The 45,968-nt window shown below is 29.6% G+C and carries 36 protein-coding genes, 9 tRNA genes and 1 other annotated feature; all 45 genes read right to left on the reverse strand.

Going from position 1 to position 45,968, the window contains the following annotated elements; all coding sequences use genetic code 11:
- Nucleotides 1–547, reverse strand: a 547-nt coding sequence (locus IC173_RS17305) for a GTP-binding protein (protein WP_227855982.1), incomplete at its 3' end; no start/stop codon positions are given.
- Between the two features lie 73 nt (nt 548–620).
- Nucleotides 621–1,268 (reverse strand): RNA polymerase sporulation sigma factor SigH, encoded by a 648-nt coding sequence (sigH, locus tag IC173_RS17310; RefSeq protein WP_227483631.1) that lies wholly within the window; start codon nt 1,266–1,268, stop codon nt 621–623.
- A gap of 64 nt (nt 1,269–1,332) precedes the next feature.
- The gene (locus IC173_RS17315) at nt 1,333–1,860 is read right to left on the reverse strand and encodes an NYN domain-containing protein (protein WP_227437059.1); all 528 of its coding nucleotides are present in this window, start codon (nt 1,858–1,860) and stop codon (nt 1,333–1,335) included.
- Nucleotides 1,861–1,866: 6 nt separating this feature from the next.
- Nucleotides 1,867–2,601: a 23S rRNA (guanosine(2251)-2'-O)-methyltransferase RlmB gene (gene rlmB / locus IC173_RS17320; RefSeq protein ID WP_227437061.1), complete on the reverse strand. Its 735-nt coding sequence runs from the start codon at nt 2,599–2,601 to the stop codon at nt 1,867–1,869.
- 12 nt (nt 2,602–2,613) lie between these two features.
- Nucleotides 2,614–3,372 (reverse strand): FAD-dependent thymidylate synthase, encoded by a 759-nt coding sequence (thyX, locus tag IC173_RS17325; RefSeq protein WP_227483630.1) that lies wholly within the window; start codon nt 3,370–3,372, stop codon nt 2,614–2,616.
- Nucleotides 3,373–3,477: 105 nt separating this feature from the next.
- Complete coding sequence (locus IC173_RS17330; RefSeq protein WP_227437065.1) at nt 3,478–3,873, reverse strand: Mini-ribonuclease 3; 396 nt, start codon at nt 3,871–3,873, stop codon at nt 3,478–3,480.
- A 2-nt stretch (nt 3,874–3,875) separates the two neighbouring features.
- Complete coding sequence (gene cysS / locus IC173_RS17335; RefSeq protein ID WP_227483629.1) at nt 3,876–5,273, reverse strand: cysteine--tRNA ligase; 1,398 nt, start codon at nt 5,271–5,273, stop codon at nt 3,876–3,878.
- Nucleotides 5,274–5,414: 141 nt separating this feature from the next.
- On the reverse strand, nt 5,415–5,570 hold the full coding sequence (locus IC173_RS17340; RefSeq protein WP_003421202.1) for a hypothetical protein: 156 nt from the start codon (nt 5,568–5,570) through the stop codon (nt 5,415–5,417).
- Nucleotides 5,571–5,791: 221 nt separating this feature from the next.
- Nucleotides 5,792–7,273, reverse strand: a complete 1,482-nt coding sequence (gene gltX, locus IC173_RS17345; protein WP_227437069.1) for a glutamate--tRNA ligase — start codon at nt 7,271–7,273, stop codon at nt 5,792–5,794.
- Between the two features lie 441 nt (nt 7,274–7,714).
- Nucleotides 7,715–9,160: a proline--tRNA ligase gene (proS, locus tag IC173_RS17350; RefSeq protein WP_227831906.1), complete on the reverse strand. Its 1,446-nt coding sequence runs from the start codon at nt 9,158–9,160 to the stop codon at nt 7,715–7,717.
- 122 nt (nt 9,161–9,282) lie between these two features.
- The gene (locus IC173_RS17355) at nt 9,283–10,998 is read right to left on the reverse strand and encodes a proline--tRNA ligase (RefSeq protein ID WP_227855983.1); all 1,716 of its coding nucleotides are present in this window, start codon (nt 10,996–10,998) and stop codon (nt 9,283–9,285) included.
- A gap of 63 nt (nt 10,999–11,061) precedes the next feature.
- Nucleotides 11,062–11,270 (reverse strand) — a binding site (T-box leader).
- A 94-nt stretch (nt 11,271–11,364) separates the two neighbouring features.
- A complete protein-coding gene (gene ispF, locus IC173_RS17360; RefSeq protein ID WP_227437075.1) occupies nt 11,365–11,850 on the reverse strand; it encodes a 2-C-methyl-D-erythritol 2,4-cyclodiphosphate synthase in 486 nt (161 codons plus the stop codon).
- Nucleotides 11,847–12,560, reverse strand: coding sequence for a 2-C-methyl-D-erythritol 4-phosphate cytidylyltransferase (gene ispD / locus IC173_RS17365; RefSeq protein ID WP_227437077.1), 714 nt, complete (start codon nt 12,558–12,560; stop codon nt 11,847–11,849). Before ispD ends, ispF begins: the two co-directional genes overlap by 4 nt.
- 277 nt (nt 12,561–12,837) lie before the next feature.
- On the reverse strand, nt 12,838–13,770 hold the full coding sequence (locus tag IC173_RS17370; RefSeq protein WP_227437079.1) for a biotin/lipoate A/B protein ligase family protein: 933 nt from the start codon (nt 13,768–13,770) through the stop codon (nt 12,838–12,840).
- Nucleotides 13,771–13,947: 177 nt separating this feature from the next.
- On the reverse strand, nt 13,948–14,598 hold the full coding sequence (locus tag IC173_RS17375) for a class II aldolase/adducin family protein (RefSeq protein WP_227834975.1): 651 nt from the start codon (nt 14,596–14,598) through the stop codon (nt 13,948–13,950).
- A gap of 175 nt (nt 14,599–14,773) precedes the next feature.
- Complete coding sequence (locus IC173_RS17380) at nt 14,774–15,247, reverse strand: hypothetical protein (RefSeq protein ID WP_227855984.1); 474 nt, start codon at nt 15,245–15,247, stop codon at nt 14,774–14,776.
- A 29-nt stretch (nt 15,248–15,276) separates the two neighbouring features.
- Nucleotides 15,277–16,632: a PTS transporter subunit IIC gene (locus tag IC173_RS17385; protein ID WP_227855985.1), complete on the reverse strand. Its 1,356-nt coding sequence runs from the start codon at nt 16,630–16,632 to the stop codon at nt 15,277–15,279.
- 77 nt (nt 16,633–16,709) lie between these two features.
- A complete protein-coding gene (locus IC173_RS17390; protein WP_227855986.1) occupies nt 16,710–17,012 on the reverse strand; it encodes a PTS sugar transporter subunit IIB in 303 nt (100 codons plus the stop codon).
- Between the two features lie 81 nt (nt 17,013–17,093).
- Nucleotides 17,094–17,558, reverse strand: coding sequence for a PTS sugar transporter subunit IIA (locus tag IC173_RS17395; RefSeq protein ID WP_227437089.1), 465 nt, complete (start codon nt 17,556–17,558; stop codon nt 17,094–17,096).
- Nucleotides 17,533–20,484: a sigma 54-interacting transcriptional regulator gene (locus tag IC173_RS17400; protein WP_227855987.1), complete on the reverse strand. Its 2,952-nt coding sequence runs from the start codon at nt 20,482–20,484 to the stop codon at nt 17,533–17,535. The genes IC173_RS17395 and IC173_RS17400 overlap by 26 nt, the downstream gene beginning before the upstream one ends.
- Before the next feature lie 389 nt (nt 20,485–20,873).
- Complete coding sequence (lpdA, locus tag IC173_RS17405) at nt 20,874–22,604, reverse strand: dihydrolipoyl dehydrogenase (RefSeq protein ID WP_227825406.1); 1,731 nt, start codon at nt 22,602–22,604, stop codon at nt 20,874–20,876.
- 157 nt (nt 22,605–22,761) lie between these two features.
- A complete protein-coding gene (locus IC173_RS17410) occupies nt 22,762–23,808 on the reverse strand; it encodes a 2-oxo acid dehydrogenase subunit E2 (protein WP_227851841.1) in 1,047 nt (348 codons plus the stop codon).
- Between the two features lie 12 nt (nt 23,809–23,820).
- The gene (locus tag IC173_RS17415) at nt 23,821–24,807 is read right to left on the reverse strand and encodes an alpha-ketoacid dehydrogenase subunit beta (protein ID WP_227483621.1); all 987 of its coding nucleotides are present in this window, start codon (nt 24,805–24,807) and stop codon (nt 23,821–23,823) included.
- A gap of 24 nt (nt 24,808–24,831) precedes the next feature.
- The gene (locus IC173_RS17420; protein WP_227437098.1) at nt 24,832–25,794 is read right to left on the reverse strand and encodes a thiamine pyrophosphate-dependent dehydrogenase E1 component subunit alpha; all 963 of its coding nucleotides are present in this window, start codon (nt 25,792–25,794) and stop codon (nt 24,832–24,834) included.
- Between the two features lie 37 nt (nt 25,795–25,831).
- Nucleotides 25,832–26,785 (reverse strand): sugar-binding transcriptional regulator, encoded by a 954-nt coding sequence (locus IC173_RS17425; RefSeq protein WP_227855988.1) that lies wholly within the window; start codon nt 26,783–26,785, stop codon nt 25,832–25,834.
- A 933-nt stretch (nt 26,786–27,718) separates the two neighbouring features.
- Nucleotides 27,719–29,896 carry a hypothetical protein gene (locus IC173_RS17430; RefSeq protein ID WP_227855989.1) on the reverse strand — a complete coding sequence of 726 codons (2,178 nt, stop codon included), beginning with the start codon at nt 29,894–29,896 and terminating at the stop codon, nt 27,719–27,721.
- Nucleotides 29,897–30,024: 128 nt separating this feature from the next.
- Entirely contained in the window at nt 30,025–31,119 is a 1,095-nt protein-coding gene (locus IC173_RS17435; protein WP_227437104.1) for a PIN/TRAM domain-containing protein, read from the reverse strand.
- 88 nt (nt 31,120–31,207) lie between these two features.
- On the reverse strand, nt 31,208–32,278 hold the full coding sequence (gene disA, locus IC173_RS17440; RefSeq protein WP_227437106.1) for a DNA integrity scanning diadenylate cyclase DisA: 1,071 nt from the start codon (nt 32,276–32,278) through the stop codon (nt 31,208–31,210).
- 2 nt (nt 32,279–32,280) lie between these two features.
- On the reverse strand, nt 32,281–33,654 hold the full coding sequence (gene radA / locus IC173_RS17445) for a DNA repair protein RadA (RefSeq protein WP_227437108.1): 1,374 nt from the start codon (nt 33,652–33,654) through the stop codon (nt 32,281–32,283).
- A gap of 179 nt (nt 33,655–33,833) precedes the next feature.
- Entirely contained in the window at nt 33,834–36,281 is a 2,448-nt protein-coding gene (locus IC173_RS17450; RefSeq protein WP_227437109.1) for an ATP-dependent Clp protease ATP-binding subunit, read from the reverse strand.
- Nucleotides 36,268–37,293: a protein arginine kinase gene (locus IC173_RS17455; protein ID WP_227483618.1), complete on the reverse strand. Its 1,026-nt coding sequence runs from the start codon at nt 37,291–37,293 to the stop codon at nt 36,268–36,270. The genes IC173_RS17450 and IC173_RS17455 overlap by 14 nt, the downstream gene beginning before the upstream one ends.
- A 15-nt stretch (nt 37,294–37,308) precedes the next feature.
- Complete coding sequence (locus IC173_RS17460; RefSeq protein ID WP_227437113.1) at nt 37,309–37,803, reverse strand: UvrB/UvrC motif-containing protein; 495 nt, start codon at nt 37,801–37,803, stop codon at nt 37,309–37,311.
- A 6-nt stretch (nt 37,804–37,809) separates the two neighbouring features.
- On the reverse strand, nt 37,810–38,274 hold the full coding sequence (locus IC173_RS17465; RefSeq protein ID WP_227437114.1) for a CtsR family transcriptional regulator: 465 nt from the start codon (nt 38,272–38,274) through the stop codon (nt 37,810–37,812).
- A gap of 491 nt (nt 38,275–38,765) precedes the next feature.
- Nucleotides 38,766–40,694, reverse strand: coding sequence for an elongation factor G (locus tag IC173_RS17470; RefSeq protein WP_227437116.1), 1,929 nt, complete (start codon nt 40,692–40,694; stop codon nt 38,766–38,768).
- A gap of 239 nt (nt 40,695–40,933) precedes the next feature.
- Complete coding sequence (locus IC173_RS17475; RefSeq protein WP_227483617.1) at nt 40,934–44,365, reverse strand: pyruvate carboxylase; 3,432 nt, start codon at nt 44,363–44,365, stop codon at nt 40,934–40,936.
- Between the two features lie 303 nt (nt 44,366–44,668).
- The gene (locus tag IC173_RS17480) at nt 44,669–45,082 is read right to left on the reverse strand and encodes a hypothetical protein (protein WP_227855990.1); all 414 of its coding nucleotides are present in this window, start codon (nt 45,080–45,082) and stop codon (nt 44,669–44,671) included.
- Nucleotides 45,083–45,156: 74 nt separating this feature from the next.
- A tRNA-Val gene (locus tag IC173_RS17485) sits at nt 45,157–45,232 on the reverse strand.
- A 12-nt stretch (nt 45,233–45,244) separates the two neighbouring features.
- A tRNA-Arg gene (locus IC173_RS17490) sits at nt 45,245–45,321 on the reverse strand.
- 7 nt (nt 45,322–45,328) lie between these two features.
- Nucleotides 45,329–45,402, reverse strand: a tRNA-Cys gene (locus IC173_RS17495).
- Nucleotides 45,403–45,409: 7 nt separating this feature from the next.
- Nucleotides 45,410–45,485: transfer RNA gene (locus IC173_RS17500), tRNA-Lys, on the reverse strand.
- 8 nt (nt 45,486–45,493) lie between these two features.
- Nucleotides 45,494–45,570 (reverse strand) — tRNA-His (locus IC173_RS17505).
- A gap of 21 nt (nt 45,571–45,591) precedes the next feature.
- Nucleotides 45,592–45,668 (reverse strand) — tRNA-Ile (locus IC173_RS17510).
- A 15-nt stretch (nt 45,669–45,683) separates the two neighbouring features.
- Nucleotides 45,684–45,757, reverse strand: a tRNA-Met gene (locus IC173_RS17515).
- A 7-nt stretch (nt 45,758–45,764) separates the two neighbouring features.
- Nucleotides 45,765–45,840, reverse strand: a tRNA-Phe gene (locus IC173_RS17520).
- Nucleotides 45,841–45,843: 3 nt separating this feature from the next.
- Nucleotides 45,844–45,932: transfer RNA gene (locus IC173_RS17525), tRNA-Ser, on the reverse strand.
- Between the last annotated feature and the right edge of the window lie 36 nt (nt 45,933–45,968).

Genomic DNA, 45,968 nt, shown 5'->3' on the forward strand with positions numbered 1-45,968 from the left:
GATCTTCTAATGCCATTAATGCTGATCCTCTTATTATTGGAGTATCATCTCCTGGGAAATCATATTCTGTTAATAAATCTCTTACTTCCATTTCTACTAGTTCTAATAACTCTTCGTCATCTACCATATCACATTTGTTTAAGAATACTACTATATATGGTACTCCAACTTGTCTTGATAATAGTATATGCTCTCTTGTTTGTGGCATTGGTCCATCTGTTGCTGAACAAACTAATATTGCTCCGTCCATTTGTGCTGCTCCTGTTATCATGTTCTTAACGTAGTCAGCATGTCCTGGGCAGTCAACGTGTGCGTAGTGTCTGTTTGGAGTTTCATACTCAACGTGTGCTGTTGATATTGTGATTCCTCTTTCTCTTTCTTCTGGAGCTTTATCTATGTTTGCGAAATCTACTGCTTCTCCTAGTTGATATCTGTCATATAATGTTTTTGTTATCGCTGCTGTTAATGTAGTTTTACCGTGGTCAACGTGTCCTATTGTCCCTATATTAACATGAGGTTTTGTTCTTTCGTATTTAGCTTTAGCCATTTTGAATTTCCTCCCTTATCTTTCGATATAAATTAATTTTGCTCACAATAAGCTTATGGTAAGTATTTTACTATTAATCATTTCTGTTTTCAAGATGTTTTTCTAATTTTCTCTTAACCCTTTGTAAAGCGTTATCTATTGACTTTACATCTCTTTTAAGTTTGTCCGCTATGAACTGGTATGACTTTCCATTCAAATACAATTCTAGGACTTCCAATTCCAAGTCGCTTAATAATTCGTTCATCTTTGATTCTATATTTTTTAATTTTTCTTTACTAATTATAAGTTCTTCTGGATCTGTTACTATACTTGTAGCTATTATATCTAAAAGTGTTCTGTCTGACTCTTCATCATATATTGGTTTATTCAAAGAAACATATGAATTTAAAGGTATATGTTTTTGTCTTGTTGCAGTTTTTATAGCAGTTATTATTTGTCTTGTTATACATATCTCTGCAAAACATTTAAATGAATTTGTCTTACTTCCATCAAAATCTCTAACTGCCTTATAAAGGCCTATCATTCCTTCTTGTATTATATCTTCTTTATCTGCTCCAATTAAAAAATATGACTTTGCTTTTGCCTTTACAAAATTTCTGTATTTGGTAATAATATACTCTAGTGCTATCTTATCCCCTTCACTTGCTCTTAATACAATGTTATACTCATCTTGCTGACAATTGTCTATTAACTCATAACTTTTTTCTTTTGCTACCAACATGTAAATCTCCCCCATATATAAAACAAATTTATAGGTATATTATAGTCTAAAGAACCTAGTAATTTCAACGCTTTCTACGAATGTTCTCAAGTTTCGACAATGTTTCTTCATCTAACCTTTCCTCCAACCAATTTCGCTGAATTTTTTTCCTTAAACCGCTATTTTTTTCCTTCATTTTATTCTTGGAACGATCTAATTCTAACTTTAATTCTCTAGCAGACATTCTCATAGCACCTTTTCCTAAAATCATTTGTTGCTCTGCATAGTCATTAGTAGCTACTTTTACATCATCATATTTTGATAGAGAAGTTATAAATTTTTCTATATAACTATCCGCTGTTTGGTGCTCTCTTGTATAAACTATTGTTATGTGTTTTCTTTTTTCAACTTTTTCTCGGGAATTCTTAACATTATAAGCATCAAAAACTATTATAGTCTTATATCCCATGAACTCAGAAAATTCTATAATATCATCAATAAGTTTTTCTCGAGAATCCTCTAAATCCTCTTTCGCCAGTTCTTTTAAATTATCCCACGCATTTATAATATTATAGCCATCTATTATTAAGTAGTGATTTATGTTTCTTCTCATGCTTATTTACTTTTTATCCAGTCTTTGTCTGAATATTTCATATAAAAGTATACCACCTGCTACAGATGCATTTAAAGATGTAACATTACCTATCATGGGCATTTTTACTATAAAGTCACAGTTTTGTTTAACCAATCTAGATATTCCAAAACCTTCACTTCCAATTACTACACCTAGAGGTCCTGTAAGATTTTGTTTATAAAAAGTTTCTCCATCCATATCAGCAGCTGCAATCCACAGCCCTTCATCTTTCAGTCTTTTTATTGTATTGACTATATTGGTTACCTTACAAACTGGCATATACTCTACAGCTCCAGCAGAAGCTTTTGTAACTACAGGAGTTATGTGCACAGACCTTCTTTTTGGGATAATAACTCCATGTGCTCCTACTGCATCTGCTGTCCTTATTATTGAACCTAAGTTATGTGGGTCTGTTATTTCATCTAGTATAATAAAAAATGGGTCTTCATTTTTACCTTTTACTGAGTCTATTAACTCATCTAATTCATAATACTTATATTCACTTGCATAAGCTATTACACCTTGATGCGAATGACTTGTGCTTACTTCATCTAACTTATGTTTATCAACATATTGTATAATTATATTCTTCTCTTTGGCCATTCCTATTATTTTCTTAATTGAACCTTCTTTAGCTGAGTTTGCAATTAATATTTTGTCTATTTCTCTATCACTCTTTATAGCTTCTATTACAGGATTTCTTCCTTCAATACTTGCCAAACTATTCACCACCTACAAGGATTTAAATTTTTCTCTAACTTGAACTATATCACCACAAGTCATAGTTCCTTCTGGACAACTTCCATTTACACAGCTTGGACCAGTCTTTTTAAATAATATAGGAGCAACTTTTTTAACTTCTCTTAACATTTCTACAGCTAAGTTTCTTATTTCCCATTGTGCTCTTTCACAGCATCTATGTTCAAAGAAATTAAATAAACTTCTAGCGTTTATAGTAAATACCATTTTTGTTTCACATGCATTTGGAAATACATATCTAGCATCCTCTATTGCTTTTTTCTCAGCTTGTCTCTTTGCTGTTTTCTCATTTTTTCCTTCTTTTATTAGTTCATCATAATGCTTATCAAATAATATCTCCACTAATTTGTCATAATCTTCTTGGTCCTTTTTCATTGAGTTAACAAATAACTCTTTTGCTTTTTCTATTTTTTCTATTTCAGGAGGAATTATGTACTCAAATTGGTCTAATTTAACATACCTTTGACTTTGTTGTGAAAAACTAGCTATACGATGTCTAACAATTTGATGCGAACAAGCTCTTGAAATACCTTCTATTGAAAACGTAAAAGATGCATGTTCTAATATTGAACCATGCCCTATATTTAATAACATATTTAAAAATTTTTCTATACTTTCTTCTGTTAAGTCTTTTTCTATTTCGTCTGTCCCAACTGGTGAATAACATAACTTAGCTGCCATAGCTATTACTTTTTCGGGTTCAGGTGTATGTGATATTAATTTTACTTTCATAAATTTTTGTCCTTTCTTATTACTAATTTCTATATATTTATTATACATTAGTTATAAAAAAAGTGTTGCCTTATTAATTATTATTAAGACAACACTCTTTAATATTTACATATCTCTTTCAATAATTTTAATTCCTTTATTGATAATATATTGAAGTCTCTCTATTTCATTATTCAAATACAAATATCCAATTAATGCTTCAAATCCAGTTGCATGTTTATAGTCTATAATATCTGCATTTTTAGGAGAAGTGTTTGATTTTTGATTTCTTCCCCTTTTATAAATTTTACTCTCTTCCTCTGTTAATTCACTTTCGATTTCATGAATTATTGATGCTTGAGCTTTAGCCTTTACATACTTTATGGCTAACTTATGCAAATCATTAACTTTTCGCTGTGTATTTTGTCTAATCAAGTGTTCTCTTATATATGTCTCATACACTGTATCACCTAAATATGCTAAAACTAGTGGTGACATAGTAACTAATTCAGTTTTTTCCATTTTTATACCCTTTTCCACTTAACACCTTGTCTTGTGTCTTCTAGTACAATTCCCATATCTAATAATTGTTGTCTTATATCATCCGCTAATTGGAATTCTTTATTTTTCTTTGCGTCAGTTCTCTTTTGTATTAATTCTTCAATGTCTTTATCTAGCACAGTATCCTTTTTCTTATTTACAATATTCAATACTCCTGTAAGCTCATTAAATTCATCTAAACACTTCTTAGCTAACTCTAAAGAAGAATTTTCGTCTACATTAGAATTTATCAACTTAGCCAATTCAAATATAATACTTACTGCATCTGCTGTATTAACATCATCATCCATAGCATCTATAAATCTTTGTCTAAAGTTATCTAATTCTTTAACAAGCTCTACTTCTTTTTCTGTTAGAGATGATTCTTTTAAATTACTTAATGTAAACTCTAATTTTTCTTTGGTATTATACAATCTTTCAAGACCAGCTTTAGCTTGATTTAACATTTCATCACTAAAGTTTACTGGATTTCTATAATGTGCTGATAACATGAAAAATCTCACTATTTCTAAATCATATAGCTTTGATATATCTCTTACTGTAAAGAAATTCCCTTTTGATTTACTCATTTTTTCATCATTTATATTTATATATCCATTATGCATCCAATATTTTGAGAATGTTTTTCCACTTCTAGCTTCACTTTGTGCTATTTCGTTTTCATGGTGTGGGAATGTTAAATCTTGACCACCTGCATGTATATCAATTGTCTCACCTAAGTATCTCTTAGACATAACAGAACATTCTATATGCCACCCTGGTCTACCTTCTCCCCAAGGACTCTCCCATCCTGGTTCTCCTTCTTTTTTTGCTTTCCAAAGAACAAAATCCATAGGATGTCTTTTTTGGTCATTAACTTCAATTCTAGCTCCAGCCTCTAAGTCTTCTTGTTTTTGGCCTGAAAGTTTTCCATATCCTTCAAATTTATTTGTATCAAAATATACATCGCCATTTACTGCATATGCATATCCTTTATCTTCTAATTCTTTTATAAAATCTATAATTTGTTGTATATTATCTGTAACTTGAGGATGAACAGTAGCTCTCTTAATTCCTAATCCATCACAATCTACAAAATACTCTTTTATGTATTTAGTAGCAACTTCTTCTGGAGATATTCCTTCTTCGTGGCTTCTATTTATAATCTTGTCATCAACATCTGTAAAGTTTTGTACATAAGTTACGTCATATCCTCTATACTCTAAATACCTTCTTAGAGTATCAAATATTATAAATGGTCTTGCATTACCTATGTGGATATAGTTATAAACTGTTGGACCACACACATACATTTTTACCTTTCCTTCTTCTAATGGAACAAATTCTTCTTTTGCTCTAGTTAATGTATTATAAACTTTCACACTCATCACCTCACTGTATTTTTATAAATTATTTTCTTAACATCATATATTATATTATAGTTGAAAATTGCAATAAATAATAGTACTACTATCATTTTTCATACTATCCTTCAAATTACATAATAATACTATCACTATTTTCTATTGTTCCTCTAAAAATATCTTTTTTTGAGAAGAACATTTTTCAAAAGTCTCTTCTGTAATCATTTTTTCGTCTTTTAACTTTTCTAAAATTGTAACATATTCTAAGCATAGCTCCTTTAATTCCTTTTTAACATCATCAATATTACTATACATAGTAATTACCCCCTTAATAATTAAATCAAACTAAAATAATAGATTACCTTCTTCTATGCTTAATATTTTTATTAGTTTATTATTCATATTTTATTTATATTTTTGCTTTGCTTTTTATATATTAAATTTATTGACCTAAATACCTTCATTTTGTTAGCCATATCTTTTCACCAAATACTAACACAAAAAAAGTCCGCATCTAAATTAGCGGACTTTTATGACTATAATATATGATTTTTTACATAAGCTATTCTATTTAAGCAAGTTTCTTTTCCTAAAACTTCCATTACTTTTGGTAAATCTGGGCCATGCATTTGTCCTGTCAAAATTATTCTTGACCCCATAAATAAATTTTTCCCTTTTATTTTATACTCTTTTTGTATCTCTTTAAGCATTGTTTGACCAAACTCAGCATTTAATATTTCTGCTTTTTCTATTTTTTCTTGTAAGGCATCTATTAAAGTAGGTATATGTTCTAATTTTAGGAAGTCACTTCCTTCTTCAGTTTCTATCTCTACATTATCTCCAAAGAATATACTCGCATGCTCAGTAACTTCTTTTACATATTGTAATTTTTCTTTAAGCACTGATATCATACTCTTTAAAAATTCATACTTACTAGTAGCTTCTGCTTCTGTTATAAACCCATCTTCTATTAAAAATGGTATAGCTAAATCTGTTAGGTAAGCATCATCACCGTCTTTTATATAATGTTGATTAACCCAGTTTAATTTTTCAGTATCGAATACCCCTCCACTTTTAGATACTCTTTCAACAGAGAAAGCTTTTTCTAACTCTTCCATTGTAAATAACTCTTGATTATCTTCTGGAGACCAACCAACTAATGCTACATAGTTTACTAATCCTTCTGGTAAATATCCTTTTTTCTTAAAATCTTCAACTGCTACATCACCTTGTCTCTTACTTAATTTTTTCTTTTCTTTATTAAGTATATTTGGTAAATGTACAAATACTGGCGCTTCCCATCCAAATGCTTCATATAAATAAACATGTTTTGGAGTAGATGATACCCACTCTTCTCCTCTTATAACATGTGTAATTTTCATTAGATAATCATCTACCACTACTGCAAAATGATAAGTTGGGAATCCATCTGTTTTCATCAAAACTTGGTCATCTAAATCATTAGTATTGAATTCCATGTCTCCTCTAACTAAATCAGTAAATTTAATTATATGATTTTCTGGTAATTTTAATCTTATAACATATGGTACTCCTGCTTTTATATTAGCTTCTACCTCTTCTTTAGATAAGTTTTTGCAGTGACCATCATATTTAGCAGTTTCTCCTGCTGCCTTTTGAGCATCTCTTACTTCATCCAATCTTTCCTTTGTACAGAAACAATAATAAGCTTTTCCACTATCTAAAAGTTGTTTTATATATTCTTGATATATATCTAATCTTTGAGATTGAATATATGGTCCATATTCTCCTTTTTGTATTACTTTTTCATTATCATCTAATATAACTCCCTCATCATGATTGACGCCAGCCCATTTCATAGCATTAAGCATATTTTCTATAGCACCTTCTACCAATCTACTTTGGTCTGTATCTTCTACTCTTAATATATATTCTCCGCCCATTTTCTTTGCAAATAAATAGTTATATAAAGCAGTCCTTAAACTACCTATATGTACAAATCCTGTTGGACTTGGTGCAAACCTTACTCTTATATTCATTTTTACTTCCTCCTGATATTTTATTCAATATAACTATAATATTAAACTAGTACATTGTTTTGCAAGTTTATTTTTAATCAAACTTAATAATAATATCCTTTTTATTCAAAAATACACATGTTTATTATATCAGAAAATACTAGATTTAATTTCATAAATCTTTCTTTTAATCCATTTATTTTTCCAAAAATTAAAGGTATTATTTATAACTATTCATAAATGCTTCTTGTATATGTTTCTTGCGATTAGAATCGTCTTTAACATCATTTAAAGATAAAGTTTTACTTTTAAAATTTTTAATCTTCTCATTCATATTATTATCACCTATTAAAATTATTATTAATCTTAACAGAATAGTAAAAAATAAAAAACTGGGATGTAAAGTATTAAATACTTTACATCCCAACTAAATTATTTTTACATTTATTTAAATATATGATTCTAGTATGCTTTTGCCATTACTACCATATGCTCTGCTTCTTTTCCACAATATACACACTTGTGACCTAAGTTTTCTTGTTCAAAAGGTAAGCATCTTATAGTTGCTCCTGTTTCTTCCTTAACCTTTGCCTCACATTCAGCATCTCCACACCACATAGTTTTTATGAATCCTGGTTTTTCTTCCAAAGCTGTTCTAAATTCATCCATATTTTCAACTACAGATGTGTTATCTTCTCTATGTTTTCTTGCTCTTTCAAACATATCATTGTGTATAATATCAAATAAATCATATACAGCATCAGCTAATCCTTCTAAAGGCATAGCACTCTTTTCTAGAGTATCTCTTCTAAATATCATAGCTTGATTATTTTCTATATCTTTTGGTCCAATTTCAATTCTTATTGGTACACCTTTCATTTCCCACTCATTAAATTTCCATCCAGTTGTATAGTTATCTCTATCATCAACCTCTACTGTTACTCCTTTAGCTTTTAAATCTGCATATATTTTATCAACAGTTTCCATTACATTGCCTTTTTTAGCAGCTATAGGAACTATAACAACTTGTATTGGAGCTACTCTTGGTGGTAATACTAATCCTCTATTATCACTATGAGTCATTATAAGCCCACCTATAAGTCTTGTAGATGCTCCCCAAGATGTATGATATGGATTAGCTAAGTTGCCTTCTCTATCTGCAAAAGTAATATCAAACGCTTTTGTAAAGTGTTGTCCTAAGAAGTGACTTGTACCTGATTGTAATGCTTTCCCATCATGCATCATAGCTTCTATAGTATATGTTCTCTCACCACCTGCAAATTTTTCACTTTCACTTTTTTGACCAGATACAACTGGCATTGCAAGTAATTCTTCACATAAAGCTTTATATATTTCTAATTGTTGTATTGTTTCTTGTTGTGCTTCTTCTGCTGTTTCATGTAATGTATGACCTTCTTGCCATAAGAATTCAGATGTTCTTAAGAAAGGTCTAGTTGATTTTTCCCATCTAACAACTGAACACCATTGATTATAAAGATATGGTAGCTCTCTATATGATTTTAGCCATTTAGCATACATTGTACATATTATAGTTTCTGAAGTAGGTCTTACACATAATCTTTCTTCTAGTTTTTTATTTCCTCCATGTGTTACCCATGCAACTTCTGGAGCAAACCCCTCAACATGCTCTGCTTCTTTGTTTAATAAACTTTCTGGTATCAATAATGGAAAATAACAGTTTTTATGTCCAGTTTCTTTGAATTTTTTATCCATAAATTCTTGCATTTTTTCCCATAAAGCATATCCATATGGTTTTACAACCATAAATCCTTTTACTGGTGCATAATCAACTAAATCAGTCTTAGTTATAACATCTGTATACCATTGTGGAAAATCATCTTCCATCTTTGTTATTTCTTCAACAAATTGTTTTTCATTTTTTGCCATCTTAATTACCTCCTCATTTATTATGTTTTTATACAAAAACACCCTTTTATCTTTTTATATAGATAAAAGGGCATTTATAAAGTACAACTCTGATTATCTATACAGTAGCTTTCTTTAAATTATTATCCTAACTTAACATTGTTTTTGATAAATTCTGCTTTTACTTTTTCACTTATTTCTTCTATTTTAATTAATTCTTTATCTTCTTCGTATCTAAGTTTAAATTCTACTTTACCTTCATCAATATTTTTACCTACTGTAATTCTCATAGGTATTCCTATTAATTCTGAATCATTGAATTTAACACCAATTCTTTCATCTCTATCGTCTAACAAGACTTCTACACCCATATCTTGTAAATCATTATATATCTTTTCAGCTAATGACATTTGTTCCTCATTTTTCATATTTGCTGGAACTATCACAACATGATATGGAGCTACTGATAAAGGCCAAATTATACCTTTTTCATCATTATGTTGCTCAATTATAGCTGCTGCTGTTCTTTCTACACCTATGCCATAGCATCCCATTATTATAGGTTTTGATTTACCATCTCTATCAATAAAGTTTGCATTCATAGCTTCTGAGTATTTAGTTCCTAACTTAAATATATGTCCTACTTCAACACCTCTAGCTATTTCAAGAGGTTTACCACATACTATACATTTGTCACCTTCTTGAACATTTCTAAAGTCTCCAACTGTGCCCTCAAAATCTCTTCCATAGTTAGCATTTCTTATATGATACTCAGTCTTATTAGCTCCAACAACTATATTTCTTTGCTCAACAATTTCTTTATCTATAAAGACATAATCAGCATTTACTCCTATTGGTCCAGCAAACCCAACCTCTGCATTAGTTACTTTTCTTACAATGTCGTCTGTAGCAAGTGCAAATTCTATAACAGAACCTATTGCATTAGATACTTTAACTTCATTAACCTCTCTATCTCCTCTTACAACAACTACAACTGTTTTCCCATCTGCTTCATATACTAAAGTCTTAGCAAATTTATCTGGAGAAGCATTTAGGAATTCTTCTAATTCTTTTATTGTAGCTGCTCCTGGTGTATGAACTTCTTCTAATTCCTTCATTTCTTCTTTTTCTGATACTGCATTACAAGACTCTGCTCTTTCTACATTGGCTGCATAATCACATCCACTACAGAATACAACTTCATCTTCTCCAACTTCTGATTTAACCATAAATTCAGCTGATGTAGAACCTCCTATAGCTCCTGAATCTGCTTGAACTGGACTGTTATCTAATCCGCATCTATCAAATATACTTACATATGCATCAAACATATCTTGATATGATTTATCTAATCCTGCTTCATCTACATCAAAACTGTATGCATCCTTCATTGTAAAAGTCTTAGTTCTCATAACACCAAATCTTGGTCTTCTCTCATCTCTATACTTAACTTGTATTTGATACAAATTAAGTGGTAATTGTTTATATGAAGTAATCTCTTGTCTTATTATGTCAGTAAAAGCTTCTTCATGTGTTGGCCCAAGGCAGTACTCTCTTTCTGTTCTATCTTTTAACCTAAACATTTCTGCACCCATAGCAGTCCATCTTCCAGATTCTTTCCACAATTCTGATGGAAGTAAAGCCGCACATAGTATTTCTTGACAATCTTTTTTATTTAATTCTTCTCTAATTATTTGCTCAATTTTTTTAAATACCCTTAACCCCATTGGCAATTGATTATAAACCCCTGAAGTCATTTTTTTTATCATTCCTGACCTTACCATTAATTGATGGCTTGTAATTTCAGCATCTGCTGGAATCTCCTTCAATGTTGGCATAAACATTTTAGATATTTTCATTAATAAATTCCTCCTGAATATTGTTTTCCTGAAAATACAAAAAACCTCTCATCTCTATACAAGTATAGAGACGAAAGGTTTGATTTCCGCGGTACCACTCTAGTTAGCTATATAAATAGCTCTCTTTAGGGAATGTAACGGTTCCTACCGTAAAGATTTTTATACCTTTAAGCTAAAAGACAGGTTCAAAGACTTCCTCTTGAAAACTCTCACCTCTGTTTTCTCTCTGTGAAGATTTCATCATTTTACTATTTCTTTATCATAGCTAATTTTATATTTATATTAATTTTACTTAAATTCACATATTATAGATATTCTATATAGGCCTATTATTTGATATCCATTAAACTTATTACTAATAATATATTAATTATTCTGACTTGTCAATAATAATAAACAAATACTTTGTGAAGCTATTCCTTGTTTTGCACCTGTAAAACCAAGACCTTCTTCTGTAGTTGCTTTTATATTTATGTTTTCAATATCTGTATTTAAAACTTTTGCTATATTTTTTCTCATATTCTCAATGTGGGGAGCCATCTTAGGACTTTGAGCAATTATAGTACTATCTATATTTCCAATTTTATACCCTTTACTTGTTATTAGATTATATACATGTTCTAGTAATTTCATACTATCTATTCCCTTATATTTTTTATCTGTATCTGGGAAATGCTTACCTATATCGCCTAAAGCTAGTGCCCCCAAAATAGAATCCATTATTGCATGTATCAATACATCAGCATCAGAATGACCTAGTAAGCCCTTATCATGTGGTATCTCTACTCCACCAATTATAAGTTTTCTTTCTTCTGCCAATTTGTGTACATCATATCCCAATCCTATTCTCATATAATTCTCCTTCTACTATTCACTTCATCTCTTTTTTCCATGTTTAATATTTGTTCTGCTATATTTAAATCTTCTGGACTCGTTATTTTTATATTTTCATAAGAACCCATTACCATCGTAACACTTTGCCCTATATTTTCTACTAGCATTGAGTCATCTGTTCCATAATAGTTAGTCTTATACGCTTGTTCGTAAGCATTTATTATAAGATTATATTCAAAAGTTTGAGGGGTTTGTGCCGCCCACAATAGTCTTCTTTCTGGAGTTTCTTGTACTGTACCATCAGATACTATTTTTATAGTATCACTTACTGGTACACCTACAACTACGGCCTTTTTTTCTTTAGCCATTTTTATAGATTCATTTATTATTCTGTGGTCTACAAAAGGTCTCGCTCCATCATGAATAAGTACTATATCACAATTTTTATCTAGTTTTTTTAATCCATTATATATTGAGTCTTGTCTTTCTTTTCCGCCATATGCTATTTTTATATTTTTAAAGTTATATTTATTTATTATATTTTCCTTAAAAAAATCTTCCTCTTCTTTTTTTATACATACCACAATTTCATCTATATTTATATTTTCGTAAAAAACTTGAATTGTATGCGCTATGATTTCTTTTTCTCTTAATTTTATGAACTGCTTATTTACGTCTAAGTTCATTCTCCTTCCACTTCCTGCCGCAACAATTATAACACTATACATGGTATCACCTCGTATTTTATTTTTACCTATCATTTATTAAAACTTTTAATGTTTTTATATTTTAACCATCTGATTAATTATATATTAAATTTTCAGTTGTATAAATAGGTAATATCCATTTTCTAACCTAAAATATGTGCATCTGTTGCAAATTATATTGATTTTTCAATAACTTCATCTTTTTATTTTACAACTTTGTAACAGTTTGTATATCTATAAAAAATGTTTAAACCTCTAGATTGATATAAAACAAGTTTATCAATCTAGAGGTTTTGTATTAGAATATTAAATTAATTAAATCTATGTAATTCGGATAATTTTCTAAAATATTGTTTTTTATTTCTTGTTTATCAAAATCTACTTCTATCAATTTATCCATATTTACTATACCATCTATACAAGAAATAAAACATTTTGATATTTTCCATTTATTAACATGTAAATTAATTTTCCTTCTATTGTCAATTGGTAAAACTATTTGAAACTTAGGCGTTTTATTATATATCCATTCTGTTTTTTTATATTTATCTTCTACCAGATTGTATACACTTTTGATATCATCATCGTCTAATTCAATTTCTTTTATATTTTTTATATTATTTTTTATATAATCAACACAATAATCTAAAAAATAGTTTATATCTTTTTTGAGTAGAAAATTAATATTTGTAACTTTACTTGAAACAGACTTAGTTGCCTTTGATTCTGTTGATTTATCTGAATTTAAATACTTAGTTAATTTATTTAAATCTGAATCATAAAGAAGAGTTCCATGATAAAGAGAATTTTGCCTTTTTATAGATTGTGCAGAACCAGAAATTTTTTTACCATTTAAAAATAAATCTTTTCTTTCTGTTATAGATACATTTAATCCCAATGATAAAAGCATACTTTGCATAAATTTAGTATGTTCTAAAAAATCGATTTCATGAAGATTCCTATTTTTTTGTATAAATGACATATTGATATTTCCTAAGTCATGATACACAGTACCTCCACCAGATATTCTTCTTAAAATGGGAATTTCACCATTTTCAATAACATCATAATGTATCTCCTGATATGGATTTTGATTTTTTCCTATAAAAATAGATTCTTCATTTCTCCATATGATTATGATATCATCATTATATTTCTCATTTAAAAATAGATACTCTTCTAGAGCTAAATTAAAGTAAGGATTGGTGTTTTTGTTTAATAAGTAATACATAAAAATTCAGACTCCTTTTATATTTTATCTTACTATTTATTTTAAATTAAAATAAGTTTATATAGTATTTAACTTTAAATTATTCTTTCTAAATCATTAAACCTATTATAACATAATACAACTCCTTACTATTACTGAACATCTGTGTTTTTTATTATTCTGAGAGTTTTATTAAATTTACTTATCCTGACCATACACATTAAGAAATACATTTCTAGCCCTTTGAACTTCTTCATCTGGTAATAATACTGGTGTCCCAATTGATTTTGCTAAATAATATACTTTTGCTGCATCTTCTAACATTACAGCTGCGGTAAGTGCATGCTTTACAGATGGACCAACTGCAATTACTCCATGATTTGCCAAAAGACATGCTCTCCTATTACCTATTACATCAATAACACATTTTCCCATCTGATTAGATGTTGGTGGTGAAAATTTTGCAACTGGAACTGAACCTCCTACCTCATTTGCAAGAGTTGTACTTGCACACTCTATAGACTCATTTAAAATTGCAAAGCAACTTGAATATGTAGAGTGTGTATGTATTATACTATTTATATCATCTCTATGTTTATATATATATAAGTGGTCTGGTGAATCTACTGATGCCTTCCATTTACCATCTACAGTATTTCCATCTATGTCTATTAAAACAATATCACTTGGTGTAAGATTTCTATAATCCATTCCACTTGGTGTGATTGCTATATATCCAGTTTCTTCATCTCTTCCACTTACATTTCCTCCTGTCAATGTAACTAAATTATAGTTTAGAAGGTCTAAAGACGCTTGTAATACCTCTTTTCTCAAATTTTCTAATAACATTAGCTAAATCCTCCCATTTATTAGAAACATAGTTCTATATGTTCCTGTTATATATCTTACACAATAAGATTTTATTTCCGCTATTTTGATTGAAAATTCTAAAAAATCTTTATAATATTTAAACTTATCTCTTTATACTAAACATAAGCCAATTTTAATTTGAAATTTTCATTTTTTATAGTTCATTACTCTTTAATCTTTTATTTCTAAATTTTAATGATTCTGGATGCAAACATTCTTCTAATTCAATAAAATAATTATATAGTTCTGTATTGTCATTAAACATGTTTGTTTTTATCCAATATCTCCCCTTAATAAAACTACCATCATTAATTTTTAGATACATTTTTTTGTCATGAAATTCTCTTATTCTTATTTTTTTTATATCTTTAATTTCATACTCATGTATAGAATTAAATGAACTAAAATATATATATTTATTGTCCATAGTAATCATGTTAGGATTACTTGAGGATACAAAAGTATTAAATATTCCATAAGTACAAATAACTATCATCAAGCTATATATATTAATACTAGGATTTATATAATTATTAAATAGTGCATAAATCAATATTAAAATCATAAAAATCCCTGGTATTATTACACTAACTATATATCTTTTAGAATCATATATATATTTTTTCATAATTTATACACTCCTTAATAAAATTACATTTAAGCTTCATCTTGTGTAGATAATACTTTATTTTCCTTTATTATTCTACTTCTATTATAGATAGCCATCCCTAAAGCTATAACTGCCAAAATTATTCCTCCAATTACTTTGTAATTCATAATTTCTACAAATACCCAGCTTAATGGATTTGCTCCATCACAAATACTTGAAATCATAGTTGCTCCTTCAGGCATTTTAAAGCTTGCATTTAAAGCCATTTGAGTAAATAGTGGTGCTAAATTAGTTGCTATTAATAGCCCAGAAGTAATAATAACTATTCCTATTATTAAAGTTCTAAATACATTTCCTTTTGTAATTGGAACGATTAAAACAAGTGCAAATGGTATTACAGCTAAATCTGCAAATGGTAAAACTTTATTACCTGGTAATATAGCTGCTATAACTATAGTTAGAGGCACTAGTACTAATGCAACTGACAATGTAACAGGGTGTCCTATTCCTACTGCGGAATCTAAACCGATGTATATTTTACCTCTATTTTTAAATCTCTTTTCAATAAATTCTTGTGCTGCCTCTGATACTGGCAACAAGCCTTCCATTAATAAAGCCGCCATTTTGGGAATTAGTATTAAAACAGCTCCCATAGTTATCCCTAACTGCAATATACCTTTTATGTCATACTTGGCTGCAATACCAATTATTATCCCTATTAAAGACCCCATTATTAAAGGTTCTCCAAATAGGCCAAATTTTTTTTGTAATGTATCAGCATTTATTTCAATTTTATTTATCCCTGGAATCAAATCTAATACTTTATTTACAACTATAGCAATTGGAACAAATGCTTGTGTAAATCCATGAGGAAGAGATATACCTGGCATCCCTAAGTATTCTTCTATCCCTGGAGCTGTTAAGTCTGCCATTACTAAAACAATTACCATATTTGCTACTGCTGCAAATACTCCCCACATAACACTTTGCGTAGCCCCTGCCACCAAAGCTCCTGTAAATGCAAAATGCCAGTAATCCCATATATCTACATCGACAGTTTGAGTTGTATTAGTAATTAACATAACTATATTTACTACAAGTCCTATTGGAATAATTAAAGCACCCACTGTTGATGCAAAAGCTATAGCTGATGCTGCTGGCCATCCAACATCTATTATGGATAGGCTTAATCCTAAGTTCTTAACCATTTGTTGTGTAGCTGGACCTAAGTTATCTGTTAACAAAGCTATAATAGTATTAAGACCTATAAATCCAACTCCTACTGTTAAACCAGCTCTTAAAGATTTTCCAAGCTTTGTACCTAATATCAAGCCAAAAATACATATTATTATTGGCATCATTACTTGTGCACCCAAACCAACAATGAAATTTAATATCGCCATCTAAATTTCCTCCTTCATTTAATTTTCAGTCTCTAAAACCGCAAGATTTTAGAGACTATTTCATTTAAAAATTCAAATTATAATTCTAATTTTTCAAGAACTTCTTTGATTAATTTATCCATTCCTACTCCAGTTAAAAAAGGCAGTCCATTTATTACAGGTGTTTTTATACTACTAGATATTTGTGTAGTACAGATTATTAAATCATAATCTGGTGCTTTTGAAGCTACCTCTACTACTTTACATTGTGTAATACTAACCCTATCTAATTTACCAGCTTCTTCTAATGCCTTCTTTAACTTGTTTATAGCAATTGTTGAAGTACATACTCCTGTTCCACATGCAACTAATATTTTTTTAGCCACATTATTCACCTCCATTAAAATTATTTTATTTTTAAAGATATCTGTAATTAGAAATCTTTGATAACTTTTTATATTTTTAATACTATTTTTGTATGTTTAATTATTCAACTTAGAATTTAATAAATTACTTAAACTTTCTTCTCTTAAATCAATAATATTATTTAACATATTTTCATCTTGGAATATGGTCATAAGTCTTTCTAATAGTTGTAATTGCTCTTGTGGCTCTTTAACTGCCAGCATAAATATAACCTTTACATCAATTTCAGTGTCATCTGTACCCATCATTATGAATTTTACAGGTTTATTTAATATGCCAATAGCTATCCCTGGTTCATTTACATGGACTATATCTGTATGCGGTATTGCTACTCCATAGATTCCTGTTGGCAGTCCTGTAGCATATTTTTTCTCTCTTGCTATAACTGCTTCTATATAACTTTCTTTTACATATTGTTCGTCAAACAAACGTTGTCCTAAAAACTTCAAAGCATCTTCATTACTTGATACTTCAATATCTTTAAAAATTAAATTACTACTGATTATTTGCATTGACTCCATCTAATATCATCTCCCTAATAAAATCTCTATCTTTAATGTTTTTAATTTTTTTAAATTCATCTGTTTCTATAAATGTAAGTAGAGTATTCAATGGATTAAAACATTTCTGGTCTACAGCTAGTAGAAGTATTATTTTTACTTTGTTTTTACTCCATACAATAGGATTTTTTAAGATAGCTATGCTTATTGCTGGTCTGATTACATCAATCCCATCTGTATGAGGTATTGCTATTCCGTCTGACAACTCAGTTGGAAATAAATTATCTCTTTCCACTACTTTTTTATAGAAATTTTTTGTTACATAGCCTTTTTCTCTAAGTTTTTTGCTCATGTATTTAAGTACTTCTTCTTTTGATTTAATTTCTAAATCTACAAATATGTCTTCTTTTTGGATTAAATCAGATAATTCATATTTTTTATTTGTTTTAGCAATTTGATTTGTATCAATTAAGTTATTTATTTGATTTAATTTTGTTTTATCATTAATGTCTACTAGGCTAAAAAATGGGATGTTTGGTATCTGAGGGTCAATTGTTCCAACTATTGCGATTACATTTTTTTCATTACTTATTTGTTTTATCTCTAAATCAAGACTTGGATATTCAATCATACCAATAGTCTCTATATCAACCTTTTCATTTATCCCTTTAATGCTTTCCTCTAAACTTTGCTTTATCTTGCAAGCTCCTCCTAATCCAGTAATACATAATGTTACAATTATAGGCTTTCTATTGTCTACTTTTGAGTTGTTCTCTTTGCTAACTTTATCTTTTACTAATGGCTCTATATTTTTAACTTCATCAACTATCTCATCTATTGTTAAATCTGGTAGAACTGCTCTTCGTATGACTTCTATACAGAGTAATGTATCAAATCTAGATATTGTTCTTATATCAATCCCTGTTTTTCCAGAGATAATATCTCCAAAGTACGAAAGGGAACCCATATCAACTAATATAATTACTCCTCTTCCTTCATCAATATCTTTTATTACAGTAGTAGCTTCTTCAATCATTTCTTCTGGCTTTTTCTCAAATGGCATATCCAAATACCTTGCATGATTAATACCTAATAACTTATTGGTAACCTCACATACAGATGACGCGACTCTTCCATGAGCCATTAGAAGTACACCTATCTTTTTTTGTTCAGAAATTTCTCCTCTACTACTCATTTTAAAATATATTGCTATTATACCTATTTCTTCTTTTGGCAAATTTATATTGTATCTTTCCTTTAAATGTTGTGCTACATTTTCTGCTACAGAATACTCTAATGGATAGTTTCCTATTATCTCTTTTAAATGAGCATTTGATATTACTTTTCCTTCTTTTAATCTTTCAAAAGCTGCTTTTAAATGAATTGCTAGACATAAGTGTAGATTTGGTTCTAATGAATTAAGATACTGTGATGCTATTTTGATTACTTCACAAGTTAACTCTACAATGTATTTTCCAACAATCGGACTTATATCAGGTAAATTCTCAGTGATAGAAACTTTCTTAACTTGTTTTATGTACTTCTGAATACAGCTTTCTAATTCTCCTCCAACAATCCTGTTAATAACACCAAAGTCTAAACCTTGTTCTAATAAATCAATGTGTCTCCTTTCAGTAAGCTTGTATATTTCATCTGGGAAAGTATATATATCTTCATTTTTCTTTTCTATCTCAACTTGAAGGTCTGAATCTATAATTAAATCTCCATCTACATAATTTTCTATCTTTCCTCTACAATTTCTTATCCTTATTAGACCTTGTTTCACATACCCAGGTACATCTGATATATTTATAGTTACTTCTTTTTGTTTATTTGTAAGTTGATTTAATAGTCCTCTAGCACAAGCTACTTGAATATCACTTCTAAGCTGACCTACATTTCCTATACAATCGTAAAGCATAAGAGCTTTTAGGACATCTGATTTTATGTGTATGTTGGCTCCCATTCGTTGGGCTTCTATCAAGAAAAAATTGTTTATAATGTCAAATCTTTCGTTTAATGGTCTTGCAACCAATTCTGGGATTTCAATTGTCACAGGTATACGTCTTTTAAAGGTATTAAGTAAATGAGAATCTATTGGCTCAGAAGTTGCAGAAATAATCATTACATTTATTTTATTTGTAAGCTTTGTTTCTCCTAATTTTCTAACCATTCCTTTATCAATCAATTGAAAGAGTATTTCTTGACCTTCATAAGGCAATCTATGTATTTCATCTATAAACAATATACCCCCATCTGCTTTTGATACTAATCCTTCTTTAGTTTCATCAGCTCCTGTAAAAGCACCCTTAACATGACCAAATAATTGAGATAACAAAAGTTGTGGATTTTCTGAGTAGTCTGCTGCATTGAAAACTATAAATGGTGCATTTTTAGGAAATCTAGATGATTCTACTGCAAAGTTATACATGCACTCTGCTAACTCGCTTTTTCCAACACCAGTTGGACCCATAATAATAGTATGCAACCCATGGGGAGGATAAAGTATAGCTGCCTTAGCTAATTTGACGATTGTACTTAAACTTCCAGTACTTCCTATTAATTTATCAAAGGCCACATCTATTTTTTCTTCTTTAGCATTTAGTTCCTCTTTTTTATCATCATTTTCTTTATCATGTTTTAAATCACCAGAATCTTGGATTTCTTTTAAATACTGTATAACTGTAAATCTTGATACAGTAAATCCAATACTATTTAATCTTCTTGTTATATCATTTTTATTTATATTTTTTTCTTCTTTTACAATATCTTTTATAGCTTTAATCAAAACAACTTTTCTTCTTTGTCTAGAATCTTCTATTTTTAATTCATTTCTTAAAAAGGTAACGTCTTCTCTTCGAATATTTAACATACTTGAAATTGCTTCATCTGTTAAAGGATTTTTCTTATCTTCATTTTCAATTAAGCTTTTTATTCTTTGCCTCATTTCTAATTGTCCCTCCTTACTATTTATATAAGCAACTTACATGCCACATAGTGTTTTTTTTGTGCCATTTTTTACTTCATAAACTTATAACGTTTAAATTAAGCTATTCTTTTATTTAAATATTAAGAAAATTTTTTTTATTTTTCACAAATAATACTTTCGTAAAAAACAAAAAAATCTTTTCTCTTAAATTTTTCTGTAATAAATCTAAAATGACACCCTTATTCTATATTACTATCTTTTTTGTACAACAAAAACTACAAATAACCTTATGATATATTTTTCCAAAAAGAAACCCCTTTTGTATAAATAAATACATTTATACAAAAGGGGTATGGCTAAGTGAGTTTTTAAAGATTTTATATATTATATAAACTTAGGTTAATAGCTTATTTTTTTGGTAAATGTAAGCATTCACCACTTACATCTGCTAAAGCTTCCATCAGAGCTTCTGAAGTACATGGGTGACCAAAAATCAAGTCACTAGCTTCATCAGCAGGTATTTCTAATGCTTTAAATGATGCTGCATGATTTATAAGTTCTGCTACACCATATCCAAACATATGCACACCTAAAATTTCCCCATACTTAGCATCTGATATTACTTTTACATATCCTTGCTCTTGTCCAGAAGCTAAAGCTCTTCCATTTCCAGCAAAGTTAAATTTACCAATTTTTATATTATATTTTTGTTTAGCATCTTCTTCTGTAAGTCCAACTGATGCAACCTCTGGAACTGTATAAACACAACTAGGTAATGCACTTAAATCTGCTTCTTCATCCATACCTAAAGCATTTGAAGCTGCTACTTCTCCCATTTTAAAAGCTGCATGAGCTAGCATTATACCTCCAGTAACATCACCTACTGCATATACACTTGGTACACTTGTTTCCATTTTACTATTTACAACTATTGAACCTCTATCTATTTTAATATCTAAGTCTTCTACACCAGATAGATTAGCTTGTCTTCCTATAGCATATAGACCTAAATCTGCCTTTATTGGTTCTTCTCCTTCAATACATACTATTATTTTATTTCCTTCTTCTTTAAATTCAGAAACTTTCTTTTCAGTTAATATAGTTATTCCCTTTTTCTTAAGTGAATCTCTTAAAGACTGGCTCAATTCTTTGTCCATTCTTGGAATTATTCTGTCTTCCATTTCTATTATAGTTACTTTAGAACCTCTTGAGTTGAATATCTCTGCAAATTCACAACCTATTACTCCACCACCAATTATTACTAACTCTTCTGGTACTATGTCTAAATCTAAAGCTTCTGTACTAGTTATTATTAATTTTGATTCTATTCCTTTTATTGGTAAGATTCTCACCTTAGAACCAGTGGCAATTATTGTATTTTCTGTATCTAAAACTTTTCCATCTGATAGTATTACTTTATGGGCTTCTTTAACAGTAGCTTTAAGATTAAAGACATCTACACCTCTGCTTTTTAACAACCCACCAACACCAGCTGTAAGTTTTTTTACTACTCTATTTTTATACTTTATAGCCTTTTTTATATCTTGTTCCTTATCAACAGATACTTTTACACCTCTTTTTGATAATTGTTCAATTTCTTCTAATATTTCTACTGTTTTTACATAAGTTTTTGTAGGAATGCAACCTCTATTTAGGCAAGTTCCTCCTAATGTGTCCTCTTCTACTAATGCAACTTTGCCTCCTAATATAGCTGATTTTAGTGCTGATAAATACCCTCCAGGTCCTCCACCTACTACTACCACATCATAATCATGATTACTCTCTTTTTTAATTGTCTTTTCTTCTTTTATTTCTATTTTTTCTGTTTCAACAATTAAATCTTCTTTTGATACGTTTCCAGATAAGTATTTAGCCTTTATTTCTTCTTGCTTTTCTCCCTTTTCTGCTATTACACCTATTACTGTAAATACTGGTAATACTTCTCCTTCTTCTTTATGTATAATTGCAGCAAGTATACCTTCTCCTTCTGATTCTATTTCCATGTTGACTTTATCTGTTGTTATCTCTAGTATAGGTTCTCCAATTTTTACTTCTTCGCCTTCTTGTTTTAGCCAAGATACTATAGTACCTTCCTCCATAGCTACTCCAGCTTTTGGCATTATGACTTCTACTGACATAGGCTATCCTCCTATTTATTTTTTATATATTTTAGTTAATCATCTTATATTCATACAGATATCTTTTACATACAATAATTTTAAATCTAGTAAAATTAAATACATCTTTTTATGTGGTCTATTCAATCTATTTACATAAAGAGTAAAATATCAAAACCTATACAAGCATTGCTAATGGATTTTCTAATAATTCTTTTAAATCTTTTAAGAATTTTGCTGCTACTGTACCATCTATTATTCTATGGTCTGATGTTAATGATAAATTCATTATAGGTTTTATTTTAGCCTCTCCATTTACTGGCACAAACTTATCTTGAGTTGCTCCTACCCCAAGTATCGCACTTGAAGGCATATTTATTATAGGTGTAAATGTCGTTATACCATACATTCCAACATTGCTTATAGTAAATGTATTACCTTCTTGGTCTGCTGGTAGAAGCTTTCCTGTTTTTACTTTTTCAGCAAGTTCTTTGCTTTCTTTAGCTATTTCTTTTAGCGATTTTTCATTTACATTTTTTACTACTGGGACATATAAACCTTCATCTAGTCCAACAGCAATAGCTATATTTATATCTTTATATCTAAATATTCCATTATCTGTCCATGCTGAATTTAATGCTTGATGCTTTGGAAGTACTCTAGATACAGCCATTACTATTAAATCTGTCATTGTTAATTTTACTCCAGTTGATTCTTTTACTGTATCTATTAATTTTGCTCTAAGTTCTTTAAGTTCTGTAGCATCTACCTCTATATTGAATGTAAATACAGGAGCACTGAAGTAGCTTTCTGACATTCGTTTTGCTACAGTTGCTCTCATTGGATTTGGCTTTTCGAACTCTCCTTCTACAGTATTAAACGTACTTAAATTCTCATGTTTTGATTTTATTTCTTTTGTTTCATTAGATTTAGATACATCAGTTGATACGATAGTCTCTTGTGTATGTGCCTTTTCTATATCTGCTTTTTTTATTTTTCTATTGTATCCAGTACCTACAACATTTTCTAAATCTATATTTAAATCCTCTGCTATTCTTTTTGCTAAAGGAGTTGCTTTTACTTTATTATTTTCTAGATAATTTAACACATCCACTAGATGTATTCTTCCATTTTCTCCACTTCCAATCAGCCTATCTAACTCTATATTGTCTTTTCTTGCTTGGTTTTTGGCTGCTGGTGTGGCTTTTACTTTATTTGCCACCATTTCTATCCCCCCTTATCTAACAATTAAAGATTTTATTGCATCTTCTATTTCATCAATTCTTGGGACTACTGCTTTTTCTAGCTCTGGATTATATGGTATTGGCACATCTTTTCCACATATTCTTTTTACTGGTGCATCTAAATAATCAAATGATTCACTTTCTGTTATTAATGCTGATATTTCTCCACCTAGACCACCAGTCTTAGCTGCTTCATGGCAAATTAAAACTCTACCAGTTTTACATACACTCTTTATGATTGTCTCTTTATCTAATGGATATAAAGTTCTTAAATCTATAATTTCTACATCTATATTTTCTTTTGATAGGTTTTCTGCAGCTTCTTCAACACTTTGTAACATCCTTCCATAAGTGATTACTGTAACATCAGAACCTTCTTTTTTAATATCTGCCTTTCCAATATCAATTACATAATCTCCCTCTGGGACAATTCCTTTTTTTCTATATAACAATTTGTTTTCAACAAATATTACTGGATTATTGTCTCTTATAGCTGCTTTTAATAATCCCTTAGCATCTGCTGGTGTTGAAGGTGCAACCACTTTTACTCCTGGTACATGACAAAACCATGCTTCCAAACTTTGTGAATGTTGTTCTGCTGAACCAGTTCCAGAACCTCCAGGACATCTAACAACCATTGGAACCTGAGCCTTCCCACCAAACATATATCTCATTTTTGCTGCTTGATTTACAATCGCGTCCATAGATATTGTAACAAAATCCATAAACATTACTTCCATAATCGGTCTTAACCCAGTTGCCGCTGCACCTGCTGCTGCACCTGCTATAGCTGCCTCTGATATAGGAGTATCTCTTACTCTTTCTGGGCCAAATTCATCTATCATTCCCACTGATACGCCAAATGCTCCTCCATATATCCCTATATCTTCTCCCATAAATATTACATTTTCATCTCTTCTCATTTCTTCTGACATTGCTTCTTTTATTGCTTGTGCATATGTTAATTCTCTTGTACTCATTTTTATTTTCCTCCTTTACTATTTTTAGTCTGCATATACATCATCTAATAAAGATTCTATTTTTGGATTTGGGCTATTTTGAGCAAATTCTACTGCATCTTCTATTGATTTTTTAGCAAAATCTTCAATTATATCTAATTCATTTTCATTTGCCATATTATTTTCTATAAGATAATTTCTTAAAAATTTTATAGGGTCTTTTGCCTTCCACGATTCTATCTCTTCTTTCGTTCTATATACATTTGCATCTGATTTTGAATGACCTAGCCATCTATAAGTCCTACTTTCAATTAATACAGGCCCTTCCCCTCTTCTACATTTTTCAGCAGCTTTTTGTACTGTTTCATATACTTCTATTGGATTATATCCATCTATTGATATTCCTTCTATACCATAAGATGCTGCTCTTGTTGCAACACTATCTATATTCATGTGACGTTTTATACTTGTTGACATGCCATATAGGTTGTTTTCACAATAAAATATTATTGGTAATTTCCATATTGATGACAAGTTTATTCCTTCATGAAATGTACCTTCATTTGATGCACCATCACCAAAACTACATAAAACTATTTTTCCTGTCTTTTTATATTGTTGTGTAAGTGCAGCGCCAGGAGCTATAGTAAGACCTCCACCTACGACTCCATTTGCTCCTAAGTTACCTGACTCAATATCTGCTATATGCATTGAGCCTCCTTTTCCTTTACAAAATCCAGTTTCTTTTCCCATAAGCTCAGCCATCATTTTATTTAAATCTATTCCCATTCCTATAAATTGGCTATGACCTCTATGAGTTAATGAAACCAAATCTCCTTTTTCTAATGCCATTACTGCGGCTACACTTGAAGCTTCTTGACCTACTGATAAATGAGTTGTTCCATGTACCATACCTCTTGCAAAAAACCAACTAACTTTCTCTTCAAACTTTCTAGCTTGATTCATTCTCTTATACATTTCAAGTAATGTTTCTTTTGATAATGTCATATCAATTCCCTCCTATTAATTTTTATCTATATTTCTATTAGTCACAATCTTCTAATAATTCAAGTGCTAAACTGTGATTAATTGCTAAGCTATTTATAAATTTGGCTTTTAATGATGCTTTTATTGCTTCTATCTTTTCATCTCCTGAAGCAACACCTATTGTTCTTTTTATCTTTTTTAAATCATTTAGTTTTACCCCTAGTACCCTTTGATTAAATTCAAGTATAGAAGTTTTTCCTTCCTTATCAAAAGCTTGCAAACAAATTGCGCCTATTGAGTTATACTTTTTTAAATCATCTATATCTTCTTCATGCATATATCCAGAAGCCATTATCGTTGAGTTTAAACTCATAGGATTTCCTATACCTACAATTGCAATAGTTGTTTTATCTATTAAGTCTAGTACTTCTTTAATTTTTTCATCCTTACAAAGCCTTTCTTTTGTAGATAAATCAGACATCACAGCAGGAGCATGTAATAACTTAAAATCTCCTCCAAAAGCTCTTGCTAAACTTACAGCTATTTGATTTGCGTGTATATCTATTTCATTATCTCCAATTCCTCCTAGTAAAGGTATGAACGTAACATTTTTACAGTTGCTTTTTTCTACATATCTAGGAATTTCTTTTAGAGTTGTTCCTATGGAAACCCCAATTATATCATTTTCTTTTACTACTCTGGTAAGATATTCAGACACAGCTCTTGCTAATTCTTGTTTTTGTGTTAATGAGTCTTGTTTATCATCTACCACTATTACTTCTTTCAATTTATATTTTCTTTCTAAATTTCTTTCTATTTTTTGATAGTCATTTTTTAAAACATCAACTATTTGTATTTTTACTATTCCTTGCTCAAAAGCTTCTTTTAATATTCTTGATATTGTTGGTCTTGATATTCCCAATTGATTCGCTATTTCTTGTTGATTCAAATTATCTTCATAATAAAGTGAACAACACTTCATCATTAACCTTAAGTCTCCAATTTTTTTCATTTCCCTTCCTCCAAAATCAAGATTTTTCAATTATTTTTACATTTGTTCAATGATTTTACTTAATTTCAATAACATTATAGAAGGGGTTCGTATAAAAAGTCAACTGTTTTTTTTGTATAATTAAAAATAAGTTATTACATTAAATTAAGGAATACTTTTTTTTATTTCTTGTTTGACCACTTTACCTGATAATTTGCTCAATAAGTATTTTGTCTAAAGGAAATTATACAATCGCCAAAAAAGATTTTACTAAAGATGGTAAACTAAAATTGTACTATTTTATGTATAAAGAAATTATTATAAATATAAAGGCATTAAGCAATAAACTTTAAGAAACTGAGATTGAACGAGAATAACTTGAAGTTTCAAAAACTCATTGACTTGCTGATATATCACATGATTTGAAAACACTATTATCATATATCACAGGATATTCATATCTAATGCTTAATAAAAACCACCGCTTTAGTGAAGAAGAAAGTATAATATTTTTAGATAATATATATAAAAAGTGAGTATATAATGAAAAGTTAATAGACAATTTAAGTCTGACATTTTTTATAGATTTTTCTGGAAAAATACAGCTTAAACATACACAATTTGAAATGATTGCCTTTCTTCAAAACCTTATTGCCAATGTTGCCAATAATCCAAAATCTGAAAAGCAGATATTTGGATTTCATACAGATTTAGAACATTTACATTAATACTACTGACAATGGTGTTTGAATAAACACGGGGAAAAGGTACATCATTTCAAATTACATTAAAACAAGATAAAGTTTAAATTATTATATAAAAATCCCAAGTTAAAATAAACTTGGGATTTTTGTGTAATAATTAATTTTTGTAAAATTTTTTCTTTAAAGTTATTTTGTCAAAATAAATTCAAATTAACATATCATCAATATTTATATAGAGACTATATGTAACTTATTCTTTTAATACTATCAGATTTATACTTAATATAATCATAGCTACAATTACATAAATAAAAGCTGTAGCTGATGACACAATTCCAGAATCATTTACTAAAAGAGTTACAAAGCATCCTGCTATTGACGCTATAAATCCTTTAAATACAATTGGGTATTCATCAATTAATTGTTTAAAGTATCTAATCTGATTAATCATAAGAACTAAAATTACTCCAATTCCAGTTAGTAGTATATTTACCCATGCACTGGTTTGAGCTAGCTTCAAGTTCATCTCTATCTTTCTGCCAAATGTTTGTATTATTTCTCCTGGTCCATTAAAGTAAACTTCTTTTACAAACATACCTAAATGTGAGTTACTTCCTGAAATCATATCTATAGCTACAAAGGCGCCTAAAACAAGCAATACTGCTACACCTAATAATACAACTTTTTTAAAGTCTATTTTTACATTATATATCAATAGTATAAATAGTAAAAATGCAACACATTCAGAAATAGCAGTTCCAACATTTGCACCCATAACTGGAGATGCACTCGTAATTAAGATAACTAAAGAAAATACTATTACAGACCACTTTGGTATCTTTTTATATGTAAGCAAAATCGCAAATGTAAATATTGCACTACCTATTGCCACTCCTTGATATTCATTTCCTACTCCGTAGTATCTAGCCCCAATTATACAATCATAACTCATTACATTACTTTTCATTAAATATGAACCAAATGCAGAATCAATAACCATAATCAATATAGTTAAACCTGTAAAGAATAACATATTTTTTAAATCATTCTTTATCAGAACTTTGCTTATTAAGTATATAGTAAGTGTTATTATAATTATTCCTAAAGATATTGCTACTGGTGTTTTAAAATTCATTATTGGAGTTATCATAAATGATAATGGCATTACTATTCCTATTTTTAGAAATTCTTTTAATATAAAAAATATTGTTTCTTTGTGATTTTTCGATATATGCTTTCTAAATAGAATTAGAATCATAGCAACTATCCATGACAAAAATACTATACTTACAAATCCATTAAGTATTGTAGACCTTATGCTTGAAACAGATACTATCTTTTGGTATTCATCCATCAGATACTCTTTATTATCATCTCTGTTAATAAGTTCATACTTCTTTCCAACCATATTTTGATTTTTTATATCAAAGTTATTTAATATCTCAGCTCCAACATCTAGATTAGTAACAATACCTTCTCTTCTAGTAGTTGAAGATGATAACATCCCTTTTCCATTGCCATTTAATTTTATTATTGGAGAAAGCCTTCTTTTATTTTTATAATCTAAATCACTTGGAAATGCACTAGCTATGTAAACAGTATCATTTTCTCCAACCATAGAAAATATATTTTTTAAATATTCATCTATGTTTTTTTCTATCTTGTCTTTCATGTTTTTATATGTTTTTTCATTCAAGTTAGATTTATATAAATCTAACCTATATGTATCTCCAAGTTCTACAAAAACTACATCACTATTTTTATAAGCTTCTTTAGTTTCAGCAACAAGCTTAGTGTAATCAGTTGATATTCCATAAGGCATAGATAAATCTTTTTTATTGATATTATCTACATTTCCGTAAGAAATTCTACCATACTCATCCATAGCTGTTAGGCATAAGTTTCTATTTTTTACAAGTTTACCATTTTCAACTATATCTGCATTTCCTAATACAGATGTTTTTAATTTATTTTCAGATAAACTTTGACCTAATGAACCTAATGTAGAACCATATTCTCCAAAGTTTAGATTCTCATTTATTGACATATTTATAGTCAAATCATTTATACCTTTTGCTTTCTTACCTGTAGCTGATTCAAAAACTATATTTCTATCTTTGCTTGAGCTTTCAAAATTAATATCTTCTTCATTAGCTACATTGGCTCTTCCACCAGCACCCATACTGGCATATGACCTTCTATCATCACTACCTTTATCGCCTCTTATGTTCATCAAGCCAATATATCCTCTATCTTCTAGCTCTTCTCTCAATGATTTTATTCTTAACATATTGTTCATACTAGTTCTATTCATATCTATAAATATTACTTTTCCATGCGTTGGTATATCATCTGCAAAGCTATACTGGCTCATCGATGTTAATATTATGATAAATGTTGCTAAGAAAGATATAATCTTTTTTCTCATAAATTCTCCCTGCTTTCTGATTTAAATCCTCACACTTAAGAATACATTAAACATTGTCGTTATAAACAAATAAATTTGGACCATCTATTTATAATAAACAGCCCAAATTTTAGGTTTATTTGAATATATCAATTTTTAGGTTTTGCAAATATCATTCTACCAGCAGGAGTTTGAAGAACAGAAGTTACTAAAACTTTTATAGTCTCATTCATATGTTTTCTTCCTCCATCAACAACTATCATAGTTCCATCATCTAGATATGCAACACCCTGTTGAGCTTCTTTTCCTTCTTTAACCACTTGGACAACCATATCTTCACCTGGTATTGCAACTGGTTTTATAGCATTAGCCAACTCATTTATATTTAATACTTCAACACCTTGAAATTGAGCAACCTTATTTAAGTTATAATCATTAGTAACAACTTTTCCATTTAATACTTGGGCAAGCTTTAATAATTTACTATCAACTTCTGCTATATCATCAAAGTCCCTTTCACTTATTTCAACCTCTATATTTAATTCTTTCTGAATTATATTTAATATATCCAGACCTCTTCTACCTCTTACTCTTTTCAAATCATCTGAAGAATCTGCAATATGTCTTAATTCTTCCAAAACAAAAGCAGGAATAATAAGTTTTCCTTCTATAAATCCTGTTTTACAAATATCAGCTATCCTTCCATCAATTATTACACTTGTATCTAATACTTTTGGAGGTATCGCCTTTACTTCTTTTTTATTATCTTTATCCTTATCCTTATCTTTAATAGGATTTGCCAATCTTCCTAATTTTCCAATATTAAATAAATCATTTTTACTTTTAAGCGCAACTTTCATTCCAAGATATCCTAGGAATAAATATAATAGTAATGATAATATTCCACCTACTATTGGTATTCTATTTACTAGCCCACTTAATAAATATGCAATTACAAATCCTACTATAAGACCCATAGATCCTAATAATATATCTGTTTGAGGATATTTTGATAGTTCTTTATCCACAACTTTAGCAATTTCTTTTGTTCTATTCACAACCCATGGCTCTATAAGATATCCTAAAATAGCTATTACTATACCTGCTACTACAGCTGCTATATAACCATAAGTTTCTTTTCCAAATGTTAATATTTCAAAATCTCTCATCAATGTTAAATAGGTCGTTATACCTATCGTAAATCCAAGTAAAATAAACAATATCCTTGTTACTTTCCTTATCAATGCTTCACCCCCTAGTTATACTTATCTATTATAGACCAAAGTGTATATTATATTCAAGAAAAAAGTAGTAAAATTCACTTAAAATTCATTATATGTGTCTATCTAATAATACTAATTGTTTCATTTTTATAAGTCCATTTTTTATATATGTTGCTCTTATTTCACCTATTCCTTCAACTTCATCTAACTCTTCAATAGACGCATCCAATATTTCTTGAAAGTTTTCAAAATAATTTACTAAGTTTTCTATTATTGCTGTTGGTAGTCTATGTATTTTGCTAAGAATTCTATAGCCTCTTGTTTTTATAGGCATATCCATACTTTCTGAAAATCCACTATACCCTAATAGTTTTGCCATATTAAATAATTCTATTAGTTCTTCTGAATTTAAATTTTTAACTTTTTTCATAAGTTCTTTTATTTCAGTATTTTCTTTGTTATAATCTTTGAATATTAATTTCTGATCTATTCTAGTTGTACCCATTAATTCCTCTAATTGCATGCTTACTAAAGTTCCTTCATCCCCCAATTCTATCACATATTTTTCAATTATACTTGTAACTCTCATTACCATTTCCATTTTCTGCATGACTAACGCTACATCATAAATAGTTACCAAATCATTAAACTCTAAAGCATTTAAATTAGTTATAGCTTGGTCTAATACTGTTTTATATTTTTCTAAAGTTTGTATTGCTTGATTTGCCTTAGTAAATATCTTAGATATATCTTCGACCACATACTTCTCATTTCCTCTATAAACTGTTATAACATTTCTTCTTTGTGAAATTCCTATGACTATAGCACCAGTTTGTTTTGCTACTCTTTCTGCCGTTCTATGTCTAGTTCCAGTTTCTGACGTTTCTATAAAGTAATCTGGTATAAGTTGTGCATTAGCAAATAATATTTTCTTTACATCACCACTTAAAACTATCGCTCCATCCATTTTGGCTAATTCATATAGATATGATGGTGAATACTCTGCATTTATAGCAAATCCTCCATCTACTATTTTCATTACATCTTCATTTGTTGCAATTACAATTAAACCGCCAGTCTTAGCTCTTAGCACATTGTTTAGGCCTAATCTAAGAGGGGTTCCAGGAGATATCATTTTTAATGCATATAGCATATTTTTGTTATCCAAAAAATTCTCCATATTTATTGATTCCTCCCAAGTACTATATTTATAGCTTGTCTTAAGTTGTCTACTGGCCATATTTCTATACCTTTAGTATCTTTTACAACATCATAATTACTTCTAGGAACTACTATCTTTTTAAAGCCAAGTTTTTTGCACTCAGCAATTCTTTTTTCTATAAAACTTACTGATCTAACTTCTCCTGTAAGTCCTACCTCTCCTGTAACAGCTATATCTTCATCTATAGGTATATTTCTAAAGCTAGATGCTACAGAAATAGCTATTCCTAAGTCAATCGAAGGTTCATTTATCTTTATACCTCCAACTATATTTATATATACATCTTGGTTTTGTATTTGCAGACCAACACGTTTTTCTAAGACTGCTAATAACATACCAACTCTATTATAATCTACTCCTGTAGATGTTCTTCTTGCTATACCAAAACTTGTTGGTGAAACTAATGCTTGTAATTCAAGTAGCATTGGTCTTGTACCTTCTACAGTGGATATTATGACTGAACCTGCTACATCTTTTGGTTTTTCAGATATCAAAATCTTAGATGGGTTATCAAGCTCTACTAATCCCAAGTCCCTCATTTCAAATACTCCAAGCTCATTTGTTGAACCAAATCTATTTTTAACAGCCCTTACTAATCTATATGTATTATATCTTTCACCTTCAAAATATAAAACAGTATCAACCATATGCTCTAATAATTTTGGACCTGCTAGTGAACCTTCTTTGGTTACATGACCAACTATGAATGTTGAAATTCCCATTTTTTTAGAAATCTTCATGAATTTTGAAGTACCTTCTTTAATTTGGCTGACAGTGCCTGGTGCTGAAGATATTTCTGGACTAAAGACAGTTTGAATTGAGTCTAGAATTATTAATTGTGGATTTACACTTTCTAAATAAGATTCAATTATACTCAAATTATTTTCAGCAAATATATATAAATTTTCTGAATTAATACCTAATCTTTTTGCTCTCATTTTTATCTGTGATTCTGATTCTTCTCCAGTTATATATAAAACAGTCTTTCCTAAATTAGCTACATTACTAGAGACTTGAATTAAAAGTGTGGATTTACCTATACCAGGGTCTCCACCAACAAGTACTAGAGAACCTTTAACTATCCCTCCACCAAGCACTCTATCTAATTCTTTTATATCTGTTGTAAACCTTTCTTCTTCTTTACTCTCTATTGAAGTTATACTAACTGGTTTAGATGAAGATTTATCTATTATAAAGACCTCTTTTTTTGTGCTTTTTTGATCTACTTCTTCTACAAATGTATTCCATTTTGTACACTCTGGACATTTTCCAAGCCACTTAGCTGTTTCATATCCACAAGATTGACATACATATTTAGTTTTTATTTTTGCCATATTTTAATCATCCTTAATTTATTATTATATACTATAATTTTAGCATATGTGAAAGATAATAGGTAAAGATTAAAAAAAATAATTAAGGGCAATGAATTATTTTAGATTCATTGCCCTTAAAATTTTCTTTAAACCCTAAAGCTTATATCTATAAGATTTTAAAATGCAACTCTATTGAATTATTTAGTTTCAAAAACTATTTTTTCATCTTTAACTTTTGCTATTATATTACTTCCTTTTTTTACATCGCCTCTTAAAATCGCTTCAGATAACTCATCTTCTAGTTCTTTTTGTAAGGCTCTTTTAAGAGGTCTTGCTCCATATTCCAAATCAAATCCAGATTTAGAAATTAATTTTATAGCTTCATCACTCATTTCTAGTTTTATATCCATATCTTTTAGTCTTTCTTGTAATTTATCTACCATTAAAATTACTATTTTAGATATATGCTCTGTATTTAATGAATGGAAAACTATTATATCATCTATTCTATTTAAAAACTCTGGTCTGAATCTTTGCTTTAATTCACCCATTATGTTTTCTTTCATTTTTTCATATTGAGACTTTTCTTCTTCATCTCCTTTAGCTATACTAAACCCTAAAGTTTTTTGTCTACCAATTGTAGATGCACCAACATTTGATGTCATTATCACAATAGTATTCTTAAAGTCAACAGTTCTTCCTTTTGAATCTGTTAATCTACCATCATCTAGAATTTGTAATAGAATATTAAACACATCTGGATGAGCTTTCTCTATCTCATCAAATAAAATAACTGAATATGGGTTTCTTCTTACTTTTTCAGTTAATTGACCTCCTTCATCATGACCTATATAACCAGGAGGTGAACCTATCATTCTTGATACAGCATGTTTTTCCATATATTCAGACATATCAATTCTTATTATTTGATTTTCATCTCCAAATTGCACTTCTGCTAATGCCTTAGATAACTCTGTTTTCCCTACTCCTGTAGGTCCTAAAAATAAGAATGAGCCGATTGGTCTATTAGGGTCCTTAAGACCTGCTCTCGACCTTCTTATTGCCTTGGAAATAGATTTTACTGCTTGCTCTTGACCTATAACTCTATTGTGTAAGATTTCTTCAAGTTTTAAGAGTCTATCAGCTTCTTCCTCAAGAATTTTATTAACAGGTATTCCTGTCCATAAACCTACTACTTCAGCAATGACTTCTCCATCAACTAAATCAGAATGTTTAGATGACTTATTCCATTTTTCTCTAACATCTTCTAATTGTTTTTTAAGTATACCTTGTTCATCTCTTATTTTTGCTGCTTTCTCAAAATCTTGGCATCTTACTGCCTCTTCTTTTTCTTTATCTATATTTTCTATTTCTAATTCTAATTTTTTTATTTCGGCTGGAGGAGTATTTTCCTTTAGCCTCACTTTTGATGCTGCTTCATCAATCAAATCTATAGCTTTATCTGGTAGATATCTATCTGATATATATCTAGTTGATAATTCTACAGCTGTTTTTATAGCATCATCAGTTATTTTAACTTTGTGATGAGCTTCATATTTATCTCTCAATCCTTCTAATATTTTTATTGAATCTTCTTTACTTGGTTCATCCACCATAACTGGTTGGAATCTTCTTTCTAGTGCAGAGTCTTTTTCAACATGCTTTCTATACTCATCTATTGTTGTTGCACCTATAACTTGTATTTCTCCTCTAGCTAATGCAGGTTTTAATATATTTGACGCATCTATAGATCCTTCTCCTGTAGACCCAGCTCCTATTATTGTATGCATCTCATCTATAAATAAAATTATATTTCCATTTTTAACAACTTCATCTACAACTTCTTTAATTCTTTCTTCAAATTCTCCTCTATATTTAGCACCAGCTAATAATGAACCCATCTCTAAAGAATACAAAGTTTTACTTTTTAGTGTTTCTGGAACATTTCCTAATGCTATATTTGTTGCTAAACCTTCAGCTATAGCTGTTTTACCTACTCCTGGATCTCCTATTAGTACAGGGTTGTTTTTAGTTCTTCTACTTAATATTTGTATAACTCTTTGTATTTCTTTTTCTCTTCCTATAACAGGGTCTATTTTATTTTGTTTTGCATATAGTGTAAGATTTCTTCCATATTTATCGAGAATCTTGGACTCTGTTTGATTTTGGTTGCCCGTGTAACTATTTTCTGATTTATATTGATTATTATCACTCATACCCATCATATCAATTGTTAATTGGGCTAGAGTTCTGTCATTTACACCTGCATAGTTCAAAACTTTATTAGCTATTCCTTCTCCTTCTTGAATAATAGCTAATAATATATGCTCAGTTCCTATATAATTTGTTTTTAATTTATTTGCAAACATTCCTGATAGTTCCAATATTTGTTTACTTCTTGGGCTTAATACTATGTCTTCTGGAATTCCTTCGCCCTTACCTTCCATATCAATTATTTTGCCTTCTAAATAAGCCTCTGTAAATCCAACTTTACTTAGAACTTTGGCGGCTATTCCTTCTTCTTCTTTTAAAAGCCCTAAAAGTATATGCTCGCTTCCAACAATATTATGCCCTAAGTTTTTAGCAGACTCAAACGCTAAATCAATTGCTTTTTTAGCTCTTTGTGTAAATCTATTGAAGTTCATAATTTATCCCTCCTCTTAATTTTTCCAAAGTTTCTCTAATGTATGTTGCTCTATTTATATCTCTATTTTCAACATCATCACTCTTATACATTATTGACTGATGTGCTGGTTGTATACCTATCATAAGTTGTTCTATAGCTTTTAAATCTAGTTTTTTTATATAGTTCATTTCTATTCCCATTTTTATATTTGATAGATGGCTCATTGCCTCTGAACTACTCATTACCCTTGAATTTTCAAGTGTTCCTATTGACCTAAATATTTTATCTTCTAATTTTATACCCAATCTTTTTTGTAATATTTCTCTGGCTTTCACTTCTTTTGAAATTGCATCCTTTGTAAGACCACTTACATTCTCTATAATATTAGACTCTGTTCTTCCAAGCGTAAGCTGATTAGATATTTGGTATATATTTCCCAATGCTTCTGTTCGCTCTCCATATATACCTCTTATTGCTATACCTATTTGTGATGAAATCTTATAAAGTTCATCCATATAGCCTAATTGACTCAATGCAGGCAAGTGCATCATTACAGAAGCTCTCATTCCAGTTCCCGTGTTAGTTGGGCAAGATGTTAGATAACCCAACTTTGTGCTAAATGCATACTCTAAATTTGATTCTAATAAATCATCTATCTCATTTGCTATGTTATAAGCATTTTCTAAATTTAAATCATCACACATAGTTTGTATTCTTATATGGTCTTCTTCATTTATCATTATACTTACAGTTTTATCTTTTTTTACTATAACAGCACTTTTATCATTTTCTGCTAAGTCTGGACTTATCATATGCTCTTCAACCATGAGCATCTTTTTAGATTGATCTAAATCTTCAATCTTATAGAAATCAAACTCTTCTTTATGTTCTAAACTAGAATTCATAAATGCATTTTTTACCTTTTCTATTATTTCCATAGCACACTCTTTATCTAACCTATTTGGAAAAGGATAATTGCTCAAGTTCCTAGCCAGCCTAACTCTTGATTTCATGACTATATTCTCTTTCATAATATCACTCCAATCTTAGTCAATAGAGCCTTTCAAATACTTAATCTTATCTCTAAATTGAGCAGCTAATTCATACTCTTCATTTTTTATAGCTCTATCCAAATCTTCTTTTAATTCTCTAATCTCATTTTCTACACTTATTTTATAAAAAGATTTTTTAGGTGCCTTACCTATATGTTCTATATGACCATGTATATTTTGAAGCATTGGATTTACTTGACTACTAAATGCATTGTAACATTCACTGCATCCAAATCTTCCATTATTCTTAAATTCACTATATGTCATATTACATTTTTGGCAAACTAACTTTTCTTCAAGCTCTTTTTTAGGTTGAAATCCTAGGTTAGAAAATATATCCATCATTGAAAAAGGCATATCTAAATTAAAATTCATCTCTGTATTTTCTTTAGCACATTCACTACACAGATACATTTCTGTCTTTTCTCCATTGACTATTTTATTATAATATACAGATGCTTTATTTTTATTGCATTTTTGACATAGCATAAATTATCACTCCTCTATACTAAATACTCCTATTATTATATTCTTTAAAACATTAGACCTTACCTTCTCTTTTAATTCATATACTGGCATACATAATGATTTATCATCTATTGCATATAATATTAGTTTTAATTCTCTTTCACTAATTAAGTCTGATTCTCTCAAACTTTCCACCAACTCTTTTGCTTTCTTATAGGATATTTGGCTTCCTATTCTTTCGTTTAGTATTTCTCTAATATGTCCATCTTTGCTTCTTCGTATTTTTTCTATCTGAACATATCCTCCGCCACCTTTTTTGCTTTCTATATAATAACCTTTATCTATGGTAAACCTTGTTGTTAAAACATAATTTATTTGTGATGGTGCACAACTAAACAAGTTTGCTAGTTCATTTCTTTGAATCTGTATACTATTATCCTCTTCCATCAAATCTTTAATAAATTTTTCAATTATATCTGTCATAGTTGCCATTTATATCACCACACACCTTTTTATTTTGACTTTCTTTGACTACTATTTTACACCTATTATTTAAATTTTTAAAGCCCTAAATTGTGTAAATTTATTTTTTTCATAATAATTTAAATGAGGTGTCCATCTTTTGTTAAGTATAATCTTCTACTTCTTACATTTATAACAATTAAGTCTTAAAATTATTGGTTATTAATTGATTTTTAATGTATCTATACCTTGTATTTGTAAATATACCTTCATATCATTATTATTAAACATTTCTAAAAATAATAATATAAAAAGATACTTTCTTTTATTAAAACAGTTTAAGAAAGTATCTTTTATTCTTCACATTTTTTATTACTTTAATTTGGTTTTTTCTTGTTTTTTATAAAAACACATAAAAACTAGATATACACTTCTTTAAAATAAGTATATACCTAGTTTTAATTACAAAATTATTTTACATAATAGATGGATATTAATTATTTAATGTTCTATCTTCTTTATTACTTTGCAGTAGCTAGTCCAATTATTTTTTCTGCAAATTGTGATGGAACCTCTCCATATCTTTCTAATTCCATTTCAAAATACCCTCTACCTTGTGTCATTGCTCTTAAATCTATTGCATATTTAAATGTTTCTGCTTGTGGAGCCTCTGCAAATATTATTTGTTTTCCTTTATTATCTGGCTCCATACCAAATATTTTACCTCTTCTCTTGTTTATATCTCCCATAACATCTCCCATATATTCTTCTGGAACAGTTATCTTAAGTTTCATAATAGGCTCTAATAATATTGGATGAGCTTCCTCCATACCTTTTTTAAATGCTGCACTTGCTGCCATCTTAAAAGCCATTTCAGAAGAGTCTACATCATGGTATGAACCATCATAAAGTGTAGCCTTTATATTTGTAACAGGGAAACCAGCCAATACTCCTTTTTGCATAGAATCTTTTAAACCTTTTTCTACTGCTGGTATATATTGTTTTGGTACAGACCCACCAAATATTTCTTCTGTAAATTCAAAATCAGATTCACATCTTTCAAATCTTATCTTTACATCTCCATATTGACCATGGCCACCTGATTGTTTCTTATGCTTACCTTGTACATCAGCTGTTTCCTTTATAGTTTCTCTATAAGGAACTTTAAGGTCATTTAATTCAACATCTACCCCGAACTTATCTTTCATTTTATTTTTAATTGTTTTTATATGAAGCTCCCCTTGTCCTCCTAAAAGAGCTTGTTTTGTCTCTGTATTTCTATACCAATGTAATGTAGGGTCTTCCTCTACAAGTTTGTTTAATACAGCAGCTACCTTTTCTTCATCACCCTTATTCTTAGGATTAACAGCATAATATATTTGTGGTTTAGGGAAGTCTATCTTATCTAAAGCTTCTGCATCTTTATCTACAGATATAGTATCTCCTGTCTTTAGAGAATTAACTTTAGTTACAACTACTACATCACCAGCCTTAGCTTTGTCTATTTCAACTAACTCACTATTTCTCAATGTATATATGTTAGCTATTTTTTCTTTTATGTTTTTGTTTATATTAAAAACTTCTTTATCTTTAGAAATTGCACCTTGAGTAATTTTTATATATGACATTTTTCCTACAAATGGGTCAACCATAGTTTTAAATACTAATCCTTTAAATGGCTTACTCTCTTCTGTAAATATAGGTTCTAGATAATTTGATATTGTATCTAATATTTCTTTTGTTCCTATATTATTTATAGTTGAACCACATATTACAGGTATAATATCTCCTCTTTGTATACCTATAACAATACCTTTTTGGATTTCTTCTGTAGTTAACTCTTCTCCATTAAAATACTTATCTAATATTTGGTCATCTGTTTCTGCTATAAGTTCCATTAAAGCTTCTTTTACACTCATAGCTTGTTCTTTAAATTCACCTTCTAAATCATCTATATTTTCAAATACATTATGTAACTTGACAAAGTTTTTATCTTTGTATATAGGACTTATCATTGGAACTATCTTATTATTGTATTTTTCTCTTAACATTGCTATTGCATCTTTATATCTTGCTTTTTCATTATCTATTTTATTTATAAACATTATCTTAGGAATACTCTCAGTTAGTTCTAATGATTTCTCTGTACCAACTTGAATAGGTGCTGTTGCATCTATTACTATTATTGCTGCATCACTTGCTCTAAGAGATGATACAACGTCTCCGCTAAAGTCAAAATATCCTGGTGTATCCAATAAGTTAAACTTATAGTCATTATATTCTATAGGTATTAATCCCATACTATAAGTCATATTTACCTTGTCAGTTAATTTAGGTATCTTATTAGTGTTTGCTGTGTAAGCTATAGTTTCGATTAGATTTGTTTTACCACATCCGCTATGTCCTAATACTGCTACATTTCTCAACATATTACTATCATAAACCTTCATATAAGCACCCACCTTTTAAATTTATGTATTTTCTCTTAGCTGTTATTTCCTAAGAAATAGTCTAGAAAATGTTTATTATTTTTAGAATTTTTAGATAACATTTTCCTTACTAGCTTTATTTCTACATAGGGATATAATTTTCCTCTTTTTTTTAACAAATATTTAATTTAAACAAATAAAAACACTCTAAATATTTAATAAAAATATTTTAGAGTGTTTTATAAGTTGTTTCAATTCAATTATTTCATTATCATTAATAGTTGTTTATCTTCAACCATATCATCTTCTTTTACTTTAATTGATTTAATTACTCCATCAGTTTTAGCAACTATTATAGTTTCCATTTTCATTGCTTCTATAACTATTAATGGTTGATTTGCTTTTACTTCATCTTCTTCTTTAACCATTATTTTTATAACTTTTCCTGGTATACTTGCTCCGATTTGAAGTGGATCATTCATATCAGCTTTCTCAACATTAGTAACTTTTCCAGAGAAGTTTCTATCTTTTATTTCCACTTCTCTAACCATTCCATTTAATTCAAAGCCTATAGTTCTAAATCCATCTTCTTTAACTTCACCAATTTCAACTAATCTTATTGTTAATACTTTACCTTCTTCTATTTCTACTTCACATTCTTCATTTTTATTTAATCCATAGAAGAATACATCACTTTCAAGTTTAGATATATCATTATAATGTTGTAAATGTTTAATATAGTCTTCATAAACTTTTGGATATAAAGCATAACTTATAACATTTCTTATATTTGCATTTATATCATATTTTTCATTTAGATATTTTGCTATGTCATCAAAATCTTCTGCTGGTAATAGTGAACCAGGTCTTACTGTAATAGCTTCTTCGCCTTTTAAAACTACTTCTTGTAAATCTTTTGGGACTCCACCTTCTGGTTGACCAATCATACCTTTACAGTAGTCTACAACAGAATCTGGGAATGATAAGTTCTTACCTTCTTCTATTATATTATTTTTATCTAATTTATTTTTAGTCATAAAGATAGCTAAATCTCCTACAACTTTTGAAGATGGTGTTACTTTTATTATATCTCCTACAACTTCATTAGCTTCTTTATATTTTTCTTTAACTTCATCAAATCTATTAACTAATCCTAAACTATCAGCTTGAGGTTTTAAGTTTGTATATTGACCTCCTGGTATTTCAAAATTGTATATTTCTGCACAAGAGTTAGTTAAGTCACTTTCAAATTTATTATAGACTTTTCTTAAATCTTTATAGTATTTTCCTAATTCATCATATCCAAATAAATCTATACCTGTATCTCTTTCTGTATTTTTAAGAGCTTCTACTATTGCATTAAGTGATGGTTGACTTGTAAGTCCTGCCATAGATTCTAATGCAGCATCAATTATATCTACACCAGCTTCTGATGCCATCAAACAAGTTGCCACACCATTTCCACTTGTATCATGAGTGTGTAAATGTATTGGTGCTTTTACATTTTTCTTTAGTTCTTTAACTAATGTATAAGCAGAATATGGTTTAAGAAGTCCTGACATATCTTTTATTGCTATTATGTCTGCTCCTAAACTTTCTAACTCTTTTGCCATCTTAATATAATATTCTAAGTCATATTTAGTTTTAGTCTTATCTAATATATCACCTGTATAACACATAGTTGCTTCAACTATTTTTCCAGTTTCTAGAGCTGTATTAATAGATGGTTTCATATTTTCAACCCAGTTTAATGAGTCAAATATTCTAAATACATCTATTCCTTGTTTAGCAGACTCTTTTGTAAATTCTTCTATTACATTATCTGGATAGTTTTTATATCCAACTCCATTTGATGCTCTAAGCAACATTTGGAACATTATACTTGGTATTTCTTCTCTTAGTTTTTGTAATCTACGCCAAGGTGACTCTTTTAAGAATCTATATGCAACATCATAAGTAGCTCCACCCCACATTTCAAGTGAGAATAAATCTTTTTGATATTTTTCTGTTGGTTTAGCAGCTTTTAATAAATCATATGTTCTTAATCTTGTTGCCAATAATGATTGATGTGCATCTCTCATTGTTGTATCTGTTAATAATAGTCTTTTATCATTTTTTATTTTTTCTATATATGCAGATTTACCTAACTTATCAAAAAGTATCTTACTTCCTTCTGCCTTTGAACCATCTTTATTCATTCTTGGTTCATGTAACGCATCAAATAATGGTTTTTCTTGACAAGCGTTATCATTTACAATTACATCACCTATAAATTGAAGTAATTTTGTTCCTCTATCTTTACTTTCTGTTATTTCAAATAAATCTGGATTTTCATCTATAAATTTAGTACTACATTTACCATTTGAGAATATAGGATTATTTAAGACATTAACTAAGAATCCTACATTAGTCTTAACACCTCTAACTCTAAGTTCTTTTATAGATCTTATAGTTTTGTTTATTGCTCCTTGGAATGTTCTATCCCAAGATATTGTCTTAACCAGTAAACTATCATAGTGAGGACTTATGTTTGCTCCTGTAAATCCATTTCCACCATCTAGTCTTATACCAAATCCTGAACCAGTTCTATAAACTTGAATTTTACCTGTGTCTGGCATAAATCTATTTTTAGGGTCTTCTGTAGTTATTCTACATTGGATAGAATACCCTCTTATTTCAACATCATCTTGTGATTTTATATTTATTTCTTCACTATCTAGGCTGTATCCTTGAGCTATTAATATTTGACTTTGAACTATATCTATTCCTGTAACCATTTCTGTTACAGTATGCTCAACTTGTACTCTTGTATTCATTTCTATAAAATAATGACCACCATTTGCATCTACTAAGAATTCTAGTGTGCCTGCATTAGAATAGCCTACATATTTTGATAACTTGACTGCATCATCACATATTTCTTTTCTTACTTTTTCATCTAATGAAAATGCTGGTGCATACTCTATTATCTTTTGATGTCTTCTTTGAACAGAACAATCTCTTTCGTATAAATGAACTATATTTCCATAGTTATCCCCTAATATTTGAACTTCTATATGTTTTGGGTCAGCTATATATTTTTCTATGAATATAATATCTTCACCAAAAGCTTTTCTTGATTCACTACAAGCAGTTTCATATTCAAGCTCTAAATCTTTTTCATGATGTACGATTCTCATACCTCTACCGCCACCACCATTAGATGCTTTTATCATAACAGGATAACCTATTTTATTTGCAACTTCTTTTGCTTCTTCAGTACTTCTTATTGCTTTTTCCACCCCTGGTATAGTTTGAACATTAACTTCTTTTGCAATTTTTTTAGAGTTTATCTTATCCCCCATCATATTCATTACTTTAGATGATGGGCCTATAAAAGTAATTCCATTTTCTTCACATTTACGAGCAAATTCTGCATTTTCTGCTAGAAAACCATATCCTGGATGTATAGCGTCAACTTTTTTTCTCTTTGCTAAGTCTATTATTCCATCCATATCTAAGTATGCATCTATTGGACCTTTGCCTTCCCCTATTAAATATGATTCATCTGCTTTTGTTCTAAATAATCCATATTTATCTTCTTTACTATATATACCAACACTTTTTATCCCCAATTCTGAACAGGCTCTAAATATTCTTATAGCTATTTCGCCTCTATTAGCTACTAGTATTTTATTAAACTTTTTAAGCATACTCTATTCTTCTCCTTTATTGTTTGTGTAATATTAAAGATTATAGACTAAAATACTTTATTTTTGAAGATGTTTAAGCAAGTTCCTTAATTAATAAGATAAATTTATAAATATATATAATTTTTAGACTGTATAAACTCAATTTACCTCACTAAAATTAAGGGGTTTTTTATGGGATTTCAGACAAACTTGTGTGAAAATTTCTACAATTGACCTTATTTTATACTATTTTCTTCTCTGTTTACATAATTATTTTCATCTTTACGTAATATTTCACATACTTTTCTCAATATAGTTCATATCTTAATCTATCTGTCTTAACAAACGTTTTATTACATCAGAAAGTTTTAGATGACCTAAATCTGCATATGCTATAACTAGTATTATTTTTACTACTCCTTCTACCCCATCTAATTTATATGCTCTAGCATTTATTATTGTGTACTTTGGCATAAGTTCTTCTAAACCTAGTGCAAGTTCATCAGATAAAGTCATATATTCATCAAATTTTTCCTCATCAGATAAAGTCATATATTCATCTTGCTCACTTATAATAGTATCTAAATAATCCATATTTATACTTAACTGATAAGCTATTACGTCCTCTCTTTTTGTGCTTTTACTCAAATCCTTTTCAACTTTGAATTTACTATTCTTATCTATTATTATTTTAAGTTCTTCACTATCAACTATTTCATTTCCTATAATTATATACAAACTTTTTACCTCCTAAATATAAATCTTTTTTAATCAAAAATAAAACCTCTAGTAAAATTACTAGAGGTTTGCACTGGTGGGATTAACAGGGCTCGAACCTGTGACCCCCTGCTTGTAAGGCAGGTGCTCTCCCAGCTGAGCTATAATCCCTCGATGTTTATATGGTGCGCCCAAAGGGACTCGAACCCCTAACCTTCTGATTCGTAGTCAGACACTCTATCCAGTTGAGCTATGAGCGCATTTTATTGGAGGCGACACCCAGATTCGAACTGGGGATCAAGGAGTTGCAGTCCACTGCCTTACCACTTGGCTATGTCGCCACCTTTTTGGTGATCTATCCGCGACTCGAACGCGGGACACCCTGATTAAAAGTCAGGTGCTCTACCGACTGAGCTAATAGACCATATTAGTTGGGGTGGATAATGAGAGTCGAACTCACGACCTCCAGAGCCACAATCTGGCGCTCTAACCAACTGAGCTATACCCACCATATATCTTCAAATTTAATGTGGTGGGCCATCAGGGACTCGAACCCCAGACCTACCGGTTATGAGCCGGGCGCTCTAACCAACTGAGCTAATGGCCCACATTAAATTTTTAGTAGCGGTAATAGGAGTCGAACCTATGACCTTTCGGGTATGAACCGAACGCTCTAGCCAACTAAGCTATACCGCCATATTCTTGGTGCCCAGAGGCGGAATCGAACCACCGACACGGGGATTTTCAGTCCCCTGCTCTACCGACTGAGCTATCTGGGCATTTGGCGGAGAGGGTGGGATTCGAACCCACGGCCCCTTTCGAAGTCACTGGTTTTCAAGACCAGCTCCTTAAACCACTCGGACACCTCTCCATTGGTGATCTATCCGCGACTCGAACGCGGGACACC

The organism is Clostridioides sp. ES-S-0048-02, from assembly GCF_020658495.1.
Lineage (GTDB): Bacteria > Bacillota > Clostridia > Peptostreptococcales > Peptostreptococcaceae > Clostridioides.

What these genes read in the sequence shown, in the direction of transcription:
- ispD (WP_227437077.1), bottom strand. Translation starts at nt 12,560, where the DNA reads ATGTATAGTGTTATAATTGTTGCGGCAGGAAGTGGAAGGAGAATGAAC.
- IC173_RS17420 (WP_227437098.1), bottom strand. Translation starts at nt 25,794, where the DNA reads ATGACATTATCAAAAGAAACATTACTTGAAATGTATAAGAGAATGAAT.
- proS (WP_227831906.1), bottom strand. Translation starts at nt 9,160, where the DNA reads ATGGCAAAAAATGAAAAACAATTTGTTGAAGAAATAACAAAGATGGAA.
- IC173_RS17450 (WP_227437109.1), bottom strand. Translation starts at nt 36,281, where the DNA reads ATGAACTTCAATAGATTTACACAAAGAGCTAAAAAAGCAATTGATTTA.
- sigH (WP_227483631.1), bottom strand. Translation starts at nt 1,268, where the DNA reads ATGTTGGTAGCAAAAGAAAAAAGTTATGAGTTAATAGACAATTGTCAG.
- radA (WP_227437108.1), bottom strand. Translation starts at nt 33,654, where the DNA reads ATGGCAAAAATAAAAACTAAATATGTATGTCAATCTTGTGGATATGAA.
- IC173_RS17460 (WP_227437113.1), bottom strand. Translation starts at nt 37,803, where the DNA reads ATGCTATGTCAAAAATGCAATAAAAATAAAGCATCTGTATATTATAAT.
- IC173_RS17380 (WP_227855984.1), bottom strand. Translation starts at nt 15,247, where the DNA reads ATGAAAAAATATATATATGATTCTAAAAGATATATAGTTAGTGTAATA.
- IC173_RS17315 (WP_227437059.1), bottom strand. Translation starts at nt 1,860, where the DNA reads ATGAGAAGAAACATAAATCACTACTTAATAATAGATGGCTATAATATT.
- IC173_RS17390 (WP_227855986.1), bottom strand. Translation starts at nt 17,012, where the DNA reads ATGGAGGTGAATAATGTGGCTAAAAAAATATTAGTTGCATGTGGAACA.
- IC173_RS17410 (WP_227851841.1), bottom strand. Translation starts at nt 23,808, where the DNA reads ATGGTGGCAAATAAAGTAAAAGCCACACCAGCAGCCAAAAACCAAGCA.
- IC173_RS17395 (WP_227437089.1), bottom strand. Translation starts at nt 17,558, where the DNA reads ATGGAGTCAATGCAAATAATCAGTAGTAATTTAATTTTTAAAGATATT.
- IC173_RS17415 (WP_227483621.1), bottom strand. Translation starts at nt 24,807, where the DNA reads ATGAGTACAAGAGAATTAACATATGCACAAGCAATAAAAGAAGCAATG.
- gltX (WP_227437069.1), bottom strand. Translation starts at nt 7,273, where the DNA reads ATGAATATAAGAGTAAGGTTTGCACCAAGTCCAACAGGATTTGTACAT.
- thyX (WP_227483630.1), bottom strand. Translation starts at nt 3,372, where the DNA reads ATGAAAGTAAAATTAATATCACATACACCTGAACCCGAAAAAGTAATA.
- IC173_RS17330 (WP_227437065.1), bottom strand. Translation starts at nt 3,873, where the DNA reads ATGGAAAAAACTGAATTAGTTACTATGTCACCACTAGTTTTAGCATAT.
- IC173_RS17430 (WP_227855989.1), bottom strand. Translation starts at nt 29,896, where the DNA reads ATGAGAAAAAAGATTATATCTTTCTTAGCAACATTTATCATAATATTA.
- disA (WP_227437106.1), bottom strand. Translation starts at nt 32,278, where the DNA reads ATGGAGAATTTTTTGGATAACAAAAATATGCTATATGCATTAAAAATG.
- IC173_RS17385 (WP_227855985.1), bottom strand. Translation starts at nt 16,632, where the DNA reads ATGGCGATATTAAATTTCATTGTTGGTTTGGGTGCACAAGTAATGATG.
- IC173_RS17400 (WP_227855987.1), bottom strand. Translation starts at nt 20,484, where the DNA reads ATGAGGCAAAGAATAAAAAGCTTAATTGAAAATGAAGATAAGAAAAAT.
- IC173_RS17455 (WP_227483618.1), bottom strand. Translation starts at nt 37,293, where the DNA reads ATGAAAGAGAATATAGTCATGAAATCAAGAGTTAGGCTGGCTAGGAAC.
- lpdA (WP_227825406.1), bottom strand. Translation starts at nt 22,604, where the DNA reads ATGTCAGTAGAAGTCATAATGCCAAAAGCTGGAGTAGCTATGGAGGAA.
- IC173_RS17375 (WP_227834975.1), bottom strand. Translation starts at nt 14,598, where the DNA reads ATGTTATTAGAAAATTTGAGAAAAGAGGTATTACAAGCGTCTTTAGAC.
- ispF (WP_227437075.1), bottom strand. Translation starts at nt 11,850, where the DNA reads ATGAGAATAGGATTGGGATATGATGTACACAAATTGGCAGAAGAAAGA.
- IC173_RS17340 (WP_003421202.1), bottom strand. Translation starts at nt 5,570, where the DNA reads ATGTATAGTAATATTGATGATGTTAAAAAGGAATTAAAGGAGCTATGC.
- IC173_RS17355 (WP_227855983.1), bottom strand. Translation starts at nt 10,998, where the DNA reads ATGAAAATATCTAAAATGTTTATGCCAACATTGAAGGAGATTCCAGCA.
- IC173_RS17470 (WP_227437116.1), bottom strand. Translation starts at nt 40,694, where the DNA reads ATGAAGGTTTATGATAGTAATATGTTGAGAAATGTAGCAGTATTAGGA.
- IC173_RS17425 (WP_227855988.1), bottom strand. Translation starts at nt 26,785, where the DNA reads ATGAAAAAAATTGGAGACTTAAGGTTAATGATGAAGTGTTGTTCACTT.
- IC173_RS17475 (WP_227483617.1), bottom strand. Translation starts at nt 44,365, where the DNA reads ATGCTTAAAAAGTTTAATAAAATACTAGTAGCTAATAGAGGCGAAATA.
- IC173_RS17465 (WP_227437114.1), bottom strand. Translation starts at nt 38,274, where the DNA reads ATGGCAACTATGACAGATATAATTGAAAAATTTATTAAAGATTTGATG.
- IC173_RS17370 (WP_227437079.1), bottom strand. Translation starts at nt 13,770, where the DNA reads ATGTATTACTTATTAAACAAAAACACCAATCCTTACTTTAATTTAGCT.